Source organism: Vibrio sp. K4, assembly GCF_051122595.1.
In the GTDB taxonomy this organism is placed as follows: domain Bacteria; phylum Pseudomonadota; class Gammaproteobacteria; order Enterobacterales; family Vibrionaceae; genus Vibrio; species Vibrio owensii.
Genome location: NZ_CP178578.1, coordinates 403,701 through 459,652, shown reverse-complemented (window position 1 = coordinate 459,652; position 55,952 = coordinate 403,701). Strand labels below are relative to the sequence as shown.

Annotated in this window: 57 protein-coding genes (2 of these 57 cut by a window edge); 31 read left to right on the top strand and 26 right to left on the bottom strand. The window is 46.8% G+C overall.

The window, feature by feature from the left end:
• Together ACLIIY_RS19630 and ribA are read left to right on the top strand one after the other, a co-directional pair.
• Positions 1–97: the final stretch of a PA3496 family putative envelope integrity protein gene (locus ACLIIY_RS19630; protein WP_009706697.1), read on the top strand. It extends 101 nt beyond the left edge of the window; the window shows 97 of its 198 coding nt (coding positions 102–198); its start codon lies off the left edge, out of view; its stop codon occupies positions 95–97.
• Positions 98–262: 165 nt separating this feature from the next.
• The gene (ribA, locus tag ACLIIY_RS19625) at positions 263–1,321 is read left to right on the top strand and encodes a GTP cyclohydrolase II (RefSeq protein WP_020197815.1); all 1,059 of its coding nucleotides are present in this window, start codon (positions 263–265) and stop codon (positions 1,319–1,321) included.
• Between the two features lie 96 nt (positions 1,322–1,417).
• On the opposite strand, the gene ACLIIY_RS19620 is transcribed toward ribA, so the two are convergent.
• A complete protein-coding gene (locus tag ACLIIY_RS19620) occupies positions 1,418–2,173 on the bottom strand; it encodes a substrate-binding periplasmic protein (RefSeq protein ID WP_032802822.1) in 756 nt (251 codons plus the stop codon).
• 68 nt (positions 2,174–2,241) lie between these two features.
• Between ACLIIY_RS19620 and ACLIIY_RS19615 the strand changes: the two genes are divergently transcribed.
• The 3 genes from ACLIIY_RS19615 (at position 2,242) to ACLIIY_RS19605 (ending at position 5,315) form a co-directional block, all read left to right on the top strand.
• Positions 2,242–4,161: an ATP-binding protein gene (locus tag ACLIIY_RS19615; protein WP_434529182.1), complete on the top strand. Its 1,920-nt coding sequence runs from the start codon at positions 2,242–2,244 to the stop codon at positions 4,159–4,161.
• A gap of 94 nt (positions 4,162–4,255) precedes the next feature.
• Positions 4,256–4,465, top strand: coding sequence for a DUF3283 family protein (locus ACLIIY_RS19610; RefSeq protein WP_005435877.1), 210 nt, complete (start codon positions 4,256–4,258; stop codon positions 4,463–4,465).
• A 133-nt stretch (positions 4,466–4,598) separates the two neighbouring features.
• The gene (locus tag ACLIIY_RS19605) at positions 4,599–5,315 is read left to right on the top strand and encodes a YebC/PmpR family DNA-binding transcriptional regulator (RefSeq protein ID WP_005435878.1); all 717 of its coding nucleotides are present in this window, start codon (positions 4,599–4,601) and stop codon (positions 5,313–5,315) included.
• Positions 5,316–5,398: 83 nt separating this feature from the next.
• Here ACLIIY_RS19605 and rodA read toward each other — a convergent pair whose 3' ends face one another.
• The 3 genes from rodA to ACLIIY_RS19590 form a co-directional block, all read right to left on the bottom strand.
• Positions 5,399–6,481: a rod shape-determining protein RodA gene (gene rodA / locus ACLIIY_RS19600; protein WP_009706701.1), complete on the bottom strand. Its 1,083-nt coding sequence runs from the start codon at positions 6,479–6,481 to the stop codon at positions 5,399–5,401.
• Positions 6,482–6,785: 304 nt separating this feature from the next.
• A complete protein-coding gene (locus ACLIIY_RS19595; RefSeq protein ID WP_434529181.1) occupies positions 6,786–7,796 on the bottom strand; it encodes a DUF2955 domain-containing protein in 1,011 nt (336 codons plus the stop codon).
• Positions 7,797–7,806: 10 nt separating this feature from the next.
• The gene (locus ACLIIY_RS19590) at positions 7,807–8,856 is read right to left on the bottom strand and encodes an HlyD family secretion protein (RefSeq protein ID WP_042600298.1); all 1,050 of its coding nucleotides are present in this window, start codon (positions 8,854–8,856) and stop codon (positions 7,807–7,809) included.
• 119 nt (positions 8,857–8,975) lie between these two features.
• Here ACLIIY_RS19590 and ACLIIY_RS19585 point away from each other — a divergent pair, with 119 nt between their 5' ends.
• From ACLIIY_RS19585 to ACLIIY_RS19545, 9 genes are all read left to right on the top strand, one after another.
• Positions 8,976–9,896 carry a LysR family transcriptional regulator gene (locus ACLIIY_RS19585; protein WP_434529180.1) on the top strand — a complete coding sequence of 307 codons (921 nt, stop codon included), beginning with the start codon at positions 8,976–8,978 and terminating at the stop codon, positions 9,894–9,896.
• Between the two features lie 84 nt (positions 9,897–9,980).
• A complete protein-coding gene (locus tag ACLIIY_RS19580; RefSeq protein ID WP_017189795.1) occupies positions 9,981–10,649 on the top strand; it encodes a hypothetical protein in 669 nt (222 codons plus the stop codon).
• Positions 10,650–10,658: 9 nt separating this feature from the next.
• Positions 10,659–11,357 carry an ABC transporter ATP-binding protein gene (locus ACLIIY_RS19575; protein ID WP_434529179.1) on the top strand — a complete coding sequence of 233 codons (699 nt, stop codon included), beginning with the start codon at positions 10,659–10,661 and terminating at the stop codon, positions 11,355–11,357.
• A complete protein-coding gene (locus tag ACLIIY_RS19570; protein ID WP_409401803.1) occupies positions 11,345–12,613 on the top strand; it encodes an ABC transporter permease in 1,269 nt (422 codons plus the stop codon). The genes ACLIIY_RS19575 and ACLIIY_RS19570 overlap by 13 nt, the downstream gene beginning before the upstream one ends.
• Positions 12,606–13,391: an outer membrane lipoprotein-sorting protein gene (locus tag ACLIIY_RS19565; protein ID WP_434529178.1), complete on the top strand. Its 786-nt coding sequence runs from the start codon at positions 12,606–12,608 to the stop codon at positions 13,389–13,391. The genes ACLIIY_RS19570 and ACLIIY_RS19565 overlap by 8 nt, the downstream gene beginning before the upstream one ends.
• 45 nt (positions 13,392–13,436) lie before the next feature.
• Entirely contained in the window at positions 13,437–14,783 is a 1,347-nt protein-coding gene (locus tag ACLIIY_RS19560) for a hypothetical protein (protein ID WP_434529177.1), read from the top strand.
• Positions 14,784–15,806, top strand: coding sequence for a sensor histidine kinase (locus ACLIIY_RS19555; RefSeq protein ID WP_434529176.1), 1,023 nt, complete (start codon positions 14,784–14,786; stop codon positions 15,804–15,806). It abuts the gene before it with no gap.
• Between the two features lie 15 nt (positions 15,807–15,821).
• Positions 15,822–16,613, top strand: a complete 792-nt coding sequence (locus tag ACLIIY_RS19550; protein ID WP_434529175.1) for a LytR/AlgR family response regulator transcription factor — start codon at positions 15,822–15,824, stop codon at positions 16,611–16,613.
• A 68-nt stretch (positions 16,614–16,681) separates the two neighbouring features.
• Positions 16,682–17,317 carry a DUF2268 domain-containing putative Zn-dependent protease gene (locus ACLIIY_RS19545; RefSeq protein WP_434529174.1) on the top strand — a complete coding sequence of 212 codons (636 nt, stop codon included), beginning with the start codon at positions 16,682–16,684 and terminating at the stop codon, positions 17,315–17,317.
• Positions 17,318–17,434: 117 nt separating this feature from the next.
• Here the strand turns inward: ACLIIY_RS19545 and ACLIIY_RS19540 are convergent, their stop codons facing one another.
• The 4 genes from ACLIIY_RS19540 to ACLIIY_RS19525 all read right to left on the bottom strand — a co-directional run bounded on the left by ACLIIY_RS19540 (position 17,435) and on the right by ACLIIY_RS19525 (position 21,090).
• Entirely contained in the window at positions 17,435–17,929 is a 495-nt protein-coding gene (locus tag ACLIIY_RS19540; protein WP_434529173.1) for a peptidylprolyl isomerase, read from the bottom strand.
• A gap of 122 nt (positions 17,930–18,051) precedes the next feature.
• Positions 18,052–19,713 carry a methyl-accepting chemotaxis protein gene (locus ACLIIY_RS19535; protein ID WP_038895026.1) on the bottom strand — a complete coding sequence of 554 codons (1,662 nt, stop codon included), beginning with the start codon at positions 19,711–19,713 and terminating at the stop codon, positions 18,052–18,054.
• A 175-nt stretch (positions 19,714–19,888) separates the two neighbouring features.
• The gene (locus tag ACLIIY_RS19530; protein WP_264407458.1) at positions 19,889–20,275 is read right to left on the bottom strand and encodes a thiol-disulfide oxidoreductase DCC family protein; all 387 of its coding nucleotides are present in this window, start codon (positions 20,273–20,275) and stop codon (positions 19,889–19,891) included.
• A 41-nt stretch (positions 20,276–20,316) separates the two neighbouring features.
• On the bottom strand, positions 20,317–21,090 hold the full coding sequence (locus tag ACLIIY_RS19525) for a DUF4344 domain-containing metallopeptidase (protein WP_434529172.1): 774 nt from the start codon (positions 21,088–21,090) through the stop codon (positions 20,317–20,319).
• A gap of 198 nt (positions 21,091–21,288) precedes the next feature.
• Here ACLIIY_RS19525 and ACLIIY_RS19520 point away from each other — a divergent pair, with 198 nt between their 5' ends.
• Both ACLIIY_RS19520 and gltS (ACLIIY_RS19515) read left to right on the top strand, forming a co-directional pair.
• On the top strand, positions 21,289–21,921 hold the full coding sequence (locus ACLIIY_RS19520) for a CatB-related O-acetyltransferase (RefSeq protein WP_434529171.1): 633 nt from the start codon (positions 21,289–21,291) through the stop codon (positions 21,919–21,921).
• Between the two features lie 561 nt (positions 21,922–22,482).
• Positions 22,483–23,718 (top strand): sodium/glutamate symporter, encoded by a 1,236-nt coding sequence (gene gltS / locus ACLIIY_RS19515; protein ID WP_005443440.1) that lies wholly within the window; start codon positions 22,483–22,485, stop codon positions 23,716–23,718.
• Positions 23,719–23,808: 90 nt separating this feature from the next.
• Here gltS (ACLIIY_RS19515) and ACLIIY_RS19510 read toward each other — a convergent pair whose 3' ends face one another.
• The 4 genes from ACLIIY_RS19510 to ACLIIY_RS19495 form a co-directional block, all read right to left on the bottom strand.
• Positions 23,809–24,327: an RNA methyltransferase gene (locus ACLIIY_RS19510; RefSeq protein WP_434529170.1), complete on the bottom strand. Its 519-nt coding sequence runs from the start codon at positions 24,325–24,327 to the stop codon at positions 23,809–23,811.
• Between the two features lie 202 nt (positions 24,328–24,529).
• Entirely contained in the window at positions 24,530–25,360 is an 831-nt protein-coding gene (locus ACLIIY_RS19505) for a hypothetical protein (protein ID WP_434529169.1), read from the bottom strand.
• On the bottom strand, positions 25,360–26,217 hold the full coding sequence (locus tag ACLIIY_RS19500; RefSeq protein WP_434529168.1) for an ABC transporter ATP-binding protein: 858 nt from the start codon (positions 26,215–26,217) through the stop codon (positions 25,360–25,362). The genes ACLIIY_RS19505 and ACLIIY_RS19500 overlap by 1 nt, the downstream gene beginning before the upstream one ends.
• Positions 26,214–26,585, bottom strand: a complete 372-nt coding sequence (locus tag ACLIIY_RS19495) for a GntR family transcriptional regulator (RefSeq protein WP_005428840.1) — start codon at positions 26,583–26,585, stop codon at positions 26,214–26,216. Before ACLIIY_RS19495 ends, ACLIIY_RS19500 begins: the two co-directional genes overlap by 4 nt.
• 447 nt (positions 26,586–27,032) lie before the next feature.
• On the opposite strand from ACLIIY_RS19495, the gene gltS (ACLIIY_RS19490) reads away from it, so the two are divergent.
• Positions 27,033–28,259 (top strand): sodium/glutamate symporter, encoded by a 1,227-nt coding sequence (gene gltS / locus ACLIIY_RS19490; protein WP_005428834.1) that lies wholly within the window; start codon positions 27,033–27,035, stop codon positions 28,257–28,259.
• Between the two features lie 282 nt (positions 28,260–28,541).
• On the opposite strand, the gene ulaG is transcribed toward gltS (ACLIIY_RS19490), so the two are convergent.
• Positions 28,542–29,609, bottom strand: a complete 1,068-nt coding sequence (gene ulaG, locus ACLIIY_RS19485; protein ID WP_434529167.1) for an L-ascorbate 6-phosphate lactonase — start codon at positions 29,607–29,609, stop codon at positions 28,542–28,544.
• A gap of 124 nt (positions 29,610–29,733) precedes the next feature.
• Positions 29,734–30,489, bottom strand: coding sequence for an HTH-type transcriptional regulator UlaR (gene ulaR / locus ACLIIY_RS19480; protein WP_005448893.1), 756 nt, complete (start codon positions 30,487–30,489; stop codon positions 29,734–29,736).
• A 386-nt stretch (positions 30,490–30,875) separates the two neighbouring features.
• On the opposite strand from ulaR, the gene ACLIIY_RS19475 reads away from it, so the two are divergent.
• The 8 genes from ACLIIY_RS19475 (at position 30,876) to ACLIIY_RS19440 (ending at position 38,201) form a co-directional block, all read left to right on the top strand.
• Positions 30,876–32,636, top strand: a complete 1,761-nt coding sequence (locus ACLIIY_RS19475) for a PTS ascorbate-specific subunit IIBC (RefSeq protein ID WP_005434683.1) — start codon at positions 30,876–30,878, stop codon at positions 32,634–32,636.
• 123 nt (positions 32,637–32,759) lie between these two features.
• A complete protein-coding gene (locus ACLIIY_RS19470) occupies positions 32,760–33,236 on the top strand; it encodes a PTS sugar transporter subunit IIA (protein ID WP_434529166.1) in 477 nt (158 codons plus the stop codon).
• A 9-nt stretch (positions 33,237–33,245) separates the two neighbouring features.
• A complete protein-coding gene (locus ACLIIY_RS19465; protein WP_009696581.1) occupies positions 33,246–33,938 on the top strand; it encodes an L-ribulose-5-phosphate 4-epimerase in 693 nt (230 codons plus the stop codon).
• A 4-nt stretch (positions 33,939–33,942) separates the two neighbouring features.
• Positions 33,943–34,764: a Cof-type HAD-IIB family hydrolase gene (locus ACLIIY_RS19460; RefSeq protein ID WP_005434688.1), complete on the top strand. Its 822-nt coding sequence runs from the start codon at positions 33,943–33,945 to the stop codon at positions 34,762–34,764.
• 5 nt (positions 34,765–34,769) lie between these two features.
• On the top strand, positions 34,770–35,417 hold the full coding sequence (locus tag ACLIIY_RS19455) for a 3-keto-L-gulonate-6-phosphate decarboxylase UlaD (RefSeq protein WP_005434690.1): 648 nt from the start codon (positions 34,770–34,772) through the stop codon (positions 35,415–35,417).
• Between the two features lie 8 nt (positions 35,418–35,425).
• Complete coding sequence (locus tag ACLIIY_RS19450; protein ID WP_434529165.1) at positions 35,426–36,307, top strand: L-ribulose-5-phosphate 3-epimerase; 882 nt, start codon at positions 35,426–35,428, stop codon at positions 36,305–36,307.
• A gap of 447 nt (positions 36,308–36,754) precedes the next feature.
• On the top strand, positions 36,755–37,183 hold the full coding sequence (locus ACLIIY_RS19445) for a hypothetical protein (RefSeq protein WP_005434695.1): 429 nt from the start codon (positions 36,755–36,757) through the stop codon (positions 37,181–37,183).
• Positions 37,184–37,334: 151 nt separating this feature from the next.
• Positions 37,335–38,201: a glycerol kinase gene (locus ACLIIY_RS19440; protein ID WP_285376574.1), complete on the top strand. Its 867-nt coding sequence runs from the start codon at positions 37,335–37,337 to the stop codon at positions 38,199–38,201.
• 126 nt (positions 38,202–38,327) lie between these two features.
• Here ACLIIY_RS19440 and nagB read toward each other — a convergent pair whose 3' ends face one another.
• Positions 38,328–39,128, bottom strand: coding sequence for a glucosamine-6-phosphate deaminase (gene nagB, locus ACLIIY_RS19435; protein ID WP_005448902.1), 801 nt, complete (start codon positions 39,126–39,128; stop codon positions 38,328–38,330).
• A gap of 375 nt (positions 39,129–39,503) precedes the next feature.
• On the opposite strand from nagB, the gene ACLIIY_RS19430 reads away from it, so the two are divergent.
• Positions 39,504–39,755 (top strand): DUF3081 domain-containing protein, encoded by a 252-nt coding sequence (locus tag ACLIIY_RS19430; protein WP_009706732.1) that lies wholly within the window; start codon positions 39,504–39,506, stop codon positions 39,753–39,755.
• A 146-nt stretch (positions 39,756–39,901) separates the two neighbouring features.
• Here the strand turns inward: ACLIIY_RS19430 and ACLIIY_RS19425 are convergent, their stop codons facing one another.
• Entirely contained in the window at positions 39,902–40,255 is a 354-nt protein-coding gene (locus ACLIIY_RS19425) for a DUF413 domain-containing protein (RefSeq protein ID WP_009696586.1), read from the bottom strand.
• A gap of 148 nt (positions 40,256–40,403) precedes the next feature.
• Between ACLIIY_RS19425 and ACLIIY_RS19420 the strand changes: the two genes are divergently transcribed.
• Complete coding sequence (locus tag ACLIIY_RS19420; RefSeq protein WP_408696695.1) at positions 40,404–41,297, top strand: LysR family transcriptional regulator; 894 nt, start codon at positions 40,404–40,406, stop codon at positions 41,295–41,297.
• Between the two features lie 126 nt (positions 41,298–41,423).
• Here ACLIIY_RS19420 and ACLIIY_RS19415 read toward each other — a convergent pair whose 3' ends face one another.
• The 3 genes from ACLIIY_RS19415 to ACLIIY_RS19405 form a co-directional block, all read right to left on the bottom strand.
• Positions 41,424–42,119, bottom strand: a complete 696-nt coding sequence (locus ACLIIY_RS19415) for a pirin family protein (RefSeq protein ID WP_434529164.1) — start codon at positions 42,117–42,119, stop codon at positions 41,424–41,426.
• A gap of 24 nt (positions 42,120–42,143) precedes the next feature.
• Complete coding sequence (locus ACLIIY_RS19410; protein ID WP_038895002.1) at positions 42,144–42,587, bottom strand: DoxX family protein; 444 nt, start codon at positions 42,585–42,587, stop codon at positions 42,144–42,146.
• A gap of 349 nt (positions 42,588–42,936) precedes the next feature.
• Complete coding sequence (locus ACLIIY_RS19405) at positions 42,937–43,140, bottom strand: hypothetical protein (protein WP_020195070.1); 204 nt, start codon at positions 43,138–43,140, stop codon at positions 42,937–42,939.
• A 203-nt stretch (positions 43,141–43,343) separates the two neighbouring features.
• On the opposite strand from ACLIIY_RS19405, the gene ACLIIY_RS19400 reads away from it, so the two are divergent.
• The 3 genes from ACLIIY_RS19400 to ACLIIY_RS19390 all read left to right on the top strand — a co-directional run bounded on the left by ACLIIY_RS19400 (position 43,344) and on the right by ACLIIY_RS19390 (position 46,120).
• Positions 43,344–44,711 carry a DNA-3-methyladenine glycosylase 2 family protein gene (locus ACLIIY_RS19400; RefSeq protein ID WP_434529163.1) on the top strand — a complete coding sequence of 456 codons (1,368 nt, stop codon included), beginning with the start codon at positions 43,344–43,346 and terminating at the stop codon, positions 44,709–44,711.
• The gene (locus tag ACLIIY_RS19395) at positions 44,708–45,190 is read left to right on the top strand and encodes a methylated-DNA--[protein]-cysteine S-methyltransferase (protein WP_434529162.1); all 483 of its coding nucleotides are present in this window, start codon (positions 44,708–44,710) and stop codon (positions 45,188–45,190) included. The genes ACLIIY_RS19400 and ACLIIY_RS19395 overlap by 4 nt, the downstream gene beginning before the upstream one ends.
• Before the next feature lie 108 nt (positions 45,191–45,298).
• A complete protein-coding gene (locus ACLIIY_RS19390; protein ID WP_434529161.1) occupies positions 45,299–46,120 on the top strand; it encodes a hypothetical protein in 822 nt (273 codons plus the stop codon).
• Positions 46,121–46,203: 83 nt separating this feature from the next.
• Here the strand turns inward: ACLIIY_RS19390 and ACLIIY_RS19385 are convergent, their stop codons facing one another.
• Entirely contained in the window at positions 46,204–46,812 is a 609-nt protein-coding gene (locus ACLIIY_RS19385; RefSeq protein WP_061009090.1) for a YitT family protein, read from the bottom strand.
• A gap of 218 nt (positions 46,813–47,030) precedes the next feature.
• Here ACLIIY_RS19385 and ACLIIY_RS19380 point away from each other — a divergent pair, with 218 nt between their 5' ends.
• Positions 47,031–47,426 (top strand): GFA family protein, encoded by a 396-nt coding sequence (locus ACLIIY_RS19380; protein ID WP_032802831.1) that lies wholly within the window; start codon positions 47,031–47,033, stop codon positions 47,424–47,426.
• Positions 47,427–47,452: 26 nt separating this feature from the next.
• Here ACLIIY_RS19380 and nhaD read toward each other — a convergent pair whose 3' ends face one another.
• The 6 genes from nhaD to ACLIIY_RS19350 form a co-directional block, all read right to left on the bottom strand.
• On the bottom strand, positions 47,453–48,883 hold the full coding sequence (gene nhaD / locus ACLIIY_RS19375) for a sodium:proton antiporter NhaD (protein ID WP_005434712.1): 1,431 nt from the start codon (positions 48,881–48,883) through the stop codon (positions 47,453–47,455).
• A gap of 420 nt (positions 48,884–49,303) precedes the next feature.
• Positions 49,304–50,329 (bottom strand): acyltransferase, encoded by a 1,026-nt coding sequence (locus ACLIIY_RS19370; RefSeq protein WP_434529160.1) that lies wholly within the window; start codon positions 50,327–50,329, stop codon positions 49,304–49,306.
• A 780-nt stretch (positions 50,330–51,109) separates the two neighbouring features.
• Complete coding sequence (locus tag ACLIIY_RS19365) at positions 51,110–52,768, bottom strand: TniQ family protein (protein ID WP_434529159.1); 1,659 nt, start codon at positions 52,766–52,768, stop codon at positions 51,110–51,112.
• Complete coding sequence (locus ACLIIY_RS19360) at positions 52,768–53,748, bottom strand: TniB family NTP-binding protein (RefSeq protein ID WP_054822512.1); 981 nt, start codon at positions 53,746–53,748, stop codon at positions 52,768–52,770. Before ACLIIY_RS19360 ends, ACLIIY_RS19365 begins: the two co-directional genes overlap by 1 nt.
• Entirely contained in the window at positions 53,741–55,672 is a 1,932-nt protein-coding gene (locus ACLIIY_RS19355; RefSeq protein ID WP_434529158.1) for a hypothetical protein, read from the bottom strand. Before ACLIIY_RS19355 ends, ACLIIY_RS19360 begins: the two co-directional genes overlap by 8 nt.
• Positions 55,673–55,698: 26 nt before the next feature.
• Positions 55,699–55,952 carry the 3' portion of a TnsA endonuclease N-terminal domain-containing protein gene (locus ACLIIY_RS19350; RefSeq protein WP_434529157.1) on the bottom strand. 412 nt of this gene lie beyond the right edge of the window, so only the last 254 of its 666 coding nucleotides appear in the window; the start codon falls outside the window, past its right edge; its stop codon occupies positions 55,699–55,701.

Below are 55,952 nucleotides of genomic sequence, written 5' to 3'. Positions count from 1 at the left end.
ATCTGCCGAAGCAAGACGTCGTATTGAAGCTCTTCGTGAAATCCGTGAAAGCGGCTTGAGCATCGAAGAAGCAAGGGAACTTGGCTTAATTCACTAATTCTCGCACTGCGGAATTAAACCATGGGGTGGTCATAAGACTGCCCTTTTCATTTTTATGATTTACAACCAGTTATTTGACTTTCTCTCCCTGCGTTACTAAAGCTTATATCAATAGCAATATGCTTTTTGTTGACTATTGAACAGCAACGTCAGGAGTACGATTATGGTTGATCAGATCCTTTTCTATGAACCCGATGAATCCCACGGTTTCCTCTCCAACTTTTGCCAAGCGCAAATAAAAGTCTCCACCCAATCTTGGCCCACCAGCGAACACTATTACCAAGCTCAAAAATTCAGCGATCGCGCACTACAAAATAAAATCCTCACCGCAAAAAGCCCCGACGAAGCCTTTGCTTTAAGCCGCAAATATCAACATCTCGTCCGTGAAGATTGGGACGACGACAAACTCTCCGTAATGGCGTTTATCGTCCGTGAGAAGTTTCTACAAAACCCGCTACTAGCCCAACAATTGATGGAAACGGGGAATGCCTGCTTGACCGAACACTCGCATAAAGATGCCTTTTGGGGGGATGGTGGTGACGGCTCGGGTGAAAACCATTTAGGGGAGATTTTGATGAATGTACGTGCTGAGCTAAAACACGTCGAGCCTTATAACTTGGTGCGCTTTGTCGATAAAGCCAAGCTACCAACCCAATGGGGCACGTTTATCATGCATGGTTTTATCGAGAACGCGACGGGAAAAGAGCACCTAGCTTTGGTGTATGGTGACCCTGCAAACAGTAAAGCGCCGCTGATTCGTCTGCATTCAGAATGTCTAACCGGTGATGCGCTGTTCAGTACTCGTTGTGATTGTGGTTTCCAGCTTAACCGTGCATTGCAAAATATTGTCGAAGAAGGCTGTGGCGTGCTGCTCTACTTGCGTCAAGAGGGCAGGGGAATTGGGTTAATCAATAAGATTCGTGCCTATCACTTACAAGATGAAGGCGCAGACACTGTCGAAGCCAATGAGCGCCTGGGCTTTGCTGCTGATATGCGTGATTACGCGTTTTGTAAGGGGATGCTAGACCACCTGAATATTGATCAAGTACGTTTGATGACCAACAACCCACGCAAGCTTGCAGCGCTGAAGAAGGTGAACATCAACGTGGTTGAGCGAGTGCCACTACAAGAAGGCAATAACCCAAATAACCAACACTACCTAAAAACCAAAGCCAACAAGCTTGGCCACATGTTCGACCCCAAATTTGTCGAACAAGATTAAGCGCTCGAACAAGATTAATCACAGAGAAGAGATAAAAGTGAAACCGCCAGCTTGTTGAAGTTGGCGGTTTTTTCATGATTGGTTAGGTATGAACGGTTAGATGTATTTTTTGATGATGTTGTCGATTTGCCCCGAACTTTTGAGCTCCGCTAGGCGCTTGTTGATGAAGCTCTGTACTTTCGGATTCATCTCCGGAGAGAAAGCCAGATAGATGGAGTAATCTGGAATGACAGAACTGAAAGATTGGATCTGGAAGTCCCCCATTGGCAGCTCTAAACGTTTGATGTTGTACACCACACGCGATTCCATCTCGACAAAAGCGGTATCGCCAGGAGTGCGTTGCAGAACGCGATAAGCGGCGTCGTAGTCTTTCACGCGCATTTCATTGACGGTGCCGTTTTCAAAGAAGGGACTTAAGTTCGGATAATCAAAGCCAAGCAGCAGCACGATAGAGCGACCTTGCATGTGCTGCATATCGCTGAATTTGAATGGCGCTTTACTGCTCGAAACCAGTACGTGTTTTACAGTGTAAATAGGTTGTTCAGAGAGGTTTTCCGATTGCACCTTGCCCCAATTTGGGCTGCCATAAGTGACCCAATTCTCCTCACCGCCCGCTTCAAGTACGGAAATCATGCGTTTAAATGGGTAAGTGTGGTATTTCACCTCGTAATCGGATTCAGCAAAGATAGCACTGACGATGTCAGTCACAATTCCGGAATGTTGTTCACCTTGTTGTTCTATTTGGAATGGTCGAGCTTGCTCAGAGATAACGTAGTAGTTCACTTCGCTCGCCATGGTGTGTGCGCTTAAGGCCATAAAACTAAAGCCTAATGTACGTAAGAGTCCTTTCATCCTAACCTCGATTATTGTCGTGACGTGACTATATTTATAGTAGCGCATGTTTAAGGGAGCGATTTCATATGGAGACAAAAGAGCGAACTCAACGTCGGTTTAGTATCGGCAACCAGCTGATGCTGGCGATTTTTGCGTTGAGTTTAATCTTTACCGTGATCATTTCTTCCGTCAGTTTGTACCGTGACTTCAACGATGATCTGGCTCGCTTGGATAAAGAACTGGAACAGGTGAAAACCAGCTACCTTTCTAGCTTTTCTGCCAGTCTGTGGGTGGAAGATAGAGAGTTGCTGCACACCCAAGCAGAAGGGGCGATGCGCCTACCTTCAGTGGACTACCTAAGAATCGCGACACCGGATGAAGTGATCTTCGAATTAGGCTCGGCCTTGACGGAAGATCGGATCGAGCGTCAATGGCCTTTGCAATACGACATGGGCACAAAAACCTTTGATCTTGCCGAAGTAACGGTGCAATCGGATCTCAGTCCGATCTATCAAGGATTATGGCAAACCTTCTTTTTTCTTGTGATCGCGGAAGCGATCAAGATCTTCTTACTCATCATCGGCGTTCTCTGGGTGACGTTTCGTTTGATGGTCAAGCCACTTCAATTGCTCTCTGGTGCGGTGAGTGATTTCAGCGGCGGCCATGTACCGAGCAAAGTGCAACTCCCCAAGCGTTGGTTTTTCGATGAAGTGGGTTTATTAGAACGCAAATACAACCGAAGCGTTGAGCGTGTCAGTGAGCACCAACTGGAAATCGAAGAAGCACGTGACAAAGCCGAAGTGGCAAACCGTAAGAAGAGTGAATTTCTTGCCACCATGAGTCATGAAATTCGTACGCCGATGAATGGGATTATCGGCATTGCTTCCTTACTTGGGGATACCAAGCTAGATGAACAGCAAAAAGACTTTGTTTCCATCATCAACAGCTCTTCCAACTCACTGATGGTCATCATCGACGACATTCTCGATTTTTCTAAAATTGAAGCGGGTAAAATTGAGCTTGAGACAGACACTTATAATCTGCTCGATCTACTGCATGAAGTCGGCAGACTGCACACCGTTAAAGCTCAGCAGAAAGGCTTACAGTTGGTTTGCGACATCGACGTTCAACTCCCTTCAGAAGTCGAAGGTGACGTGGGTAGGCTCAAACAAGTGCTGAGTAACTTACTCAGTAACGCAGTCAAGTTTACTGAGCGTGGCCATGTTAAGTTGATGGTGTCACAAGTGAACCGAGAAGATGACGTCGCCAGCGTACATTTCCGTGTGGTCGATTCGGGTATTGGTATTGCGAAAGAAAACCAGCAAGCGGTATTTGAGAAGTTTCAGCAAGCCGATGGCAGCACCACGCGTAAATACGGCGGTACTGGTTTAGGCTTAGCGATTTGCAGCAGCTTGGTCGAAGTGATGGGCGGCGAGATCCGCCTGACCAGTGAGCCGGGGCTGGGCAGTTGTTTTGAGTTTACTATTCCACTCAATATCGTCAGTGATACACCAATTGCGCCAAGTACACCGAACGTGCTTGATTTTCGTAACGGTGAAGACAGCGCGCCAAAAAGCCTTGAACCAACCAAAGACGAGGGCAAACCTTGGATTTTGGTGGTAGAAGACACCGCGGTAAACCAAAAAGTAGTGCGCATTATGTTGGAAAAACTCGGCATGCAGGTGAATGTGGCAGAACACGGTGAAGAGGCGCTCCAACAGTGCCAAGAACATCAATTCGATTTGATATTGATGGACTGCCAAATGCCAGTGATGGATGGGTTTATTGCTACTGAAAACATTCGCAAGATGGGCGAGTGGGGTCAGCAAGTGCCGATCATAGCGTTGAGCGCCAATGTGATTAAAGAAGATCAACAGCGATGTTTTGATGTTGGCATGAATGAGTTTGTTGCCAAACCGGTTACCAAGGAGCGTTTGCAGCAAATTTTTGAGCAATATCTTCCTGATTCATTGCAACCCCGATCGAATCCCAAGGAAGCAACTTGAAATTGATCAAGGAAAGTGCGTTTCACTTCTTAAAAGTCAAATCTGTGTGCTATAGTGCGCGGCTAGTATTTATTAAAGTACCTTGAGGCTGTGAATGTCGTTCAATCTATCCCTGTTGCCGCCTGACGAGAAAAACAAAATCGAACTTGATAAGCAAGCATCGTTTTTGGTTTGGAAGCTTAAAGAAGCGAAATCTGGTCCTGAAGCGATAGAAGAAGAGTTGTCTAAGATTAACGACGCTGATGAGAAAGTGTTTTTTCAACAGGCAATCGATAAGTACAAACGAGTAATGGGTGTCGCATAAAGCGAGCGTGGCTCTGGTGTAAACCGTAGCGGCGAATGAGGTTTCCTCCCCATTCCTTTGCAAGGTGAAAGGTAAAATCTTCACTCTTTGCTAAAATCCTTCGCATTAAATTTGAATTTAGAGAGACATCCCGATGGGAAGAAGTTTTGAAGTGCGCAAAGCCTCAATGGCGAAAACTGCAGGCGCAAAAATTAAAGTTTATTCCAAATACGGTAAAGAAATTTACATGTGCGCGAAAAACGGTGGTGGTGATCCAGACATGAACTTGTCTCTGAAGCACCTGATCGCAAAAGCGAAAAAAGACCAAGTTCCTGCACACGTTATCGATAAAGCGATCGACAAAGCGAACGGCGGCGGTGGTGAAGACTACACTCCAGCACGTTACGAAGGCTTTGGCCCTGGTGGCACAAGCGTGATCGTAGACTGTCTAACAGACAACGGTAACCGTACATTCCAAGACGTTCGCCAATGCTTTGTTAAAGTGGGTGCGAAAATTGGTGTTGAAGGTTCTGTTTCTCACATGTTCGATCACCAAGCGGTATTCCAGTTCAAAGGCGAAGATGATGAAATCATCCTAGAAACGCTAATGATGGAAGACGTAGACGTTACTGACGTTGAGCTAGAAGACGGTGTTATCACTGTATTCGCACCTCACACTGAGTTCTTCAAAACAAAAACTGCGCTTAACGCTGCATTCCCAGATCTAACGATCGACGTTGAAGAAATCACATTCGTACCGCAAACGAACACGCCAGTAACAGGCGAAGACGCAGAGAAATTCCAGAAGTTCCTAGACCTTCTAGATGACTGTGACGACGTTCAACAGGTATACCACAACGGCGAACTGTAATTCGGTTCTCCAGTTGTAAAAAAGGCTTCCCTCGGGAAGCCTTTTTTGATCGTGTTGTTTGTCTTTTTTATTGTGACTAGCGTTTAGGTGTTTCGGTATTTGGAATAACACAGCGACATGATCACACCAAAACAGATGCCTTGGGTTAGCATCGCTGTACCACCGTAGCTAAAGAACGGCAGTGGGCTACCCATTACAGGCAACAAGCCACTTACCATACCGGTGTTGATGAAGGCGTAAAGGAAGAAGCTCATCGCTAACGCACCACTTACCAGACGACTGAAGAAATGTTCAGATTGGCACGCCAGCAGCATCACACGCGCCGTAATGAACAAATACAACGCCAACAACACCACACAACCAATAAAGCCCCATTCTTCTGCGTAGGTCGAGAAGATAAAGTCAGTATGGCTTTCAGGGATAAAGCCTAGCGTACCTTGAGTGGCATTCATCCAGCCTTTGCCTTTCATGCCGCCAGAACCAATCGCAATCAACGATTGGATGATTTGGTAGCCCGAACCCAGTGGATCCGATTCAGGATGCAAGAACTGCGTTACACGGCTCTTCTGATACGCTTCCATCACAAAGAACCAAAGTATTGGTGCCAGCGTTAGAATGCTCACTAAAAAGCCGCCAATGATCTTCCAGCTCATGCCTGCAAAAAACAGCACAAACAACGCGTAAATCACGGTGAAGATAGCGCCGTCTAAGTCAGGTTGTAAGGCAATTAAGCCTGCAGGAATAAAGGTGATCAGCAAACAGAAAGCAATTTTGCGAATGTCTGGTCGCCCACCTTCTAGATGCAGCATCCACGCGATCATAATGGGAATGGAGAGCTTGATCAGCTCAGAGGGTTGAAAGCGGAAGAAGCCGATATCAAGCCAACGCTGCGAGCCATTGGTGCTATCGCCAAATAAGGCAACGGCCGCCAAGAGAGAAACCGCAACCAGATACAAATAAGGCGCTGAACGTTGATAACTGGACGCAGGAATCGACGACATGACCAAAATACACACCAGCGTCAAACCGCATCGAGCGAGGTGTTTAAAGAGCATAGCTTCATTGAATCCACTGGCACTCCAGAGAGTGAGCGAACTCAATAGCATGATCGGAATGATCGCCATCAAAAGTGGCAAATCAATCCTAGGGAAGAAACGCTTGTTCATCTTCTACAACCTAAAAACGCCCCAACGCGGGGCGAAAACAACCAGAACTCTGCGAGCTCAAACTATTCCGATGCTAAGAATCCAATTTGGAAATAACAGACACCACGCAAAGGTGTGCAAGAGAGGAGTGTGCGACGCTGCCTGTTATGGGTAAGCTGACTTGGAAAGTCGTGGGATGGATAAATACACCAGGCTGAGGTTTTGCGCCACATTTTTTATAAGATTGAAATGGAAATTGGTACAGACAGCGCAATGAAATGAGCAGATTCGCCTTAAGTACTGAGCACTTAAGGCGATGGCGTGATTAGGCTTGAGCTTTTTCTGGTTTGTGCGTGAAATGGTACAACGCCCACAGTACAAACAAAGTCACGGTAAGCTCCCAAGCTCGGAGGAAGGTGCTTTCCAAGCCCAGTTCGCTGCTGGTCATGTAAAGCTGAATCGGCAGCATGGTCGCCAACAATGCATCAGCATGAACGTCTTTGGCTGAACCTTTCGCTTTTGCCATTGATGCGGTGATCATAAAGGCAAGCAGACCCAATACGATGGTGTAGTAACCGAACGTGGACTGATGCCCAGCCATTAGTAAGGTGAACACTACAGCTAATGCGCAGCCGCCCACTTGAGTTTGAAAACGGCGATCAACCACGTCGATAAAGCCTTTGTGTGTGGTTTGCGTTGCTGCGGCAATCACAGGCACCAAACAAAACGTTGCTGAGATGATGTCTACAATCATCAAGAACGCTACACCAAGACCAATCAATGCGAGTGAAATCGCTCGGTTCTCAAACGTAACAGGCTCTTCTTCAAATGCTGGTGGTTTGCCGCCACATTCAACAGGGAACAGAGTCACCATGGTTTTTGCGACGACCATGGTAATCAGCATCGATAGCAGGATTTCATGAATGCGCATTGGCATGTCCATGGTGGTGTGCTGAGCAAACACCACAATCAGAATCCAGTTGAAGGTTGGCATTAGCATCTGACCTTTCTTCGGCGGTGTAGTCGCTCTGCGGCGCATAAAGTCGAAGAAGAACAAGCTAATGGTCCACACCACAAATGGATGCTGTGAAAACACTTCGGTCACCACCAATGCTGCGCTTGCTGCTAATAACGTAGGTAGCAAGGTGCGAAGCAGACCAAGCCAAGAATAGTCTTTGTTCTTGGTCATGATGATGGTTGGGTACAGCGCCAGATAAACTGGAGAATCAAGGTTCAGCAGTTTGCCTAGCACCATACAAATCGTCACAGTAAGGGCGACACGCAGTGCTTCATTGCGCTCAGAACGACTTTGAAACAGGCTTTCGAAGGTCCACATGGTTCACCCCCTAGTAGATGTAGCGGAACATCGCTACCAAGTGAATCCAAGCCGAGCCAATGACATCCATAACAGGATTGCCGCTTTCAACGATCACACTCGCTCGTGAACCAGAAATCATCGAAGGATCCAACTCGTTAACTGTAATGCGGGTACGCACTTTCTGTTGCTCACGGATCCAACGAGTATCATTGGTCACACTAGAAAGCTGCCCATTAGCATTGTTGGTATCGTAAATCGCACGCTCTTGGCTGCTGACTTCACCAGTAAATACTTTGCCCGGTAGCGCATCGAAGGACACCAACACTTCGCGACCATTAGTTAGCTTATCAATGCCTTTTTCGTTGAAGTCAGCACTGATCCACGCATGGGCTTCGTCCACCAGCATCAATGACGCTGTGCCTTGTGTAATGTAGCTGCCTGATTGCAGTTGCAAATTCGTTACCACGCCTTCGGTTTGCGCCACGATTTGGGTGTGGCTTAGGTCGAGCTCCGCACTGGCAAGTTTTGCTTCTGCTAGTTCAATAGCCGCTGTGCGGTCTTGAGTAGAAAGCTCTGCCTCAATGCGTTTCACTTCCGCGTTCGCTGCTTCCACCGCGCTGCTGGCGACTTGTGTATTAGTGATCGCGTCATCCAGCTCTTGCTCAGTAGCCAGCCCTTTATTGCGTAGTTTCTGGTTACGCGCCAGTTTTTGCTTCGCGTTGTGGTATTCGAACTCGCGTTGGCTTTGGGTTTGTTTCGCTGCTGCCAATTGTTGCCATTTCGCGGAATCTGATTCACGTGCTTGGCGCAGTTCGGCTTTCGCTTGTGCCACTTTCAATTGGTAGCTGCTGGCATCGATAGCAAACAATGGCTGACCTTTTTCAACCAATTCACCGTTATTCACCATCACATCGGTGATCACGCCAGATACCTCCGGCGCAATGGTTGCGACATTACGATGCAGTGTCGCTTGGGTGGTGAAAGGGGAAACATTATCTGAGGTGACTAAAAAAGCGGAGAACAAAGCTGCCGCTGAAAAAACAGTGTATATCGCGTATTTATAAAAATTTTCTTTCACGTCTGTACCTAGTATTCATTCGTTATTAAGCGCCGCGTTCACGGCATATTCGGGTCTCTTTTCTACGGGGGCTAGGTTATACTCATCTAAAATTGGAAAAAATAACCAATGGAAGAAGTATGAATTCCATATTTGGAAACGTTGATGATCTGTACCTGTTTTGCTCAGTGGTTGAGCAAGGCTCTTTGCTCGCGGCAGCGAAAAAGCTCGAACTGCCGGTCTCTACCATGTCTCGTCGTTTATCGGCGCTGGAAGCACGTCTAGGGCTGAGATTACTGGAGAAGAAGGGACGTGAGTTGGTGGCAACCGAGACAGGCTTACAGGCGTTTGATCAACTCAGCAGTGCGATGGCGCAGATTGAATCCGGCATCTTGCAGCTCAACCAGCAAAGCCAACAAGTCGAAGGGCGAATTCGATTGGTGATGCCAAGCCGCTTTTACAATGACTTAGTCGATAAGGTGGTTGAGGATTACATCAAAACCTATCCAAAAGTGACCATTGATCTTCTGCTTAGCCAAGTGAATTCGATTCCAGAAACCGATCGTGATCTAGTGGTGACGTTCGATTTGGATGGTTTGGACGATATGATCGCGCGCCCGTTGTTTAAAGTAGAGCACGCTTTCTTTGTTAGCCCTGAATATCTGGTGCAAGCGGGCGGCAATATTGAAACCTTACAAGATTTAGCCAAGCAAGACTGGGTAGCCAGCACACACACCACACAAGTGCCTATCTACCAACAAGACAAGCTGGTGGACATGCTCAACTGCAAGCCGCGCTTAGTGGTCAATGACATAACCGCAGTGATCAAAGCGGTGGAAAACGGTTTGGGAATTGCGTCGATCCCATTACGCCACGTTAAGCCTGAATTGAATCTCGTGCGCGTCGCACCATCCTATAGCCGCGGGGATCGCGAAGCCTATTTGGTTTATCGTCAGCGTAACTATCAGCCTAAAGCGCTGACCTTAATGGTCGAAGCGATTTTGCAGGCTTCAGAGAAGCGAAACCATTCATCCTCTCTCAATACCATTCACTCCGCATAACTGCCATTGGTCGCATGTAAAAGCAGCGTGCGATCTTCTCCCTTAATCTGAAACCATCAAATCACGTTCAACTAAGGACAGTACATGATGGTTTCTCAATCTCGCTCAATCAAAGCTCTTAAACTGGCAAGTACGTTTATCGCCGCATTTGCACTCAGCAGCAATTTGGCTCTGGCTAACCCAAGCGAGCGCACACTCAGTCAATTCAACCAAGCAGCGCAGGGTGACTCTGGCTTAGTTGATACCGTTTACGGCGAATTATCCAAACAACTCGAAGAGCAGGGCGCAACGCCAGTGACCTTGGTGTATTTAGGCAGTGCTGAGACATTGCAAGGTCGTGAAGCGTTTATGCCTTGGAACAAGATGAAGTTCACCGAGCGGGGTCTTGCCACAATCCAAAAAGGTTTGGATTTAATGGCGAATCAGCCAGTACCACTGCAAGAGCAACAACGCTTACAAGGCTTGCCGGAATACCAATTAGCCACTGCCATGGCAGCCACCACCTTTACTTCTCTACCTGACATGTTCAATCACTTTGAGCGTGGCTACGAGCTGTACCTTTCATTGCTCGATGAGCCGAGTTTTAGCCAACAACCTTTCGCCGCAACGTCTTGGATTTATCGCTACGCCATTGAAGCAGCATTGCGCGCTGAAGATGTTCAACAAGCCAAAACATGGTTAGCGCAAATGGAGCAGTTAGGTGATAGCAATCTAGAAACGCAAACCGCGAAAGCGCTGCTAGCGAAATATTAGGGAGGCGTCATGATCGTTTTTAATCAACTTAGCCGCGATTACGCCCTTGGCAGGCAAACCGTGCGTGCATTGCGAGACGTTTCTGGTGAAGTGTTTTCCGGCGAAATGGTAGCTCTGTGCGGGCCGTCTGGTTCAGGTAAAAGCACCTTACTTAACGTGCTTGGCATGCTGGATACTCAATACCAAGGTCAGGTGACATTTGCCGGCAGCCCATACCCAACCGGACAAATGCAGGCTGCGAAAATGCGCCGTGAAAAGCTTGGCTTTGTATTTCAAAAATTCAATCTTGTGCCCGTGATGACGGCGCTAGAGAACGTGGCTTATCCGCTGCATCTCAATGGCTTTTCAAAAGCAGAACAAACCGAGCTCGCCACACAAATGCTAGAACACGTTGGCTTGGGCGAGTTTATTCATCATATGCCCGATAACCTATCAGGCGGTCAGCAACAACGTGTGGCAATTGCTCGTGCGTTAGTACACAAACCGGCGTTGGTGATTGCTGATGAGCCAACCGCGAGCCTTGATAGCCAAACTGCCAACAAGATCATCGACATTATGAAAGAGCTCGGACACGAGCTTGGCACTACTTTTATCGTCGCCACACACGACCCTCGTATGGCATCCCGTTGTGACCGCACCATTGAGTTGGTGGACGGCAAGATTACCCAAACGCACGCAAGTGTGGAGGAGGTTTCATGGGCAAGCTAATTCCAGTTTCGGTTCGCCTTGCTTGGTTGAACCTGCAACGCAATCGCCGTCGCAGTTTGTTGTCGATGCTGATCATCGCCATTGCCGTGTTTGCGTTAACCAGTGCGGGTGGTTTTGGTCTGTATACCTACGACAGTTTAAAAGAGTCGACAGCGCGTGACACGGGGCATCTGACGTTAACCACGCCGGGTTACTTCGCTAAAGAAGAAGAGATGCCACTGAGTAACGGTTTAACTCACGCCGACGACATCACCAAGAAATTGATCGGTTTAAACGAAGTGCGAGGCGTGCAGCCACGAGTTGAGTTCAGCGGCTTGATTTCCAACGGCAACAAGTCCTCAATCTTTATCGGCATTGGCGTGAACGAGCGCGAATTCGATATGAAAGGACCGTTTTTGGACGTGCGCGAAGGGCAAACGCTGTCCAACATTCATGCATCGCGTTATGACCCTACAGAGCCAGAAGTGATGCTTGGCGTTGATTTGGCGAACAACCTAAGCGTGCACGTTGGCGATTGGATTACCTTGCTGGCGACCACAACCGACGGTGCATTGAACGCGTATGACTTCAAAGTTCGTGGCATCTATTCAACCGGCGTACCTGAGCTTGATAAACGCCAGTTGTACGTGCACATCAACAGCGCGCAATCGCTGCTCGGTTCTGACAAAGTCAGCGCGTTATCTGTCTTTCTGTTCGATACCAGTTTAACTAACCAAGTCGAGCAACAAGTGGCTTCGGTTTTGAGTAAGCAAAAGCAGAACTTTGGTGACCAAGATATTGAGATTACGCCTTGGCAAGAACGTGCGTTCTTCTATCTCAAAGTGAAAGATTTGTACGACCGCATCTTCGGCATCATGGGCGCAGTAATGGCGTTGGTAGTCTTTGTCGCCCTGTTCAACACCATGACCATGTCGGTCACCGAGCGCACCCGTGAAATCGGCACCTTGTCGGCTCTTGGTAGCTACCCTCGCGAAATCATTGCTGGGTTCTTGCGCGAAGCAGGGTTACTTGCGGTGATTGGCAGCTTAATCGGCGCTTTGTTTACTGCGTTAGTTACCGTCTTACTGATGGTCGTGGATGTGCAAATGCCGCCACCGCCAGGACGTACAGAAGGTTACCCATTGACGATTTACTTCTCTTGGGAGCTGGTGGCTGTCGCAGGATTCGCAGTATTGATGATTTGTTTGGTTGCGGCGTTTTTCTCGGCGCGCAAAGGGGTGAACAAGCCAATTACGGAGGCACTGATTTATGTTTAATTTCAAATCACTATTACCAATTGCATTGCTGACGGCAAGCGGCGTTGTAAGCATGAATGTCAGTGCGAATGAAACAGCGTTAGATGCACAGCAAGTCGCGCAATTGATTGAAAAAGCCGACAGCTACCGCTTGCAAGATGATTCCTCCAAAGTGGTGTCACTGGTGCGCTTATATCAAGACCAAGAGTTAGATAAAACCCGCCTTTACCACGTGTACACGCGTCCAAATCGTGAATCGCTGGTGGTATTCAAATCGGCGGTTGAAGCAGGGCAAAAGATGTTGATGATGGGCGATAACTACTGGCTGCAAATGCCAAAGAGCCGCCGTCCGATTCGCATTACGCCAATGCAGAAGCTGCTTGGTGAAGCGTCTATCGGTGACATCTCAACCCTGACGTGGAGCCAAGATTATCTAGGTGAATGGAAAGCGACAGAAACTGTTTCGGTGAACGGAGAAAGTGTCTCGGCTTATCACCTTGCGTTAACCGCGAAAACCAAAGGGGCGAGCTATCAGAAGATCGACTTGTGGTTGTCTGAGCAAGATGCGTTTCCAATCAAAGCCGATCTTTACTTGCGTTCTGGCAAACTCGCCAAGCAAGCGCAATACGGACGTGCAAGCGACAACGGTGAAGACTACGTCAGTGAGATGACTTTGCTTGATAGCATTCAGCCGAGCAAAAAGACCGTTATCGAGTACCAAGAAATCGTGCCTTGGCAGCTGGATAACAAGTTCTACAACCCAAGCTATTTGCCAAAAGCCAACACGACTCAGCTTTAGTCTGAGCTTCGTAAATAGAACCATAAAAACGAGCAAGGAAGTCACATGAAATCGCGCCAGCCTAACCTTAACAAAAGCACCAGTTTGTTGATTGCTGCGTCCTTGTGTGTGGGCACAGCAGCCCCAGTTTTTGCCAATGATGAGCTGAGTTTTGAGTGGGATTGGGCTGTCAGTTACGAAACGGCTAAGCAGCGTGATAGCGCATTTATGCAGGCGCAGGGCAGTTCTCGTGATTCACTTAATGCACTGTTGGATGTGCAGGTGAATTATCAAAACTTCAGTGGCTTGTTTGCTTTGTATAGCCAAGGATTGTACCTCAACCAACAAGGAGAGAGTGACTGGTGGAGTGAAGCAGATAATCAACTGTTGATTCGAGAGCTGGCTTGGCTAGGAGAGTGGCAAGTCGGTGACACCACTCTTGATGTGAGTTTGGGTAAGTTGCGCGTGGATTGGGGCGTGGGTTATGGCTACCGACCTTTGGATCTGTTTAAGCCTTATCGACAAAATCCTGTTGGCTTAGTAGCAGAAGAGGGGGCGGGTGTGTTTTCACTTTCACACTACGATGTGGCCGGCGAATGGACCGTCATTGCGACGGATTCAAGCTGGGGGCAGCAAGACCAAAGTGCACTGGATCAAGCCGCAGAGCAACAAGGTGTTGGTATTCGTCGTTATGCGCTGGTGGGTGATACCGAGTATCAACTTATTGGTTATTACGATGATGTGCGCCGAGGTTTACTTGGCGCCAGTGCCATCGCCGTGTGGGATGAATCCATCGCCATGCACGGTTCCATGCTGTGGCAAAAGCAAAGTGTCGGCTATCAGTTTCAGCAAGACGATCTTTACCAACCTGTTTCGGTTGAGAAGCAGGGCAGCGCATTCCAAGCCTTGATTGGATTGAACTGGGCAAACCAAGCCGGACACAACGTGATTGCTGAATATTGGTACGACAGCCGAGCATGGTCGAAAAACGAATGGCAACAAGCAATAGAGCGTGGCGAATTACTCTCTCAGATCCCTGATCCTAACAACTCTCTGTTGGCTAGCAGCGCTCTACTTGCGACAAGCTACGCTCAAGGGTTTCAGCATGCCAATATCGTTCAGCATAATATAATGCTGCACTGGAGTTGGGATGTAGAAGCATGGGCTGCATGGAACGGCGAAGCGGATATGGGCTGGCTAAGTGATGTAACCCCTACGTTGGATCTGATGCTGTCGCCACAAGATGGTGGTGTGATTGTCACGCAATGGCTTAACTACCAATGGATTGATACCGGCGATCAAAGTGTAGAAGTGGAAGTTGCCGCACGCTTTTTAACCGGAGACGGCCAATCTGCTTACGCACAAATCAATGATAAGCATATGATTGTATTTAACATCAAAGGGAAATTCTAAATGAGTTCAGCAAAATCAGTGGTGAAAAGTGGATGGCCGCGTAGCTTATTAGTGACCACAGCATTTTGTCTCTTTATCGCAGCAATGACGCTCTCGGTTTGGGGCGGTCCATTTTACATTCATGTAGCGGTTAGCTTTGGATTTGGCTATTCGGCTATCTTCTTCTCATGGCTTGTCGACCGCTTTTTTCCTACCATTCCTCGTTTGGCGGAAGTGGCTATCTCACTGACGGCTTGCCTATTGTTTGGTGTGGTGAACGCCCAGCTTTGGCTTGGGGAATACTTCGGTATCTCAAGTATGCTGTCGGTTGGTCTGATGGGATTGTTATTCAGCGCCATGTGCTTTTTCTATTTCTATTCACGCGAGCAACATGCGATCGCTCAACGAGAGTTGGAAGCTATCAAACGCGAGAAAGCAGAGCAAGACCGTGCGCTGCTGCTGAGTCAACTTAAGCAGATGCAGAGCCAGATTGAACCGCATTTCCTATTTAATACCTTGGCAAATATCAGCGCGCTTATGTCGCAAGATGTCGATAAAGCTAAGCTGATGCTAGAACAGTTAACCGCGCTGCTGCGTGCAACGCTCAAAAGCTCACGTGAAGAGCACACTACCATAGACAATGAAACGGCGTTAATTGAGGCTTACTTAGGCATCCAGCAAACCCGTTTGGGTGATCGACTCAGTTACAAGATTGAGGTGGAAGAGGGGCTAGGCAGAACCGAGTTACCGCCGATGATGCTTCAACCCTTAATCGAAAACGCCATCATCCATGGTATTGAACCGAAGCGAGAAGGTGGCGAAGTCAGTTTGCTCATCAAACGCGAACAGCAGAACTTGAGGATTGAAGTCAGAGACACTGGTGTTGGCTTGAATCACGTTAGTGGTCACATGGGCTCTGGCGTGGGTCTAAGTAATCTCAAGCAGCGAGTTGAAGCTTTGTTCGCCGGGCAAGGAGAGGTTTCTATCAGTGAGTCTGCTCAGGGTGGCGTTTGTGTTCGCCTGAGTTGGCCAATGGAATCGTAATCAAGGAAGAAAGGAATGAATACAGGGTTTACTGCCATTATTGCTGATGATGAACCGCTATTGAGGCGTCATCTTGATAAAAGCCTAGCTGAAGTGTGGCCAGAGCTAGAGGTGATAACCAAAGTCGCAGATGGTGAACAAGCGTTGCAAGCCATTGAGCAAAGCCAACCTGATATTGCGTTTCTCGATATTCGTATGCCAGTTTTGGATGGCATGACATTAGCGCAAAAACTCAATCAACTCGCCAATCCACCTTTGATTGTGTTTGTCACTGCGTTCGATGATTACGCCATCAAAGCTTTTGAGCAAAATGCCGCCGATTATTTGCTCAAGCCTATCTCGGATGAGCGCCTTCTGACGACGTGCGAAAGAGTGAAAGCACGCCTTGCTAAGCGAGAGCAAGAAAGCAGTAATGTGCAGATGAGCAGCCTATTAGAGCAGTTGCAGCAATTATCCGCGCCACAAACGCCGCAATATCTTCAGTGGATTAAAGCGACACAGGGGGAAGATATTCATCTGATTGCCACGTCTGATGTGTTGTATTTCAAAGCGGAAGAAAAATACGTTTCTGTGTATGCCCAACAAGGACAAGGCAAAGTGCAGGAGTATTTGATTCGTACATCGTTGAAAGAGTTGATAGGGCAGCTTAACCCAGAACAGTTCTGGCAAGTGCACCGTTCAAGCGTGGTGCAAGTGTGCAAAATTAGCAAAGTAAACAAAGACTTTGCAGGCAGAATGTTTGTTCACGTTGGAGAAACTAAGCTCGCTGTGAGCCGTGCATCTCAAAGTTTGTTCAAAGGGATGTAATTGCTAGAACTGCTCACTCTTTACACTGTAAACTCGCTGCTCTTAACCCACATTATCAAGGAAGATAAATGAGTTATCGCGTAACCCTGTTAAATGCGACGGGAGAACTGTCTCCAATCTCTGAGTATTTGCATCAGAAACTTGATGATCTGAGCTCACAACTTTCTAGTTACTTTGATTTGAGTAACATTGACCTGACTGTTAGCCCGTTTGATCGCAATGACGTACCGCAGACGGGGATTGGTGGCTATTGCTTAAGTGCCTATCGTGTAGAGATTCTGCTTGATACTCAACGTGCTGATATTAAAAACGTTATTGAGAAAGAACTGGCTGCGGTGTTAGCGCATGAGTTGCATCACCTGTTCCGTATGCGAGCGGGAGAGAATGGCGTTGCACTTGGTGATGTGCTGATTATGGAAGGGTTAGCTTGTCATTTCGAACGTAAGGTGAATGGCGGCGTCACTCCAAGTTTGTTTGAGCAAATCAAAGATCAAGATTGGCGTCCTTTCTATGCAGAGATGAAAGACAAATTGACCAGCTTAGATTACAACTTCGACGCTTACTTTCTTGGCAGCGATGAAAGCCGCTGGCCGAAATACATGGGGTATTGGGTTGGGTACAACCTTGTTGCTGAATATCTGGCTGATTTTCAAGGCTCTGAGCTTGATTTAGTCGGAGCAAAAGCCGAGCTTTTCTATCAATAACTCCGACACAAGCCAAACTAATCGGCTGAGTCATAAAAACAAAAAGCGCCTAAGTCACATGACGTTAGGCGTTTTTGTCGTTTTATAGCGACGATTTCTCCGAAGATATGAATGGGCTTATTCGCTGGTCGTCACTTTCTCGATAATGATTGGATCGCATGGTACATCATCGTGACCAAACTTAGAGGTCGTTTTTACTTTCGCGATGCGGTTTACGACATCCATACCCGCGGTCACTTTACCAAACACTGCGTAGCCCCAGCCTAGGTTGGTAGTTGCGGTGTGGTCTAGGAAATCATTGTCTTCCAAGTTAATGAAGAACTGTGCCGTTGCAGAGTGCGGTGCATCGGTACGCGCCATTGCGATAGTGCCAACAAGGTTCTTTAGACCACGGTTTGCTTCGTTCGCGATAGGGGCGCGTGTTGGCTTTTCTGCCATGTCTTCGGTGTGACCGCCACCTTGGATCATAAAGCCGTCGATAACGCGGTGGAAAATGGTGCCGTTGTAGAAGCCATCTTCACAGTATTTTTTGAAGTTCTTTGAGCTAACTGGTGCTCGTTCTAGGTTCAGTTCAATCTCGATGTCACCGAAATTGGTGGTCATAATAATCATCTGGTTTTGCCCTTGTAGGTGCTAAGTTGGCGGCATTATAGCTAAGTCGTATGAGGATAGCAGAAATAAAAACAGCGACGTTTTGGCGTCGCTGTTTGCATGGTGAATGGGTGAGGAAAGCTTTAAACCGTAAAGCGGCCGACCAAGTCGTACAGCTCGTTAGCTTTGTGGTTAAGGTTGCCACTGCCTGCTCGGTTTTGGTTGGCAAGGTGTGCCGATTGGCTGCTTTGTTGAGAGATGACTTCGATGCGTTGTGAAATCTCTTGGCCAACTTGGCTTTGCTCTTCAGTTGCCGTTGCGATAAGCGTGTTCATGTCCATGATGTTAGCAATTGCGGCTTGGATTTCTTGCAGTGCGGCAGAGGCTGCTCGTGCTTCTTCAACCGTTGCTTCACCGCGCGCTTGGCTCGAACCCATGGCTTTCACTGCCGCATCCGAGCCAGACTTCAATTGCTCAATCATTTGGTGAATTTCGCCTGTGCTGTCTTGAGTGCGACTCGCCAGTTTACGAACCTCATCGGCAACGACTGCGAAGCCGCGACCTTGTTCGCCTGCACGGGCTGCTTCAATGGCTGCGTTCAGTGCCAATAGGTTGGTTTGCTCGGCGATGTCTTGAATCACTTCTAGCGAAGAAGAGATGTTTTGTACATCGCTCTCTAAACGAGAAATCACTGTGCTGGCTTCCGATACTTCTAGAGCGAGCGCTTCGACAGAGTTTGCTGCGGAATCAACAATGTGTTTCGCTTGCTGTGAATTTTCATCGGCGTCTTTGGCGGATTGCGCCGCTTGGTTAGCGTTGCTGGAAATCTCGTGGGCCGTTGCTGTCATCTCGGTCATTGCAGCAGCGACTTGTTCGGTCTCTTCACGTTGACCTGAAGCCAATTCGTCCACTTGCGATGCTCGCTGTGACATGTCGTTGGTTTCTGAAACCACTTCTTGCCCTACGTGGCTAACGCTCTTGATGATGCCTTGCAGGCTTTCAACAAAGATATTGAAGTTACGGCTCAACTGAGTGAATTCCGGCACGCTTGATTCTTCCATGCGCGCGGTTAAGTCTGCATCGCCTTGCGCGAAAGAGTGAATTGAAGCATCAAACTGCTCGATAGGCTTCATGATGCTGCGGTTAACAAACACCGCGAAGACCGCGACGATAGCTGCAATCGAAACACAGAACAGAGCAATTGCCGTCAGTGTGGTATTGAGGGCCTGATGCGCGGCTTCTTCCATGTTTGCCACAATGGCGTCGATATCATCAGTGTAGAAGCCTGTACCCAACATTAAATCCCATTCAGGAATAAAGACCGAGTAGCTCAATTTCGGTAGTGCTTCGTTCTGACCGAGTTTCGGGAAGTAATAAGTCGTGAACTCACCAGTTTTGGAATTTTTGATCAAATCCTGAATCAGGTAATTGCCTTTCTTGTCCTGCAAGTTATAGAAGTTCTCTCCGATGCCTTTGGTGTTTTTACCCACCACGACACGCACGCCTTTTGAATCGTAGCCAAAGATGTAGCCAGATTGACCGAACTCCAACTGTTTCAAGATAGGCAGTGCTTCTTCAAGTGGGGCATTTTGAGCGAGTAGTGGCTCGACGGCGGAGCGCGCCATTTGGACGTAGTTTTTGAGCTCGGCTTTTTTCATCTCCATCATTTGACTTCGAGTCTGCTCAATCTCGTGTTCGTTGTAGGCTGTGGTTTGTAGGTAGGTGAACCACATCATGCCTATTGCCATGGTTAGAATTGGAATTATTGAAAGGATATATAGTCGTTTTCTGATCGTCAGATTCATAGAGACGTCCTTCTCTCGGCGCAGCGTTACAAGTGACAAGCTGAATAAGCTTGCCTGATAAAATTATTAATACTTATTGTTGTAATGCTTAGAGATTAACCGAGTTAATCAATCAGAAGTACTGGAAGTTTATAAATTTAGACTAAGGTCGTAGCATTTTTAAGCAGGATCACAATTAACGTGAACACGAACCGTTATTGCAGCGAGAAGTGCCCGTTAACCAGTAGGAGACGCGGTAGCGGTTTTTGGCAAATTTGAGGTAAAGCCAATCCGCAACAGGTTTGACAACGCGCCAACGCAGCGGTGCATACAACCAACCGCGACCGACCAGTTGCCATGCTCGATGAGTCACGTCTAACCCAAGCAGAAGCTCTCCCTTATCGTTGAGGGCGTGCAAAATGGTGTTGGCTTGCTCCGGATCGATCTGCGGATAAGCGGCAAACGCCTCGCTGTAGATATCGACGGTTTTAATCTGCTGCTTGGAATCGCGTTGTTTTAGCGCCTTCATCTCTTTGGCGCACAAGGGACAAGTGCCATCGTAAAATACGGTCAGTTTGGTCATGATTGAGCTCATTATTGGCGGTTCTTATCCCTTTTACGCGATTATTTTTCTTTTAGTTCATTGTCTTGCAAGTAATGCAGCCAATTATCACGAATGTTGCCGTAATTGAATTGGCAGAACTCTTTGCGATCGCGTAAGTAATCTTTTTCTACTTCATCTAACAAGGCTTTGTATTGCTCTGGATCGCTGCCGTAGACCAGACACAGGGTAGAGAAGTAACGCTGTAGATCGAAACTGTGCTCGTCAATGTATTCGCCAAAATCGTAGTAGTCCGGTCTGTCGTCGGATTCGAATGCGAACATGTCCGCAGCACTTATCGCCACATCGGCACCGTCATCGACGTAATCAATCAACAAAATGGTAGCGAAGTTGTCGACCGCACCTTCTTCCTTGCCTAGTACCGGAATGTTTTGATCGGCAATGTAAGCGTGCCCGGCTTCGTGCAATAGCGTATGCAGCAAAGTATCGAGCGCGCCCGTTTTCGGTGATTTACCGTAACGTTCTTGGTATTTGTTGTTGGTGAAGTAGTTGAATGATTCCAGATAGAAGGTGTAGGGAATATGGATGGTGTGAGTTTCTGGATCGTAAAGTGGACCGTCTTCGCCACCGTAGGTCAGTGTTAGTGGGTTATCAAACGGGAAGTAATCATCAGAAAGCTGGACAAAGATGTCGTTCACTTCACTGCTTTCAATCACTTGCGCAGCAAAGCGATCGTCGGCAGTTTCCGCAGGGCGGTATTCGATTTTAATGTTTTCGCTCGCAGACGCTGTGGCAGCAAACAGCAGCAGAGAGGCAAAGGCAGAGTGAATTTTCATTTTCGGAATCTTGTTATTTGTTTGGTTTGCTTGAAAATTATACATGCTTTTTATAGTGTGCGCGCTGGAGGACACATTCATGAATAATCCATTACTACTGAAACCCCGCATCCAATAGGCGTCGTTGACTGAGAACGCAGCAACAACGCCACGAGAAATCGTTCCGTGGCATACATTTACTCTATTGAGGTCATTGCCATGAAAAAACATTGGTCCAAATTTCAGTACCTGCACCAAGTGGTGCAAAACCAAAACATCCACATCAAAGGCACTCACAGTTATTACAGCGATTGTTGGGATAACGGCTTTGAAGATTCAGTCGTGCGATATCTGCATGGCGATGAAGTCAGTAAAGCGTGGCAGCCGAGGTGGGAAGTCGATCAGCTCTATATCGGTGATTACGTTTGTATCGCGGCTGAAGCGGTGATTTTGATGGGCGGCAACCACAATCACAGGACGGACTGGTTCTGTCTGTATCCGTTTCTTGATGACATCGAGCAATCTTACCAAGGCAAAGGCGATACCGTGATTGGTGACGCAGCTTGGATTGGCATGCGCGCGATGATCATGCCCGGCGTCACCATTGGAGAAGGCGCTGTGATTGCCGCAAACAGCGTCGTGACCAAAGATGTCCCACCTTACACCGTGGTGGCAGGCTCTCCGGCAAAGCCTGTTAAGCTTCGCTTTGAGCAAGACATCGTTGATAAGCTGCTCGCCCTGCAAATCTACACGTGGGATAAAGCCAAGTTCGAGGCACTTCGCGCTTTCATCTGCAGTAATGATATTGAACAGTTGATCATTGCAGAACCAAACTATGAAAGTGGCGAATAGCACTGAAATGAGGAAAATTTTCAGCGATATGTTATAATCTCGCTCCGTTGTAACGAGAACACTTGTTGCAAGCTTGAGAATTTCCCGGGATTCGGCTCGTTCCAAACACCATGAGTCAGAGTTTTTGAACTACGATGGGATACAAGCAAACCCAGATGTTAGAGCGCCACCTCGGCGCTCTATTCGTTATGACGGGAAGGAACTTTGCTCGATAGTGATGATCACTTTCTGTTTAAGTAAGGGAGCCCGATAGCGGTTCAGAAAGTGTCACTCGGACAATACTCACAACATTATATCCATCTCCTGCAAGCAGTCATTTCTGGTTGTCTACGAAGAGGATAAGAAGGAGCTTAACAGGCTCCTTTTACATTTTAGGGCTTGCGAATAGCGCGTAAATCAGAACATCGCTTAACGACCGTCCCTTAAACTAGCCTAAGGCGCATTTAACACAACCTTTTGAGTATTTTCGAAAAAATATAGCGAGAAAATTTGCTATTGAGCGAAGGTTAAACTAACACTCAATCATTACGGAGGATGAAGAGAACAATAATAAGAGGCGATATGAATCATTTAATATCTGTAGGTGCACTGGAGTCCTTTTTGGTTGCGATCAGTGTGCTTTTCCTGGGGCATTTTATTAATGCTAAGCTACCGATCTTAAAGAAATTCAACATACCTGAGCCGATTGTGGGAGGCTTAATCGTCGCCTGCATCATTACTGCTCTTCATTTTAACGGTATCGATCTGGAATTCGATTTACCGTTGCAGAACACATTTATGCTGATGTTCTTTGCTACTGTTGGTTTGGCAGCAAACTACACTCAGTTGATGAAAGGGGGCGCGAAGGTATTCATCTTCTTAGCAGTCGCGTCGTTCTACATCATCATACAAAACGGTGTCGGTGTCTCATTAGCGGCGGCATTAGGGTTAGATCCACTGATGGGGCTTATCGCGGGTTCGATTACTCTGTCAGGTGGTCACGGCACGGGGGCGGCGTGGTCACAAACTTTCCAAGACGTTTACGGTTTGAATAACGTATTGGAAATCGCGATGGCGTCAGCAACATTCGGTTTGATCATCGGTGGTATCATCGGTAGTCCGGTTGCTCAGCGATTGATCGAAAAGAACAAGATCGAATCTGAGTATGGTCCTGGTGGCCGAGATGCTAAAACCCACGAAAAATTCCCAGAATTGGTGACGTACAACGAATACGAAGAAGATAAAGTAACCGCGAAAAAAGTGGTTGAGAAACTGTTCTTCCTATTGATCTGTGTAACAGGTGCGAAGTACGTAGAGCAATGGGTGAGCACTTACGAGATTAAATGGCTGATGATTCCAGACTTCGTTTACGCGTTGTTCATTGGTGTGATCATCACTAACTTCTTGGAAGTGACCAAAGTTCGCAAGTTAGATACAGAAACGGTCGATATGCTAGGTACGGTATCACTGTCTCTATTCTTAGCAATGGCATTGATGAGCCTAAAACTGTGGAACATTTTCGACCTAGCAATCCCATTCTTGGTGATTCTGGGCGTGCAGTCGGTGATTTTGGCTATCTTCACCTATTACGTAACGTTCAAGGTGATGGGTAGTAACTATGATGCTGCGGTTATCTCTGGTGGTCACTGTGGCTTTGGTTTGGGGGCAACCCCAACGGCGGTAATGAACATGGGTTCAATCGTTAACCGCTTTGGTCCGTCACCACAAGCGTTCATGGTTGTGCCGATTGTTGGTGCCTTCTTCATCGACATCGTTAACTTGATCATTCTACAAGGTTACATCTCGTTCCTTGGCTAGATAGATTGAGACGCCGAATAAAACAAAAGGTCACAGTATTGCTGTGACCTTTTTTGTATCTGGCGTTTGCCAACGACGAGCTTCGTCTGTCTAGACGCAGGCTTTCATTTTCAAACGGTTCTTGTTGTCGCGATTAGCAAGCACTTGCTGGTGGTCATCAATCGTCCCCAGTGTTTTCGCCATGCGATCGTAAAGCACAACGTTCACTGTCGCGGCTAGGTTCATACAACCGTGAGTCGGCACGTACACCACATGATGCGCCTTATTGACCATCTCTTGAGGCAGTGAGCCATCCTCAGGTCCAAACACATAAATCGCGTTCTCTGGGTGAGTGAAGTGCGGCAGTGCTGTTGCACCGACCACTAACTCTACACAAACAATTTCCACATCGTCGGCAACATTAGCAGTGAGGTCTTCCATCTCCACTAATTGAATACGTTCTTGTGAGTTCTGGGTGTCGGTCTGGAATTTTACTGCGCGGCTGTAGCGTGTGCCGTTGTAACGAACTTGCGCAGCGTCGTAGCAGCCAGCGGCTCGCAACACAGCGCCAACGTTGGTTGGACTCTTTGGGTTGTACAGTCCAATAATGGCTGTTGGCTTGGTGGTCATGGTTGGTGTTCTGCTTTTCAAAAATTCTAGATAACAGCGCTGAGCGCATTAAGCGGGGGATTATGAACTTAACCACGCCGAAGCGCTATCGCTATAGGCTGATTATTTTTGCGTTGGAGCAAACAGAGTGAAGATGGATGGTGCTGAAAATGAAAAAAGCGAGGACAGTACCTCGCTTTTTGTGTGGTTTCGCTTGTGCTTGTTAGTTCACGGTGCGGCTGAACTTGATGCTAGCCGTCCAAGCAAGCACACCAATGAAAGCGTAAACCCCAACGTTCATCCAACCTGCATCTGGAATCGCGCTGAACGGGTTTGGCGACAGAATCGCGTGCAGTGGTAGATAGAAAATCGCTGAGAAGAAATCATCCAGACCATAGTAGTTGAACATCGCAATCGGCATCCAGCGTAGCGCGTAAATACCAATCAAGATCACCAACAGTGGTGAGTTCACTTTCTGTGAGATTGCCATTGCGGTTAGTGCGAGCGGTAATAACAATACGCCAGCCACTACCATTCGAAGCAAGAATTCAATCCAGTTCAGCAGCACGAAGCCCAGTGATGCTTGTCGATACAATAACGCCAGCTGGTGGTCGGTTGAAACATTCAACATCCACAGCATAAAGTCAGCAGCGAAAACCAATACCGAACACACCAATGGAATCACCAATAAACCAAACGTCAGCTTCACCAGATGGGTTTTTACGTCACTGACAGGCATACTGCGCCAAAACATGATATTGCCCTCTGAGCGCTCTTTACGCAGTGTTCTAGGGAAGTATTGAGTGCCAAGCAGGATAGACAATAAACCAATGCCACCTGTGATCAGCATGTTGACGTCATCGCCGAGTTCTTTGTGGATGTCACTGACATCACCACCAAGGCTCATTTGGAAGAACATATTGTGTTGCAGTGTCGAGCTGCTCATTAAGCTGACGAACAGCAGCACGCCACAGGCAAACATAAACAACGGCACGCGTGTAACCAATGGGTTTTCTAGCCATTCTTTACGCAACATCGCGACAATCGATTTCATTATGCTGCCTCCTTCTGCAATGCCAAGAACAGATCCGCAAGCTTGACGCCATACACATCACCTAGCCCTGCAACTTGTTCTGCGTATTGGGATGACAGCAACCATTTAGTCGTGCCTAAGCCTTTTTGCGATGACAGTGGTTTCAGCGCTTCGATTTGTGCGCGATGCTCATCACTGGCATCGAGAATGAAGTAATCTTCGCTGATGCTGTCCATTGAGGTTTGCAGAACAGGTTGACCGTGTTTAAGGATCAGCACGTCCGTCAGTAGGTGTTCGATTTCCGATACTTCATGGCTCGCAATGATCAGTACACGCTCACCATCATGGAACCATTCCAGCAAGTGACGGTAGAAGGTATCGCGATAAACCAAATCCAAGCCAAGCGTTGGCTCGTCCAGAATCAGAATCTGCGTATTGGTCGCGATGACGACAGCCAAGTGCAATTGCACCTTCATGCCTTTCGATAGGGATTTGATGCGTGCACGCGGCTTGATGTCGGTTTGACGAAGCATGGCATCGGCTTTGCTGCGATTAAAACCTGGGTGTACGCCCTCGGTGTAATCGAGCAACTGAGCAACCGTCATCCAGTTTGGCAGCACGTTCACATCCGAGATGTAAGACAAGCTCTGCATGATTTTGTCGCGTTGCATGATTGGCTCAAAGCCGTTGATGCGAATGGTGCCCTGATATTCGTGTGCACCGAGTAGGGCGTTAATGAGAGTCGATTTACCCGCACCGTTATGACCTAGCAAGCCAAGCACTTGACCCGCTTGTAGATCAAAACTCACGTCATGCAGCGCTTCACCCTGCTGACGATATTGCTTGGAGACGTGTTTTACATTGACTAATGCGCTCATTGGTCACCTTCAATATGTGTTTGGATTTGTTGGATAAATTCATCAAGTGACATATCCAGACGTTGTAGTGTGTCGGCGATCTGCGGAATTTGTTGCTCAAGGAAACGTGCTTTTTCATCAGCAAGCAGCTGTTTTTTTGCACCTTGGGCGACAAACATGCCTTGCCCACGTTTCTTTTCTACCAATCCTTCATCAACCAATAACTGATAGCCCTTCATGACCGTCAGGTGGTTGATCTTCATATCCGCAGAGACACTGCGTACCGAAGGCAAAGCTTCGCCCTCTTGCCAGATGCCTTGCAATATTTGCTGGGTGATCTGGTCAGCCAACTGACGGAAAATCGGTTGGCGATCATGCCAATGCGTCATGATTGGTTTCCTTGGCTGAGTTGGTGTTATATATATGTATAACACCTTGGCGATGGGATAGAAAGCGCCAATCTTCTTGCGCTGTTTTCTCAATCACTTTTGCCGATGAAATTTCGACAAAGTTTGCACCAGAGTTTCACGCAAAATTTGTACGCAATCGCATACGTTTTTGCCTTCAAAAACTGGTAAAAAATTGTTCACTTCTCATAAGTTGAGAAGAGCTAAAAAAACGAGAAAATTGCGCCACAAAACTTGGTGAAAAAGTGTGTTTTTTCACTGAGTGAGAATTGGGTGAATATCCGAGTTGTTGCTTTCTTATTTAATGAGAATTTAGTGGGTTTGGACCCTAGAAAACCACACGTTCAGTAGGCACTCTGACCTGCCTAAATACCGCTCAACCCGCGAGTTGTTACTCAAAGGATGAGAAAAAGGAGGCAAAGAGGTTTTATGAATCAGGTCATTTCTGTCGGTCCACAAGAGTCGTTTCTAGTCGCTATTTGTGTGTTGTTCTTGGGACAATTCGTTAACGCTAAATTACCGATCTTAAAGAAATTCAATATTCCCGAGCCAATCGTGGGTGGTTTGATTGTCGCTTGTGCGATCACCGCGATGCATTTCAATGGCGTGGATTTAGTTTTCGATTTACCGCTGCAAAACACTTTCATGTTGATGTTCTTCGCCACCGTTGGCTTGGCTGCAAATTACACCCAGTTGATTAAAGGCGGCGCTAAGGTGTTTATCTTCTTAGCCGTGGCATCGGTGTACATTCTTATCCAAAACGCGGTCGGTGTCTCCTTGGCAACGGCGCTCGGCTTAGACCCGCTAATGGGCTTGATTGCAGGCTCGATTACGCTGTCTGGTGGTCACGGTACGGGCGCAGCATGGTCACAAACCTTCCAAGACATGTACGGCTTGCACAACGTACTAGAAGTGGCAATGGCATCCGCTACCTTTGGTTTGGTCATTGGTGGCATCATTGGCAGCCCAGTAGCACAACGCTTGATCGATAAACGTAACCTTGAATCCGAATATGGACGCACCAACCAGACTCACGAACGTTTCCCTGAATTGGTGACCTATAACGAGCACGAAGAAGACCGCGTGACGGCGAAAAAAGTGGTCGAGAGTTTATCGATCATTCTATTGTGTGTTACTGGTGCCGATTACTTAGAAGGTTGGGTGAGCAGCTTTGGTATCAAATGGCTGATGATTCCAGACTTCGTTTACGCGCTGTTTATCGGTGTGGTGATCACCAACATCATGGAAGTGACCAAAGTACGCAAAGTGGATGTCGAGACGGTCGATATTCTTGGTACGGTTTCGCTGTCTCTGTTCTTAGCGATGGCGCTAATGAGCCTAAAACTGTGGAACATCTTCGACTTAGCGATCCCGTTCCTCATCATTCTGGCGGTGCAATCGGTGATTCTGGCAGTCTTCGCGTACTACGTAACGTTCCGCGTGATGGGCAGCAATTACGATGCAGCGGTTATCGCAAGTGGTCACTGTGGCTTTGGTCTGGGCGCAACCCCAACAGCAGTAATGAACATGGGCTCTATCGTTAACCGCTTCGGTCCATCACCACAAGCTTTTATGGTGGTGCCTATCGTTGGCGCGTTCTTTATCGACATCGTCAACCTAGTGATTCTGCAAGGCTGTATTTCTTTTATTAAGTAACTAGCCACGCTCCACAAAATAAAAGCCAGTCCCGAGAGACTGGCTTTTTTGATCGGCTTAGAGCAATAGGCATCAACAATTTAGATTACTGGAATGAGCCATGTCCTTTAAATTTATCAATGACTAATATTCGGTTTGTTGAGGACGTTACTGATGCGAAATCGTCGGACATTTATCATCAGTTATTTCCTTTTCTCCTTATAAGACTCTAGCTAATTGCCCGTCGCATCCATCATCGCGACGGGCTTTTTTTATTCCTGTCAAACGGACGTTGCGATGGAATTACAAGAACGCTTTGTATGGCAGTTCTGGTTCGTTTTTGAAGATGTCGCTAAAGCCACGGAAGTGCTGGTAGTGCATGCGACCTTTATCGGTAGGGAAGGTGTATTTGCCCCCGACTTGCCAGAAGAACGGTGCGAACTTGTATTGCAGACGGTCTTTCTTCATGTTCCACAACACTTCGATTTCGCGTGGGTCGTTTTGGAAGTTCGCCCAAATATCGTGGTGGAATGGCATGACGACATCACAATTCAACGATTCTGCAGCACGTAGGATGTCAGAAGACGTCATCTTGTCAGTCACGCCGCGTGGGTTCTCACCGAATGACAACAGTGCCACGTCGATTTGGTATTCGTTGCCGTGCGCTGCGTAGTAGTTCGAGTAGTGCGAGTCACCAGAGTGGTAAACCGAGCCGCCTGAAGTTTCAATCAGGTAGTTCACTGCGCGTTTGTCCATGCCGTCGAGGATTTCTTTATCGTAAGATGAAGTGCCCTCTGGCAGCGTGACAAGAGCAGTACGGTCGAATGAATCCAGTACGCGGATCTTCATGTCGCCGACTTCAAGCACATCGCCCACTTTCGCGACAACACAACGCTCTTCTGGCACGCCCCAGCCCATCCATAAATCGACACATGCTTGTGGACCGATGAACTTCACGTGTTCACCACAGTTTTGCAGTACCGCTGCCGCGACGTTCACGTCGATATGGTCAGCATGGTCATGGGATGCCATCACAGCGTCGATTTCTTTGATAGCAAATGGGTCGAGCGGGAAGATAGCAGTACGTAGGTTTGGTTGCAGCGCTTCGACACCGCCCATACGCATCATTTGGTGCTGGTTCTTCATGAAGGCGTTCTTTTGCGTCTTTTTGCCCGTACCACACCAGAAGTCGATAGAGATGTTGGTGTTGCCCTCACTCTTCAACCAGATACCTGTACAACCTAGCCACCACATCGAGAATGTACTTGGTTCTACCACCGTATTTTCGATCTCTTCGTTTAACCAGGTACCCCACTCAGGGAATGTATTTAGGATCCAAGATTCACGAGTGATTTCATTTACTTTACTCATAGCAACACCTTTTTGTTTCACAATTTTTATTAAATTTGGGATGTAGGGAGCCGAGCGCCTTAATTTGTGGTTAAGGCACTAAGCTGAATTATTTTTATTTATTTGAGAAAGAGGCTAGGGCGCGTTAGACCAGAATGACCTGTGTCCCTTTTGCTTCTATCGCTTTGATGACCTCTGGGTTGGCGTTTTTGCCAGTGATCAGAATGTCGATTTTCTCGGTAGGACAGAACAACATGCCCGTTCTGTGACCCACTTTGGAGCTGTCTACCACGACGACGAGCTTGTCGATTTGCTCAAGCATTTGCTGCTCAGCCACCGCGGTTAACATGTCGGCTTTGTAGAGTCCGGCTTCGGTTAATCCTTTACCCGAGGTGAACATCCAATTGCCTGCGTAACTGCCAAGCGAGTTGGGCGCCGGATTTAAGAACAGTTTTTGCGAACGGTTGTATTGACCGCCAATGATGATCACATCGTCATGGTCTTCATTGATCAGGTAGCTTGCCAATGGGAAGTAGTTGGTGACGATCTGCACATCTTGTCCACATAGCTTCTGCCCAAGTAGGAAAGCGGTCGAACCGCAGTTGATGACTACGCTGTCGCCAGGTTGACAAAGCTCAGCGGCTTGCATCGCAATCAAGGATTTCTCTTCGTAATGCTCAGTGCTGTTGATGTTCAGCGGTGACCATTTTTTCTTTTCTGCTTCGACGCGTTCTGCGCCGTTGCGTACTTTGCGTAGTTTTCCTAGTTCATCCAGCTTAGAGATATCACGGCGAGCCGTCGCTGGAGAGACGTTAAAGCTCTCAATAATGTGTGAGACGTTAATCGTCTGATTTTCTTCTAATAAAGACAGAATGCCATTGTGTCTTTGTACTTCATTCATACCCATCACCCTATTTGATTCAAATTCACCGAAATGTGTATCTAGTGATTATTTGGTGATTACTTGTGATTTGTTTTGATTCTATTAATCACGCTCTTGATTGTCAAATTCAAGACTGATGAAAATCTGAACCTCATCACAAGAATTTATAAGTTGTTGTATTTATTGACAATTTAATTTTTGTGTGTGATCCGCTTACCATTTGTAGGGTTTTTTGGGGGGCAAAATTGATAAATATCAAAATAATCACAAATGAGCATTGCGTGATTACTTTTGATTGTTAGAGTTTATTTCGTGAGCAAAAACTGAGTAGATTCTACGACATCAGATGGAATCACTCTGACCTACATACGATTACAAATAAAAAACACTCTAGGGGTAAAGATATGGAGTTCTTGTACGACATCTTCTATATTTTTTACAGCCAAGTTATGACCAAAGCCCCACTACTACTGGGTTTGGTAACATGCATTGGCTATTGGTTGCTGAGAAGAGACGCCACCACCATCATTAAAGGTTCCATCAAAACGATCGTGGGTTTCATGCTGGTTCAAGTGGGTGCGGGCACCCTAGTTGCTGGCTTCAAACCTGTGATTTCCAAACTTTCTGAATACCATGGGCTAACCGGCTCGGTCATTGACCCTTACACTTCCATGATGTCTACCATGGAAGCGATGGGCGACAACTACTCTTGGGTGGGTTACGCCGTTCTATTGGCATTAGGTATCAACATCCTCTTGGTACTGTTCCGCCGCTACACGGGTATCCGCACCATCATGCTGACTGGTCACATCATGTTCCAGCAAGCAGGTCTGATTGCCGTGTTCTACTTTGTGCTTGGCGCAAGCATGTGGGAAACCATCATTTACTCTGCGGTGTTAATGGCGCTGTACTGGGGTATCTCCTCCAACATTATGTTCAAGCCAACCGAAGAAGTCACTGGCGGGGCGGGTTTCTCAATTGGTCACCAACAACAGGTCGCGTCTTGGATTGCAACAAAAGTAGCGCCAAAACTGGGTGATAAGAACGACAGCGTTGACCACCTAGAACTGCCTAAATGGCTACACATCTTCCACGACAGCATCGCAGCAACGGCGATCGTGATGACGGTGTTCTTCGGCATCATTCTGCTTTCATTCGGTCTTGATAACCTTCAAGAAATGGCAGGTACCACACACTGGACTATCTACATCTTAGAAACGGGTCTGAAATTCGCTGTAGCGATTCAGGTTATTGTAGCTGGTGTACGTATGTTCGTTGCTGAGCTGTCTGAAGCGTTCAAAGGCATCTCTGAGCGCGTGATTCCAAATGCGGTACTGGCGATTGACTGTGCGGCTATCTACGCATTCTCTCCAAACGCAATGGTATTTGGTTTCATGTGGGGTGCGCTGGGTCAGTTCGCAGCAGTACTGGCGATGCTGGCATTCGATGCGCCAATCATGATCATCCCTGGCTTCATTCCAATGTTCTTCTCTAACGCGACCATCGGCGTATTTGCTAACCACTTCGGTGGCTGGAAAGCGGTGATGAAGATCTGTTTCGTGATGGGCATCATCGAGGTACTAGGTTCTGCTTGGGCTATCCACCTATTTAGCCAACACGGCACAGAATTCAATGGCTGGATGGGCATGGCGGACTGGGCGCTTGTATTCCCACCAATCATGCAAGGTCTGTCTGCATCGAAAATGTTCTTCTTCGTTCTTGTTGGTTTGTCTCTGGTTTACATGTTCTTCGCTTCTCGCAAGCTACGTGCTGAAGAAGACGCGCAAGGCACAGTAGAAATCAGTGAAGAGCCAGAAGTGATTGAAGCGGTAGAGCAAGCAATCAAAGCGAGCGACGGTCTGCGCCCAGTAAGCATCCTTGCGGTATGTGGTAACGGTCAAGGTTCATCAATGATGATGAAAATGAAGATCGGTAAATACCTAGAGAAGAAAGGCATTCCTCACGTGATGGACTCATGCGCAGTGTCGGACTACAAGTCGAAGCTTGCGAGCACAGACATCATCGTATCGTCGAAGCACCTGTCTGCGGAGATGGAGCCAGGCGAAGGCAAGTTTGTACTCGGGGTGCAAAACATGCTTAACCCTAACTCCTTTGGTGACGAGCTACTCGACATCATCAATAAAAACTTTGTACCAGCAAAATAAAACAACATGACCAAATATTTCTCTCAATGAAGAGATAAGAAACCAATAACAAACAGCGGATAACAACAGTGGTGCCGGGCTTCGAAAAGCTAAAGTCACGGCACCCAAACTGGAGATAGAACAATGGGATTAAAACAATCACTGATCGATAACAACTCAATCAAACTGCAAGCACAAGCATCTAACTGGCGTGAAGCCATCAAGATTGGTACAGACATGTTGATTGCCTCTGGTGCGATTCAGCCTTCTTACCATGACGCCATCATCAGCAGCGTGGAAGAGTTAGGTCCTTACATCTGCATCGCGCCTAACTTGGCACTGCCACACGCACGCCCAGAAAACGGCGTGATTCGAACTGCTTTCGCACTGGTTACGCTAGAAGAGCCAATCTACTTTGACGGCGAAGACGAGCCAGTTGATGTGTTGATCACGCTAGCGGGCAGCTCTTCAGACGAGCACATGGAAGGTCTCATGGAAGTGACCCAAGTGTTGGATGATGAAGACAGCGAAACGGGCGTGGATTTGGACAAGCTTCGCCGTTGCCGCAGCAAAACCGATGTATTCAACGTGATTGATGAAGCTCTGGCTGTCACCGCCTAAGGAGAAATCATGTACAGCGAACTGAAACAACGTGTGCTCGAAGCCAACCTCAAACTGCCGAAATACGGCTTGGTGACCTTCACCTGGGGCAACGTGTCTGAGATTGACCGCGAGCGCGGCGTGATTGCGATTAAACCGTCAGGGGTGGAATACGATGGCATGCGCGCTGAACACATTGTGGTGGTCGACTTAGACGGCAATGTGGTGGAAGGCAATATGAATCCATCCAGTGATACCGCGACCCACATTGAGATCTACAAAGCGTTCCCACAAGTGGGAGGCGTGGTGCACACCCACTCACGCAGTGCAACGATTTGGGCGCAAGCGGGGATTGATATTCCTGCACTGGGCACGACTCATGCCGATTACTTCTACGGCGACATTCCGTGTACTCGTAAGCTCTCACAACGCGAAATTGCCGAAGAGTACGAAAAGAACACCGGCTTAGTTATCGTGGAAGAGTTTCGTCAACGCCGCATCGACCCAATGGCAGTACCAAGCGTGATTGTGGCAGGGCATGCGCCTTTCTCTTGGGGCACCAACGCCGATGATGCCGTGCATAACGCGGTGGTATTGGAAGAGATTTCTGCCATGGCATTAGCAACGCGTTCACTCAATAGCGGCATCAAGATCCAGCCTGAGCTTTCAGACAAACATTACCTGCGTAAGCACGGTGAAAACGCCTACTACGGGCAGAGGTAACGACATGTACAAAGTGCTTGCTTTAGATTTAGACGGAACCGTCCTCACCGATGACCACAGCATTCACCCAGAGGTGAAAAAAGCGATTCAAGAAGCGCAGCAGAAGTGTCACGTGGTGATTGTCACCGGACGCCATCACACTGCGGCACGTCCGTATTACGATGAGTTGGGTCTTACCACGCCTATCATCTGCTGCAACGGCACTTATGTTTATGACTACCACAATGACCGAGTGCTCAAGCACAACTCCATTGATAAGGAAGACGCGCTGACGTTTATCGCCTTGGCGAAGGAGTTTCAGGTCAAGATGGTGATGTACGTAACCGATGCCATGACGTACTCAAACTACAACCCAATTCATTACATGGAAGCATTGGAAAAGTGGGCGAAAACCGCGCCAGAGCATCTTCAACCGAAGATCTACAAAATCGACTCGTTCAGCGAAGAAGTGCGCAATACCGAGTTCGTGTGGAAATTCGTGGTGGAAGGCTTACCAAGCTCGGTAGAGCGCTTGATTGAAAACCCATGGGTGAAAGAGAAATTCAACGGCGAACGCTCATGGTCGAATCGCATCGACTTTGCAGCAAAAGGTAACAGCAAAGGTTTAAGACTGGCGGAATACGTTTCTGAGCTGGGTTATCACCCGAATCATGTCATTGCCGTGGGCGATAACCACAATGATATTTCCATGCTCCGTTACGCCGGATTAGGCGTTGCCATGAATAACGCAGACGAGACGGTACGTTCAAGCGCCCGTTTGGTGTGCGAAACCGATAACAATAACGACGGCTTAGCTCGTCTGATACGTGAAAAAATTCAAGGATAAGCATCATGACCAAACCAATGATTCAAATCGCTCTAGACCAAACTAACCTAACTGACGCCGTTGCTGTTGCAAGCAATGTACACAGCTACGTCGATGTGATTGAAGTGGGCACCATTCTCGCGTTTGCAGAAGGGATGAATGCGGTCTCAACACTGCGTAAGAACCACCCAGACCACATTCTAGTGTGCGATATGAAAACCACTGACGGCGGCGCGATTTTGTCTCGCATGGCGTTTGAAGCAGGCGCTGACTGGATTACGGTTTCAGCCGCAGCGCACATTGCGACCATTGAAGCGTGTAAAAAAGTCGCGGATGAGTTTAGCGGCGAAATCCAAATCGAAATCTACGGCAACTGGACGATGGAAGATGCGCAAGCGTGGGTGGATCTTGGCATCACTCAAGCGATTTACCACCGTTCTCGCGATGCAGAGTTGGCAGGGATTGGTTGGACAGACGCTGACATCAGCAAGATGCGTCAACTCTCTGAGTTAGGTATCGAGCTCTCTATCACAGGTGGCATCGTGCCAGAAGACATCTACTTGTTCGAGGGCATCAAAGCGAAAACCTTTATCGCAGGTCGTGCATTGGCGGGGGACAAAGGGCAAGAAACCGCAGAAGCATTGAAAGCGCAAATCGACCGTTACTGGAACTAGGGGGCGACATGTATCAGAACCTACAACGTCATCGTGTTGGCTTGTATGAGAAAGCGTTGCCGAACGAGTTAAGCTGGGAAGAAAAGCTCAGCGTGACCAAAGAGTTGGGCTTCGACTTTCTTGAAATCTCGGTGGACGAATCAGACGAGCGCCGCAGCCGCTTAGATTGGGACGACGAGACGATTTACACTCTGCGTCATCAGTGTGAACGCTACGGCATGCCATTGCAGTCAATGTGTTTGAGCGCGCACCGTAAGTTTCCGTTTGGCTCGGCGGACCCGAAGATACGCGAGCAAGCCGTGCTGCACATGGAAAAGGCGATCGCATTGGCGTACAAACTTGGCGTCCGTACCATTCAATTAGCTGGCTACGATGTGTATTACGAGCCAGCAAACCGTGCCACGCATTTGCGCTTTATTGAAGGTATGAAGGAAGCGGCGAAAATGGCAGAGCGCGCAGGTGTGATGCTTGCTGTTGAAATCATGGACACCGATTACCTCAATTCATTGAGTAAGTTTGAGGTGCTCAATCGCGAAGTGAATTCGCCGTATTTCACTGCTTATCCAGACGTGGGCAATATCTCTGGTTGGAACTATGACGTGTGTACTGAGCTGAAATTGAGTAAGCCACACATTACCCAAATCCACCTTAAAGACACGTATCGCGTGACGCCAGAATACAAAGGTCAGTTCCGCGATCTCGTGATTGGCGATGGTGAAGTGAACTTCGATGCCATCTTCCGCACACTCAAAGAGACAGACTGCGTCGTGCCACTGGTGATTGAGATGTGGGCGCAAGATGAACATTGGCGTGCGCACATTCAAACCGCTCAACAGCGCTTAAATCAAGCGTGTGATCATGCGGAATTGCCAAGGTTGTTTGCCGCATAATTCTCTCTTAACTGTATAAACAGTTATACCCAAGTAACCTCGAGATGCGTGGTTCAGCGAAAGTGACTTGGTTTGCAGACGCGGCAACGATTTGAAGATCTAGTGGTTCTAAATCAAAAATCGTTAACAAAGTATGGAAGCCAAGGTAATTCGCCCTTCGGGAACGAGTCACGGAAACAATTTCTTCGTCAAACGACTTGGAAATAGCTGTCTATTACGCTGCTTCGTTTTCCTTGAACTTGAGTCAGTGACTCGTTCTGAATCCTGCATCTTGAAGTCACTTGGGTATATATGCTCCGGTGCTCGTTATTGGGCACCGTTTTCCCATCGTGGGAACGTGCAGTTTTTAACCCTCGTGAAAACTGCACTCTTTCGTTTCATTGGTTGACTTACCATCAGGGTTGGCGCAAAGTTGCGCTTTGTCGTTATGAAACCCCGTTAATCTGAATGAAATTACTCCATCTGCAACTTTTCTGGTACGAAAAACATCACACCCTATTGGAGATGGAAGACCTGCCAATTCTCACCCCAGCGCAAGAGCAAGAGTTGCGTGAGTGGGCGAAAACACGCCGCAAAATCCTCAGCTACGAAGTGCATCAACAGCCTTGGGTAAAAGTGAACGTCGACGGTTTCTCATCGATTTTAGAGCTCAAACCAAATGGCACGCTGGTGGAAAAAGACTTGTTCAGTGAGCGTGGATTACAGGGCTTATGGAAGGTCAGCGACGGCTTCTTGTTTATTAAAGTCATCAGCGGTGAATTCATCGTCGAATACCAAATTGTTGGTCACACCGAAAACAATGTGCACAGCGGGATCGAGTACATCAACGGCAAAATCAGCACCTACAGCAAATTTGCCAAACTCGCGAATAATTAAGCTGATTCAATTCGATGTAGAGAAAGGAGCCAAAGTGCTCCTTTTTTGTTGTGGATAGAAAATCCCAACTATTCTTACTTCAAGCAATGAAATCAATGCGTTAATATCCAAGTCATCATCTTATTTCAAACAGTAGCAGGAGGCATGAATCGTGTCTGAAAAAATATCGACGTCGGCGCTGGCAAAAATGCGTCAGATAGAAGCCAAGCTGCTGTTTGCTGATCTCAAACGCGCTGGTTACATCGTTCGCCAAGACGAGAAATGGATTTTGACCGAAGAGGGCGCCAAGTTTGGCGGTGAGTATGTTGATCATCCTAAATTTGGGCAGTTCATTGTTTGGCCGACCAACTTGCACATCGAGCTTGCTGCAACGTCTGGCAAAACCTACAGCGCAACCCAGTTAGGTGAGAAGCTTAAGCTCAACGCCAAGCGCATGAACCAGCTGTTAAGTGAATTAGGCTGGATCAGTAAATCCGAAGAAGGTTGGAGCTTAACCGAAGCCGGAATCCGCGCTGGTGGCCAGCAGAGAACCGATAAAGAGTCGCAGAATACCTTTGTGGTGTGGCACGACGTAGTGCTGCGTAACAAGCGACTCAAGCAGTCTGTGATTGAGTTTTTAGGACAAGATGCCGAGTCCCATTCCACAGATAAGTCGTTTTCTAGTTTTCGCCAGAAGTTTGAAGCTAAGCACCGCACTTTAGACGGGCATTATGTTCGTTCTAAAGGAGAACTGCTGATCGATAACTGGCTGTATTTGGCAGGAGTAGTACACGCTTATGAGCGTCAGCTGCCGATCGACCAAGATGTGACAAGCGATTTCTACCTACCAGGTGGAAAGGTCTATTTGCAGTTTTGGGGCAGCGATTCTGGTGAGATGTTAGAAGCGGAGCGAGAAAAGATTCGTACGGTTTACGAGCAGCATAACTTCAACCTCATTGAGGTCGAGCTTAGTGAGTTAGATAAACTCGATGAGGTATTGCCAAAACGTCTGCGCCAGTTTGGTATTCAAGCTTATTAAACGCCTCGCTAGCGGTTGTTTAGATTCCTACACCTTCAAACCTTCCAGTCTTTAAAAACGAAAAAACCCGTGATGACTCACGGGTTTTGTGTATTCAGCGTTTATCTTTGGGTGTTACCCGAAGGATTAGAAACCTTTGATGTTTTCCGCTTCTAGCTCAGAGAAGTACTTAACAGTCTTCACTTTAAGCTCTTGTTGTGAAGGCTCATCACAAACGATCACTGCTTTAGGGTGTAGTTGAAGTGCAGAAACCGTCCATAGGTGGTTTACGCTGCCTTCTACTGCTGCTTGTAGAGCAAGTGCTTTGTTGTGACCAGTTACTAGGATCATCACTTCTTCAGCGTCTAGTAGCGTGCCAACACCGATAGTTAGTGCGTACTTAGGAACTTGGTTGATGTCGCCATCGAAGAAACGAGAGTTCGCGATACGAGTGTCTTCAGTTAGTGTCTTGATGCGAGTGCGAGAAGACAGAGAAGATGCTGGCTCGTTAAATGCGATGTGACCGTCGTTACCTACGCCGCCCATGAATAGGTTGATCTTGCCGTAAGACTTGATTTTGTCTTCGTAACGTTGGCATTCCGCTTCGTGATCTTCCGCGTTACCGTTAAGAAGGTTGATGTTCGCTTCTTGGATGTTCACGTGGTTGAAGAAGTTGTTGTACATGAATGAACGGTATGATTCTGGGTGATCCGCAGGGATACCGATGTACTCGTCCATGTTGAAAGTCACAACGTGTTCGAAGCTCACTTCACCTGCTTGGTAAAGCTCGATCAATGCTTTGTAAGTTGCTAGAGGAGTGCCACCAGTAGGTAGACCCAGAACGAACGGACGCTCAGCAGTTGGTTTGAAGTCGTTGATGCGCTTAGCGATGTGTGCTGCTGCCCACTTGCCTACTTGTGCTGCTTGAGCTAACGGGATAAGTCTCATTTTGTGCCCCTAGTTATTGGAATTTAAGATGTCCTGAAACATTAATTCGCATTATAAAATAAGTAATGACGATCTGCTATTGTTTTAGGTCAAAATTTTGCTTTTTCTTTAACCAATGTTGCTTTTCTCAACAGTTTTTACGTTTGCTTGTTGCGATTACCCTCTTATATAAAGGGCGTTAGACTAGTTGATTAGCGTTTAAAATTTATGACTGAAAAAAAGTTTTTTGGCTGAATGAGCGAGCCAAATTGAACCGAGTTGCGTAGGAGAAAGGGAAGAAAAATGCCGAAGTTATGATCTCACGCAATCTATGGTGTGGCACGGCGTTTCTTCCTTAACCATACTTAAAGTGTGTTTATTGCTGAGGGAATCGCAATGAAAAACGACTTAGACGCAACCAAAGTGCTGCAAGCATACGAATGTGTGATGAATAACGGCACGCCTACCGAGTTTGGCAAGATGTATGAAGGGGTAGAAGCCTTTTCTGATTACGACGGCTATAACGTGTTTCTGAGAGGCAATGGCGTGGAGCTTAAAGTGGGTTTCCACAACACCTATCAGTTGGAGTATGACCAAGAGCATCTTAAAGACAGCTTCTTGAAGAAGGTCGCCATGCTGGCGAAGTGAGTGCTCGCCGGATAAATAGGTTTACTAAAAAATGAAAAAGCCCTTTGGTGAAACACCTCTGGGCTTTTGGAAAAGAAAAATTTTTGCAACTCCACAGAATGAAACACTCTGAGGATTAACCAAGCATTAAGGCTTGGCAGAGTCGGTTAATCGTCTTCTGCTAGGCTCTCTTCTGCGTAGTCATCTGTCGCCTCTGGTTTGTTACGACCATTTAGCGTGTGGAAGCGTTTGCGACCACGAGCTAATTGTGTGTATTTTAACCAAGTGCGCTCGATCTTAGTTTTCGCTTTGCCTGGGTTTTCCAGAACTTTTACGAAGTGTTTCTCTTCGCTGTTCTCAGGTGTCAACTCGCCTGACTCTAGGCCAAGCATAGTATCCCCATAAATTGTTAGGATTTCCTCTTCCGAAAGAGTAAAATCGCCAGACTTTGCAAAGCCGCGTGGGAATTTTACGTTGTCGTAAAAACGTTTTTTGCCATGACGAAATTCAGTGTCAGACATATCAACAGCCTCTGTAACCGTTATTGATGAATGTGATGAATTACGGCGAAAATTAGGCGCAAAGCTAACAAAAGAAAAACAAAACTTTTTTGTCGTCAAAATTTTAATTAGTTGTTAATCTGGTTTTATATTGACCAGGAGATGGTTTATGGATGTAAAGGTCTTTCGAACATTTTTAGAGCTGGCAAAGGTTCGTCACTTCGGACGAGCTGCTGAGAACTTGTACATTACTCAAGCCGCAGTGAGCGCACGCATCAAACAACTCGAAAGTTATTTCGATACGCAGTTGTTTATTCGTGATCGAAATAACATAAAGTTGACCTCCGCAGGTGAGCGTTTAATAGGCTATGCAGAGGTGATGGTCACCACTTTGCAGCAAGCCAAACTCGAATTATCCCTCGAAGATGGCAAAGCGTTACAGCTCACCATGGGTGGTACGCCGAACATTTGGGATGCTTACCTGCAAAACTGCTTGAGTGTCGTAACGGACTCGTTTGGTGGTTACGGTTTTATGGCGGAAGTCATGGGACGTGAGATGTTAAGCCGCAGCCTGTTGGAACGTACACTCGATATGGCTTTCGCCTTCGATCAAATCAAAGCGGATGAGCTTAACTGCAAAAAAGTTGCTGACGTGGTGTTGGTGCTGGTGTCTACCGAACAAGATTCTCTTGATACGGTGTTTAACAAGAAATACGTTTACGTTGATTGGGGTACGCGCTTCGCTTCAGAACACGCGGAACGTCACCCGAAAATCCCAGCACCTTACCTTCGTACTTCTACCGCTCGTATCGCGTTAGACTTCGTTTTAGAGAAAGGTGGCAGCGCATACCTACCAGCGTCTCTGGTAGAGCCGTTTATTGCAAGCGGGCAGCTCTACAAGGTGTCTGGCGTAGAAGATTGGTACCGCCCTATCTATTTGAGCTATCGCAAAGCCAGCACGTCTGTAGAAGCGATTAAGCAGGTTGAAGAAATCGTTAAAGAGATTGACCCGTTAACGGCGTACAGCTTGCAACAAATTGCGGACATTCCAGCAGACGAGTAATTTCAGCTTTTGCGATCCAGAGCAAACTTAAACGAAAACCCCTTGGTGTGATGCCAAGGGGTTTTTTATATGAGGTTGCATAAATCTTTAAGTATTTATAAAGCCAAACAATGGCTGAACCGAGAGTTATGGCAGATCGAACACCAATGCGGTTGTTGGTTTGTCCGAATCATTGCGGAACACTATGGTGCTCTGCTGTTCTATTTTCGCTCCATCACCACCCGTCAACGTGGTGTTGTCGACCTTAAGCTCACCTTCCACTTGATGAACATACACGTTGCGACCTGATTCGATAGCAAAGCTTAACTCGGAGTTAGCATCGAGAATCAACTGATGCAGTGTGGCATCTTGCTTGATGTGCAGCGTGCCATTCTCACCGGTTGGCGTCGCAATGGTGGTTAAGCCTTTTTCCTGACCAAAGTCTTTTTGTTGGTAACCTGGTTTATTGCCAAACGTGTTTGGTTGAATCCAGATTTGCAGAAAGCGCAGTGTTTCACTGTCTGAAGCATTGTATTCACTGTGGTAAATCCCTTTGCCAGCCGACATCAGTTGGAATTCACCAGCAGGCAAGGTTTTTACGTTGCCTTCACTGTCTTTGTGAGCGATAACGCCTTGCAAAACATAGCTGATGATCTCCATGTCGCGGTGACCATGTGTATCAAACCCTGCATTGGGTTCGACAACGTCATCGTTAATCACGCGCAGCTCTGAAAAGCCCATGTGTTGCGGATCGTAGTAGCTGCCGAAAGAGAAACTGTGCTTACTGTCGAGCCAACCAAAATTCGCGCGACCACGGTCATTTGCATGTCTTATGGTAATCATAATCATCTCCTCCTAGTGATCGTCTTACGCTAGTTTCTGACGAAGTGCTTCATCCAATGCGGCTTTGCCTGCGCCAGAGAAAGCAAGAGAAACGCTTGCTGCCAGTAGTGCTAAACCAAACTCGTAACCGTTGTTCGACATAAACAAACCGTTTTCAAAGTGAACTGAGAAAATGGCGATCACCATGGTGAATGCTAAAGCCACCGCTGCAGGGCGGGTAAGCAGACCAAGCAAGATAAACAAACCGCCAAAAAACTCTGCACTGCCAGCTAAAAATGCCATCAACATGCCAGGGCCTAAGCCAATCGATGCCATCCATTGACCTGTACCTTCAAGACCATAACCGCCAAACCAGCCAAAAAGCTTTTGTGCGCCGTGCGCCATAAAGATGATGCCGACTGGAATGCGAAGTGCGAGTGCGCTGTAACCCGCGTTTGAAGTGGTGATTTTCTGTAGTAGTGCTTTCATGACTTTATCCTTTCTCGAATTTTTCTGATGAGGAGTGGTGACTCCCTTGCTGTTGAAATCAGTGTAGGTAGGAGGAGAGAAAGAAAAAATTGGGGCAATTTGATGTTCTCGTTCGATAAATTCGATGGAACGTTTTTAACTTAATAAATACAGATGCTTAGGTTGCTGTTAGGCGTTGTTTAATGGTTGTTGCTGTGGTGGTTTTGATTATGGAAATCGCAAAATTTCGAATAACTTTTCGAACGTGTTTTGTATTTTGAAACAAGAATTCCGTAAATGCAGAGCAAAAAAAAGAGCACAGTAACCAGTGCTCTTTTGCTTTTACGATTAACAAGGGAGAAAGGAGTTTTTATAGATTCATTAAGCTTTCAAGCGAGTCTTCCACACTACGGTAGTGATAAGTGCGAATGTTCACACCATCAGTCGCATTGATTTGAATTTCTGAAATCTCGTTATCAGAGTCGCGTTCGATAATCCCTATCGAGTGCTCGACTGATTTACTGGTAATAACCTTGTGATTTCTAAGTACAATCACGCACGTATGTAAGTCCATGCCAATTCCCTTTAGCCGACGTTGTTGTGTTGTTCTGATCTAACTTTAGTGCACAAATTTACTAATGCCAAAATTTCTCAATATTGAGTTCCGAAAATGGCTAATCTACAGTAATTCCCCGTTCTACAATGAAGTTATACCGATCGAGTGGTGAGCAAGTAACCCACTCGTTAAACACCCACTGTGTACGCAAGGACAGCACTATGCTCATCCACCCACACACATCGTTGACCTTTGAACAATGCCAAAAAGCACGCATGGCTCGTGACAGCCGTTTTGATGGGCGCTTTTACATTGCGGTGAAAACCACAGGGATCTTTTGTCGCCCGATCTGCCCAGCTAATTTGCCCAAAGAGGAAAACGTCGAGTATTTCACTGACAAGACGCAAGCCTTGAAGGCGGGTTACCGTCCGTGCTTGCGTTGTCGCCCAGACAGTGCGCCGGGATCATGGGCTTGGAAAGGGGTTGAAACCACATTCCAACGTGCGATCAACATGATCGATCAAGGAGCATTGCATCATCAGTCCCTTGCGGATCTCTCTGAGCGTCTCGGGATCTCTGATCGTTACTTGCGCATGCTGTTCGAACAATATTTGGGGATGTCACCTAAGCAGTATGCACAGTATCAGCAGTTGATGTTTGCCAAGCAGCTTCTGCATTCGAGCTCGATGTCAGTCACTGAAGTCGGTTTTGCCGCGGGTTTTAACAGCACTCGACGTTTCAATGATGCGTTCCAAAAGATCCTTCAGCTAACGCCTTCTCAAGTGCGCAGAAAGGAGTTTGATGGCGTGGGGACGAATCGAATCGTGCTCCCTTATCGCGGTGCTTTGAACTGGCAACACATGCTCGATTTTTATCGTCTGCGTGCGATTGAAGGAATGGAGCAAGTCACACAAGACGCATACCAGCGCACTGTTTTACTCGATGATTGCCATGCACGATTTAAGGTCACTCAAGGGGAGGGTTACCTTGAGATGGAGTTCGACATTGAAGACGTCACGAAATTGCAGAATTTGGTGTCTGGTGTGCGTCGCATGTTCGACCTCGATGCGGATATTTGCACGGTGGAGCAGCACCTTGAATACATTGCGCCGGGATTGGTGAAAACCCAAGGGATTCGTATTCCGGGCGTCTGGAGTGCGTGGGAAGCCGGTGTACGCGCTGTGTTGGGGCAGCAAGTGTCGGTCAAAGCGGCTATCGGACAACTTAATTTGTTGGTAGAAACGCTCAGTAGCGAACAGCAAGCGCGTCACTTTCCGACGCCAGAAGCCATTGCGAATGCCGATGTTAGCTTCTTGCGTATGCCGCAAAGCCGTAAAGACACACTCGTGCGATTTGCTCAGTATATGCAACAAAACCCAGAAGCCGCTCCGCAGCAATGGCTGGAATTAAAAGGCATTGGTCCGTGGACGGTGAGCTATGCGCAATTGCGTGGCCAATCTCAGCCCGATTGTTTTTTAGATAAAGACTTGGTGGTGAAGAAAGCCATGCCAAACTATCCGTCATTGAATGCTCATACTGCTTCGCCTTGGGGCAGTTACGCGACTTTTCACTTATGGAATCAATCATGAAATCACTTTATACGGTAATGCCAAGTCCGTTAGGCGCAGTGACCATTCAAGCTAACGATCAAGGTTTGCTAGGAATTTGGTTTGAAACGTGTACCACCAAACCGGACGATTTGGGTGAGCGTGATGATCAACATGCCGTGCTCAGTCAGACTGTTACTCAATTGGAAGAATACTTTGCTGGGCTGCGTAACGAATTCGATTTGCCCCTTGCAGCGACAGGTACGGATTTCCAAACTCAAGTGTGGCATGCACTAACGACCATTCCTTATGGTGAAACATGGAGTTACCAAGAGCTGGCGAACGCCATCGGCAATCCGAAAGCGGTACGCGCGGTGGGGCTGGCGAATGGTAAAAATCCAATCTCGATTGTAGTGCCTTGCCATCGTGTCATCGGCAAAAGTGGCAAGCTCACTGGCTATGCAGGCGGGGTAGAGCGCAAACAGCGATTATTGGCCTTGGAAAGCGGCACGCCACTTTAAGTGAGGCCATTCTCAGAATCCAGCAAGGTTTACCTTATTTGCTTCGATTTTGTGTAGGGTTGGTGAGCGAATAAGCAATCCAGAACAATGAAAAAGGATAATAAGGATATGTCTTTCAAAACGGATTTTGATGCATTCATAAACCAAAGTTGGCAGCAGCATGAAGCGCAGCCACAACAAACATACACTCAATTAGAACAAGCGCTTAGCGAGGTGAAAGACACTAACCATGCTGAGCGCATCTTACCCTTAATGCTGCACACTTCCATCGGTCATCTGCACGACCCGAAGCAGTTTCTCACCAGTTTAGATAAGCTCGAAAATGTCGTTGTGAATCAGTGTTTGGCACGTCAGAGAGCCAAAGCTGTCGCACAGTACTTCGTCGACCAAAACACACACCATATCGCTGGTTTGGAGGATGTCGATCAGCGTCGCGTGTTTGCTCAAATTGCCAACGAGCTGTCAGCAATGAACGAGTTAGAGCAAGCCAGCACGTGGTTGGAAAAAGCAGCCAACGGTATAGATCCAGACCAAGCTGCCGAGCCTTTAGCGCGTTCAATTGCTATTACCGGTAACAACCTTGCCTGCCAATATGAAGAGCTTGAAACACGCTCTGACGTGCAAGTAAAACACATGCTAGAGGCCGCCACGTTGGCGCTTGAATACTGGAAAGTTGCTGGTGGTTGGATGCAAGAAGAGCGCGCAGAATATCGCTTAGCGATGAGTTTACTTAAAGCTGGTGACCCGCTCAAAGCCAAAGTGCACGCTGAACGCTGTGAGGCTATCTGTCGACAAAATGGTGAGGACGCTTTCGAGCTTTTCTACGCGCATGATTTGCTGATGCTGGTGCACTATCACTTAAGCCAAGCGAGCAAGCAAAAACTGTCGGCAGATGACCAGAAATACTGTGAGAGTTCGCCATTGGCGTAATTTTCTCATTAGCGAATTAGAACAAACAAAAAGCCCCGAGTTAATGGCTCGGGGCTTTGTTTTTTCATCGTGACTCTGTGCTATTACGCAGCTTGTGGCTTGGGCTGATAACGCCCAGGTTTGTGGTTCATGGCCAAGATTAAGTTGGTCGCCACAGCGCCCAGTACAGAAAGGGCAATCAAGTAAACATCGACGATAAATAGCGACATCACAACGATGGTGCAGTCGAGCGCCATCTGTACTTTACCGGCACGAATGCCAAAGCGTTCCTGAAGGTAAAGCGCCAAGATGTTAAAGCCACCTAAACTCATTTTGTGGCGGAAAATCACCAGCATTCCCATACCAATCAAACCACCACCGAGCAGTGCGGCATAAATGGGTTCAATACGAGAAATTTCAATCACATGGTGTAGGTGGTCTACCGCAAAGGACACGATCGAAACCGCAATAAAAGTGTTGATGGTAAAACGCCAACCCATGCGCATCACAGACAAAATGTAGAAAGGTAGGTTAAGTACGAAGAACACCTGACCAAAACTGAAGTCACTGATCTTAGTGAGGAAGATTGCTAAACCCGCTGTTCCGCCAGTGAGCAATCCCACTTTGTTGAAGAAGATAACCCCAAGTGACACCAACGCACTACCGAGCGTCAGAGCCAAGAGGTTCTCTCTAAGGCTATGATCTTTATCCATAAAAGTATTTTCCTTGGTTTTAAAACCGTTTTAACTGCGAGCGCGCAACCAAAACGGACGCGGTTAGCAAAACGCCAACCAAATAGTGATAAATCGCTGAATAAAATGTCGTGAAAAGTGATTGATGTCGAGTTTTTGACCTAGATTGCGCAGATGTTAACTGTTTAACAGACTTTACACATTAAGCTAGGCAAACACGGAAGGAGCGAGGAAATGTCATGATTAAACAAGTAGGTAGTACGATAATTCAGCCTTTGCACAAGCTTTCTTGTCACTGCGGAAAAGTGCAAATCGAGCTGTCATTACCAAATGGAATCGAGAAGCCTCGACGTTGTGATTGCTCTATGTGCCGACGCCGTGGCGCGATTGTGGCATCGGTGCCTTTGAATGGGATTCGCATAATCCAAGGTGAGGATGCGCTCAAGCTGTATCAGTTTAATACCAACACAGCTAAGCATTTCTTCTGTGGTGAATGCGGCATCTATACCCACCATCAACGCCGATCTAACCCGAGCGAATATGGCTACAACGTTGGTTGCTTAGAAGGCGTAAATCCGTATGAATTGGGAGAGATAGAGGTGATGGATGGTGTGAACCACCCATCAGACCGATAAAGGTACGTAGCATGGATTGAGGCAGTTTAAGTAAACAAGCTGCCATTCATCCATAGGTGCGCGGCAATACTCGCTGCGTAACCCAGCGCAATCACCGGTGCCCATTTGAGGTGCCCAAAGAAGGTGTATTGTCCCCTCGCAGCGCCCATGAGAGCCACACCCGCGGCAGAACCAATCGATAGTAAGCTACCACCAACACCCGCAGTTAGTGTCACCAATAACCAGTTACCCATCGACATGCTTGGATCCATGGTGAGCACAGCAAACATCACTGGAATATTATCGACGATGGCGGAGAGAATCCCGACCATGACGTTCGCCCAAATTGGGTTCCACTCGGTGTACATCACGTTGGAAACCAGTTCGAGATAGCCAAGTAAACTCAAGCCGCCAACACACATAACCACGCCGTAGAAGAACAGTAAGGTGTCCCACTCGGCGCGAGACACACGGTGGAAAACATCAAATGGCACGACAGAACCTAAGCGTTTTAATGCGTAGTCGTCGCCATTGGCAATCGCGCGCGCGGCTTTTTTGGCGAGGGAGTGTCGAAGGGTTCTGCGCAAGAAATAGCCGAAAAATTGCAGATAAGCGAGACCCATCATCATGCCAATCACAGGTGGGAAGTGCAGCAGTGCATGGAAAGACACCGCAGTTGCAATAGTCAGGATAAACAAACCGACGATGCGTCTTGCGCCACGCTTAAGTTCGATGTGTTCATGAACCGTATCTGGCTTGGTGTTTGGCACAAACAACGACATGATGAACGCGGGAATAATGTAGTTGATCAGTGAAGGCACAAACAGTGGCATAAACTCAGCAAAACTGACGTGTCCTGCCTGCCAAACCATCAGGGTGGTAATATCGCCAAATGGACTGAATGCACCGCCCGCGTTGGCCGCTATGACGATGTTGATACAAGCTAGGTTTACAAACCTTGGGTTATCGCCCGAGACTTTCATCACCACTGCACACATCAATAGCGCCGTGGTTAAGTTGTCGGCGATGGGTGAAATTACGAAGGCTAAGCCACCAGTGAGCCAAAATAGCTTTTTGAAATCAAAGCCTTTACCGACCATCCATGCCTGCAAGGCGTCAAACAGTCTGCGCTCTTCCATCGCATTGATGTAAGTCATCGCCACCAGTAGGAACAATAAAAGTTCGGCGTATTCCAGAAGGTTGTGTTCCAGTGCGGCTTTAGCGACGTCGGCTTGGTTGTGCTGGGTAAAGGTGTAACCAATCAAAATCCAGATTAATCCCGCAGCGAGCAGCACAGGCTTGGATTTTCGCATGTGTAGGTATTCTTCCAGCATCACCAGAATGTAGGCAATGGTGAAGAAGATCAGCGCGGCGTAACCGACGGTGGAATTGATGAGATTAAGTTCACTGGTCGCAGCTGCAAGTGCGGAGCTAGAAAATATCAAACAGCAAAACGCGACAATTGGATAGATTGGCATAGACATTTCTCCTTGTCTGACTGGAGAAATTTTAGCCACATATTAATAAGTTAAGTGTGAGTAAGCTCGAATTAACGGTAGGAGTTTTGAATTGATGTAGCTTGCGCCACTACTTTCTGAGTGACGCAATGCTCGCTGCGCCAAATAGGATTACTGCAGCGTATAAACCATAAGTTAGCCAATGGCTAATTTCTAAAAAAGGAACGAGTCCTTGACCTGCCCACATACCGCCTCCGTTTAATGAGCATTTTGTTGATGTCGAATGAATCTAATGGAAATGAACAATGTTTTTTGTGAGAGAAAGCAAATTACGTGGTATTAGGAATGATAATTTTGATGAGTGAGAGTGAGCTCTCATTTTTGAGAGGCTTGCTGTAACCCCAAAGTGTTAGAGCAAGCCATACATAGTGCTGAATGGATTTAGCGCAGCAATAGTTTTTTCAGCGGAGTGGCTTCAATGCCCTTCACAAGCAGCAGGGTAACCACAATGGTTGCTGGGTAAATGAAAGCGTCTTTCGCCAAGTTTTCTAACCCCAACATGCCAGCGACGTTCATCATCAGGATGATCACCAAAAGGTGGCTGACGTAGATACCTAAAATACTCGGAGACCACTTAAACACCCACGGCATATTGCCGAAGTTTGGATGGGCAAGAAGCCACATGAAGACGCCTAAAGACCAGATCACAGTGCCGAACAAGAAGTCGTGCGAATTAAAGGCGATCTCGTAGTTCATCAAGTAATAGGCTTCGGCAAAGTGCAGCGCCATACCGATCAAAATCAAGCGAATAGTGTTATTGCGAGACCATTGCCACTGATGTTGTCGCGCTAAGTAACCAAGTACGACTAACAAAGTGCTGAAGAACGGACCATTACGAGTGAAGAAGGGGGCTGGTAGCTCAGTAAGCGTGATGTAGCTGCCTGCGAACACTCCGTAGACGTATAGCAACACCGCCGTTGGCAGCAGCAATTGCGCCATACCAATACGAACCAGAAACGCAATGATGGCCACAGCAATGATCAGGGCAGGGATAAACCATAAATGCACCAAACCACCTTCCAACAGTGAGTTAATTGGGTTCGACATTAGGTAGCCCCAATAACCTTGTCTCTCGGCGAGATAACCCGCTTCTGCAACCACTGGCCAACGGAAAGGCACTAAGAGACAAATCGCGCTCCAAACCAACCATATTTTAAGCAAAGGCTTGGTGTAGTTTTTGAGTGTCTCCACGGGATTCGCGCTGAGCCTTGGTTGGATAAGATAGCCGGAGATGAGGAAAAACAGCGGCACGGCAAAGCGAGCCAATTGGTTGAGCATGTACCCGATCCAAGGCACCTCATCCCATTGCCAATAGGTGAGAGCCATCTGACAGTGAAGCCCTACGATCGCAAACATCGCGATGATGCGGGCAAATTCTAAACTGGCAATTTTCTTTGTGGTTGCCATAAGTGCTTACCTAAAAAAGTGAAAAATCGCTGCGAAATTAGCAGGTAACGGCTCAGTTCTCGCGGTAAAAAATCAACTCGTGTGCAATTGAAGGCAACCAGTTTTAGAAATTCAGACCCATCTCAAATTTCGAAAATTCATATTCATAAGATTACTCAATGTATTGCGATCGAGAGTGTGCAGATGGCTATATGTAGTGTTCACTTAAGAATGGAACTGGTGAGTTAAACAAATCAATCGGTTATGAGCTGATTTCCAGTTAAGAAAGTAAGGAAAACGCAGTAAATTCCAGTTAACAGCTAGAACTCGAGGTCCATTTTCCAGTTAACGCTGAAATTGGTCTGAGAAAGTGCTCCTAAAAGCTTTGATATAGTGGTTAAAAGTACCTAAATAGACGTAAATGTCTACCAATTTGTTAAAGGATAGCAGAAAGTCTAGCCTCTGTTAATCGGAGTCAACAGGTTGGCCGGAGTGTTCAGAGAGAGGGTTGATTTGAGGCGGGAGTTAATGGGTTGTTATTCGCAGCTTGGTGCATTAATGGAGCAATTCTATCGAACAAAACTTCTAGTTTTGCGCTGTCGATATTTGAAGACTCTGCCAAGTAGAGAGTAGGCGGCTGGTTTGGAGCGATATCGACTTTATAAACTTCAATGTACCCGTTCGGTATCGATATTTGAGCCATTTCTTTTAAGAGCCTCGATACCAAAAAGATATACCGCTCTTCAAGGTGTACATCATCTAGAACAACGATGTATGGATAGTACATTTCGCCGATCTGGCTCAATCGGAGCATGCTGTCGCTATGTATTTTAGCTTACGCAAGTTTGACGAAGTCTTTCGCAAAATAAATATGCCTTTTGATACTAAGGAGGGGTGTAAGAAGTCATCCCTGCCACTATTTAGTTGATCAAGGACTGTTTGCAATTCAAGATCCCTCAACATGCACCAGCGATTTACTAAAATATGGTTCGAAAAAAACTCTTTAAGCCCTCTTTCAGAGATGTAGATATGCTTGCCATCGAACTTCTCCCCCCAAACTTCAAGAAAAGTAACGTATTGTAATTCGCTCAGCCCACAAATTTCTCGAAGCCTAACCCTGGAGGCTGTGACGTAAGGTAAATTGACGAAATACTCCTCTAGTTCAAATAGTAGAGCTTCTTTGTCGAATAGCACATTGTGGATACTATGTGATGAGCTATAGGGCAGTATGCGTGGCAGCGATGATTGTACAATGACTTCGACAATTCCTCCTAAATCATACCTGTCTCGCAAATCAAATAGTGGGGCTTTTTCCGCCAGCTCGTGCAGTGAAATATGATAGGGAAGCTTGTTTTTTGCCTTTACAGCATGCCTGTAGATATTCGCCATAAACTGGACGATATCTTGAATGGAAAATAAAAAATGATGAATCGCCTTTGCGTTATTGAGTACTTTTATGTGCTTTTGAGCGACTAAATACGCTATTGTTGCGTGCGATAAGTTAAGTATCTTTGCAACATCATCGATGTTAATTTGCTCCCAAGCAAGTGAGTTATCGTGCAAGTATTTCTGTCTAAACTTAGAGATGGCCTCTGGATATTGGGTTGTTAAGGCCGGCAAGCTAACTTGTTTTTTTTGTAGTGAATTGCTCTGCTCTAAACATTTTATCTTTGGTTGAAGCTTGTGACATAAAGCTTCAAAAAGAGAACTTGAACGGCTTTGATTTTGAAAAAAATCACAACGAACACTAACCCACTGGTCGTAGTAAGGCTGATGACTACACAGCTTATATGCCTGCTCAAATAACGTACCTAAGTTGCTTAAATTATTGGGAAAAGTACGGTATACATCATAAGTTAAATCGTAAGGTCGCAAGACATGAGTTAGTGCTTTGTAGAGCACACGAAGATAATCAGCTTTATCTTCCTCAATTAAGTTTTTTTCTATCTCTAGGTACGCAGGAACGCCTTCAGATTCAGAAGCGTAAGAATCCCATCGGAAGCCACATAGGCAGCCTTCAAAGAGGTTGGCTTTCCACGCTAACGGAGTATTGCACTTAGGACAGACGTCAATCAATCGAACATCATGTTCTAAACAGTGTGTCGTATGGGCCAACATCCACTCTTCACGAATGTACGGTATCTTCTCTTTCATACATTCAGGGCAAACGCGTAGCTGCGAAACACGGATGTCCATGATAGCTCTGCTACTGTCGACCGCTATGTTCAAGCCAGAGTTGAAGTAGTCTCTTAATTGGTATCCCTTCATCAGAATTGTTTCTGCCAGAGCGTCAATGAATTTTGAGCTGCACTTTAAAGAAGTAAACCGAGCTGGGGTTCCTACCACGACTTGAATGTCGGCAATGGAACTAAAGCCATTCAGCCATGCTAATCGAAGGGCATAACCCTTTAGTGCTTCCCCTTTGATGGGACGACTCCTTATGGGAAAAGTTAGCTGCATCAGTTCATCTCCATTGTTTTGGGGTAAAGTTGTAGGTTTCTCAAATGCCTTTTAACGCACTGAATGTCAGTAGTGAAAGGGTTTGGTAGGTTGTTACCTACTCCGTAGCTGCTAATTAGCACTTTGTCCCAAGCATCTGCAAAATGTTGCTTGTTTACTGTCATATCCGCGCTTGTTTGCTCAATAACTTGGATGAGTAAATCGTTAATATGACGCGGTATACCTTGTGTTGCTAAACAAAGCCTCAATAGCCCATTTGTATTTTCACTCAGCTGTATTTCTCCAGCTGCATTAGTTTCCAAGCAGTTGTAGTTTGAATGAACCTTTCGTGGGAGCATTTCAAATTGAGCGTTCATGTAGTCAGCAAAATCAAGTTGGCTGTCTTCGTTTAGGCAGTTGAAAGGATTAAACGTGATAATTGATTGCATGCGGCTCATCAGTTGTTTGTTGAGATGGAGGATATCTAAAGCTTGTATGTGTCCGCACAGAACCAGAGGAATTCTTGATGAGTTCATTAGCCACTTGATCGTTCCTAGAATTTGAGGGGACTCGTTTCTCGCTTTACTCGGTAGCATTTCGTGAGCTTCATCAATAATGATCATGCTCACTTTCAACCCCTTTAGTAACTTGAGTAATCGACTTCCCTTAGCTGCGTTTCCTCCCCTAAATGGGGCAGGATCGCCTAGCCCTTCCAAAAGAGTACTAAGTAAACCGCCAGCTTTGGTTCCATTCAGAATTTCAACATATAAGACTGGAACGGGAGTTAACTCTGGAGTTGGTGCAATGGCATGTTGCCGAGTATAGTCTTGGCAAAAGAAACTTTTACCGCAACCATGCTCTCCAACAAGTAACATTCCTTTTACTTGATTCTGGTATCTGTGCAGTCTTTGGATGGCATCTTGAGCATCTTCAAAGGCCAGGTGCTCACATACCCCTTCACTAAATTGCTCACTTTCTGTTTTTAGCTTCATTTCAGTCATTCTTTTTTCCTTGACGAATTTTGGATGGCTTACGCACCTTTTTAGGGTTGCTGCTAGGCTCTTTTGCTTTGTGTTTAGGAGCTTGCTGCTTCTCAGAGTGATCATTTGCAATTCGACCGATTTGTGAATCGACTATATCCTCTAAGTCACTAGCTGACTGACTTCCAGCGATTGCGATGGTGTGATTTGTTTTTTGTCCGGTATCACCACACTCTTTTTCACTATTTGAAGACTCGGGTTTGTCCTTCAATGAAGGGGATGGGCGAGTCAAGACACAAGGAGGCCGCTTGTCTATTGATTTTTTGTTTGCTTTGTAAACGTGAAGCGATAATCCAGCTTCAACATTAGGATGAGTGCAGGGCACTTCAAGGATTTCGAGTGTATTCGGATTAATGACAGTTATCTTGCTGATGTCTTGAACATTGTAGAGATAACTAACTTTCGGATTGCCTTTCTCTTCGTATGACGAAAGTTGGTTATAGAGAGTGCGCAACTCTGTTGAGTTGTAGTGTAAATTATTTTTGCGCAGTCCTTCGTGGGGGCTAATTTTGCCCGTCAGCTCTTGACCGCCGAGCGCATCAAGTTTGCTTGCATCAGGTGCTATAGCGGGACATGTTACTCTTTGCGCTGCTGCAACCGCTTGTGCTGGAGATAGACCTTCCAGCCCTCTGTGTGGGTTTTGGTGATAAACGTCGACAAGATACTTCTCGAGATTCTCTCGAAACTCTTGATCATTCAGTTTAGCCATTTGCTCAATGGTTTTGTCGTACTGTTTTCCGTCAGAGCGACGACCCATGTAACCATCGAGCTTTTTAGCGAATTGGGCTCTGAGAGTACGGTTGAATCTCTCAATAAATGGCTTTTTCCATGGGGTACCAGTCTCAGTTGTGTTGTATTCACAACGCATAGTGGCAAGCAGCGATATGACTTGTTTTGCACGAAATGCAGTACCAGCATCTCCGGCTATGTAAGTCGGTATACCTAAATACTCCCACGAATTGGAGAGATAATCCTTATCTTGTTTCGGCAGTGCTACGTGCTTTAAGCACTCAATGACAGCTGCTGCTGTTTCCGAACCTTTGTTGCTGTAGCTGATGCTGTATCCGATAATGTATCGGGTATAGACATCGATCGCTAAATAGACGGTTGGGCAACCCAAATAGACACCAGTCGCTGCATCATAGATACCGACCTTTAGATGTACAGCATCAATTTCAGCACGTTCACCCATGAACTTAGCAACAAACTTTTTTAATGAAATGCGTTTGAATTTTCTTGCAGCATCACGCCCTTCACGTGCAATAGTAACTTCGACAGGGCATAGTTCTTTAAACAACTCATAAAAGCGAGATTTACCAATGCTACGAAGTTCAGGGTACGTCTCTTGATGACGCTTTTGATAGACGCGATACACTTCCGCTTTGTCCGCCCCGTTGATCTTCAAGTATTCATCCCATATGCATTGATCTGCTAAATCGAAAACGCACTCTTCAATCTGTGCTTTTCGTTTTTTGATGCCTTTAACGACGAGTGGAATCACGTTGCGATCACTCTCTACCCACTCGTTATACCAGCGGTATAGTTTCGAATCTGATGGTATTTGTGCTCCCTCGTAATCGTACTTATCCGCAACTAGCGAAATCACTTTTTTCATTGTTGTACGAGACCGAGGGTTAGTTTCATTATCAAGCGCTAATAGATAGTTGTTCATTAGTTGCGCTTGTTCGATATGCTCTTTTTTGACTAAAGGTTGATACACTACGGGTGGAGTCTTTAGTGCAATCTTTAGCTTGCCAGCAGCATAATCAGCAAATAATTCCTTCGGCTTTTGCATCATCTTTTGCCCCTTATTGTTCTCTAGAACAATAAAGTCCGGTTCTAGGGCTCGAATTAAGTAAGATTGATTGTGCCAACTGATGTTCATCCCTGCTTCGAGAATATAAGTACCGTTCATGCAGCTACCTCAACTGTTGTTTGACGAGTAAGTAGTTTGTGGTTGTTAAATTTAAGAGATTGGTTAGCAACTAAAGCCCACGCGCAAGACGCATTTTCACCAAGCTCACAAAACAAATGTTCAATTTTTTCTAGTGTTGGTTTATCAATGCGTCGGGCGTTATTTAAGACTTTTTCGACTACCTTTTGGTCGAGCTTTACATCAAAAAATCGGTAAAGAAGCCTCATGTTGTTCGCTTTTTCGCCCTTAC

Excerpts from the sequence above, each read along its gene's own strand:
- ACLIIY_RS19595 (WP_434529181.1), bottom strand. The coding sequence starts at position 7,796 with ATGTGGACCTTCGAAAGCCTGTTTCAAAGTCGTTCTGAGCGCAATGAA.
- ACLIIY_RS19495 (WP_005428840.1), bottom strand. The coding sequence starts at position 26,585 with ATGACGCATTGGCATGATCGCCAACCGATTTTCCGTCAGTTGGCTGAC.
- ACLIIY_RS19560 (WP_434529177.1), top strand. The coding sequence starts at position 13,437 with ATGAAATCGCGCCAGCCTAACCTTAACAAAAGCACCAGTTTGTTGATT.
- ACLIIY_RS19620 (WP_032802822.1), bottom strand. The coding sequence starts at position 2,173 with ATGAAAGGACTCTTACGTACATTAGGCTTTAGTTTTATGGCCTTAAGC.
- ACLIIY_RS19390 (WP_434529161.1), top strand. The coding sequence starts at position 45,299 with ATGTCTTTCAAAACGGATTTTGATGCATTCATAAACCAAAGTTGGCAG.
- ACLIIY_RS19355 (WP_434529158.1), bottom strand. The coding sequence starts at position 55,672 with ATGAACATCAGTTGGCACAATCAATCTTACTTAATTCGAGCCCTAGAA.
- ACLIIY_RS19520 (WP_434529171.1), top strand. The coding sequence starts at position 21,289 with ATGAAAAAACATTGGTCCAAATTTCAGTACCTGCACCAAGTGGTGCAA.
- ACLIIY_RS19365 (WP_434529159.1), bottom strand. The coding sequence starts at position 52,768 with ATGCAGCTAACTTTTCCCATAAGGAGTCGTCCCATCAAAGGGGAAGCA.
- ACLIIY_RS19615 (WP_434529182.1), top strand. The coding sequence starts at position 2,242 with ATGGAGACAAAAGAGCGAACTCAACGTCGGTTTAGTATCGGCAACCAG.
- ACLIIY_RS19585 (WP_434529180.1), top strand. The coding sequence starts at position 8,976 with ATGAATTCCATATTTGGAAACGTTGATGATCTGTACCTGTTTTGCTCA.
- ACLIIY_RS19420 (WP_408696695.1), top strand. The coding sequence starts at position 40,404 with ATGGATGTAAAGGTCTTTCGAACATTTTTAGAGCTGGCAAAGGTTCGT.
- ribA (WP_020197815.1), top strand. The coding sequence starts at position 263 with ATGGTTGATCAGATCCTTTTCTATGAACCCGATGAATCCCACGGTTTC.
- ACLIIY_RS19550 (WP_434529175.1), top strand. The coding sequence starts at position 15,822 with ATGAATACAGGGTTTACTGCCATTATTGCTGATGATGAACCGCTATTG.
- ACLIIY_RS19575 (WP_434529179.1), top strand. The coding sequence starts at position 10,659 with ATGATCGTTTTTAATCAACTTAGCCGCGATTACGCCCTTGGCAGGCAA.
- ACLIIY_RS19535 (WP_038895026.1), bottom strand. The coding sequence starts at position 19,713 with ATGAATCTGACGATCAGAAAACGACTATATATCCTTTCAATAATTCCA.
- ACLIIY_RS19380 (WP_032802831.1), top strand. The coding sequence starts at position 47,031 with ATGATTAAACAAGTAGGTAGTACGATAATTCAGCCTTTGCACAAGCTT.
- ACLIIY_RS19450 (WP_434529165.1), top strand. The coding sequence starts at position 35,426 with ATGTATCAGAACCTACAACGTCATCGTGTTGGCTTGTATGAGAAAGCG.
- ACLIIY_RS19555 (WP_434529176.1), top strand. The coding sequence starts at position 14,784 with ATGAGTTCAGCAAAATCAGTGGTGAAAAGTGGATGGCCGCGTAGCTTA.
- ACLIIY_RS19540 (WP_434529173.1), bottom strand. The coding sequence starts at position 17,929 with ATGATTATTATGACCACCAATTTCGGTGACATCGAGATTGAACTGAAC.
- ACLIIY_RS19525 (WP_434529172.1), bottom strand. The coding sequence starts at position 21,090 with ATGAAAATTCACTCTGCCTTTGCCTCTCTGCTGCTGTTTGCTGCCACA.
- gltS (WP_005443440.1), top strand. The coding sequence starts at position 22,483 with ATGAATCATTTAATATCTGTAGGTGCACTGGAGTCCTTTTTGGTTGCG.
- ACLIIY_RS19415 (WP_434529164.1), bottom strand. The coding sequence starts at position 42,119 with ATGATTACCATAAGACATGCAAATGACCGTGGTCGCGCGAATTTTGGT.
- ACLIIY_RS19605 (WP_005435878.1), top strand. The coding sequence starts at position 4,599 with ATGGGAAGAAGTTTTGAAGTGCGCAAAGCCTCAATGGCGAAAACTGCA.
- ulaR (WP_005448893.1), bottom strand. The coding sequence starts at position 30,489 with ATGAATGAAGTACAAAGACACAATGGCATTCTGTCTTTATTAGAAGAA.
- ACLIIY_RS19395 (WP_434529162.1), top strand. The coding sequence starts at position 44,708 with ATGAAATCACTTTATACGGTAATGCCAAGTCCGTTAGGCGCAGTGACC.
- ACLIIY_RS19405 (WP_020195070.1), bottom strand. The coding sequence starts at position 43,140 with ATGGACTTACATACGTGCGTGATTGTACTTAGAAATCACAAGGTTATT.
- ACLIIY_RS19510 (WP_434529170.1), bottom strand. The coding sequence starts at position 24,327 with ATGACCACCAAGCCAACAGCCATTATTGGACTGTACAACCCAAAGAGT.
- ACLIIY_RS19465 (WP_009696581.1), top strand. The coding sequence starts at position 33,246 with ATGTACAGCGAACTGAAACAACGTGTGCTCGAAGCCAACCTCAAACTG.
- ACLIIY_RS19455 (WP_005434690.1), top strand. The coding sequence starts at position 34,770 with ATGACCAAACCAATGATTCAAATCGCTCTAGACCAAACTAACCTAACT.
- ACLIIY_RS19530 (WP_264407458.1), bottom strand. The coding sequence starts at position 20,275 with ATGACCAAACTGACCGTATTTTACGATGGCACTTGTCCCTTGTGCGCC.
- rodA (WP_009706701.1), bottom strand. The coding sequence starts at position 6,481 with ATGAACAAGCGTTTCTTCCCTAGGATTGATTTGCCACTTTTGATGGCG.
- ACLIIY_RS19460 (WP_005434688.1), top strand. The coding sequence starts at position 33,943 with ATGTACAAAGTGCTTGCTTTAGATTTAGACGGAACCGTCCTCACCGAT.
- ACLIIY_RS19565 (WP_434529178.1), top strand. The coding sequence starts at position 12,606 with ATGTTTAATTTCAAATCACTATTACCAATTGCATTGCTGACGGCAAGC.
- nhaD (WP_005434712.1), bottom strand. The coding sequence starts at position 48,883 with ATGCCAATCTATCCAATTGTCGCGTTTTGCTGTTTGATATTTTCTAGC.
- ACLIIY_RS19475 (WP_005434683.1), top strand. The coding sequence starts at position 30,876 with ATGGAGTTCTTGTACGACATCTTCTATATTTTTTACAGCCAAGTTATG.
- ACLIIY_RS19610 (WP_005435877.1), top strand. The coding sequence starts at position 4,256 with ATGTCGTTCAATCTATCCCTGTTGCCGCCTGACGAGAAAAACAAAATC.
- ACLIIY_RS19360 (WP_054822512.1), bottom strand. The coding sequence starts at position 53,748 with ATGACTGAAATGAAGCTAAAAACAGAAAGTGAGCAATTTAGTGAAGGG.
- ACLIIY_RS19400 (WP_434529163.1), top strand. The coding sequence starts at position 43,344 with ATGCTCATCCACCCACACACATCGTTGACCTTTGAACAATGCCAAAAA.
- ACLIIY_RS19500 (WP_434529168.1), bottom strand. The coding sequence starts at position 26,217 with ATGAGCGCATTAGTCAATGTAAAACACGTCTCCAAGCAATATCGTCAG.
- ACLIIY_RS19430 (WP_009706732.1), top strand. The coding sequence starts at position 39,504 with ATGAAAAACGACTTAGACGCAACCAAAGTGCTGCAAGCATACGAATGT.
- ACLIIY_RS19580 (WP_017189795.1), top strand. The coding sequence starts at position 9,981 with ATGATGGTTTCTCAATCTCGCTCAATCAAAGCTCTTAAACTGGCAAGT.
- ACLIIY_RS19470 (WP_434529166.1), top strand. The coding sequence starts at position 32,760 with ATGGGATTAAAACAATCACTGATCGATAACAACTCAATCAAACTGCAA.
- ACLIIY_RS19385 (WP_061009090.1), bottom strand. The coding sequence starts at position 46,812 with ATGGATAAAGATCATAGCCTTAGAGAGAACCTCTTGGCTCTGACGCTC.
- ACLIIY_RS19545 (WP_434529174.1), top strand. The coding sequence starts at position 16,682 with ATGAGTTATCGCGTAACCCTGTTAAATGCGACGGGAGAACTGTCTCCA.
- ACLIIY_RS19370 (WP_434529160.1), bottom strand. The coding sequence starts at position 50,329 with ATGGCAACCACAAAGAAAATTGCCAGTTTAGAATTTGCCCGCATCATC.
- ACLIIY_RS19410 (WP_038895002.1), bottom strand. The coding sequence starts at position 42,587 with ATGAAAGCACTACTACAGAAAATCACCACTTCAAACGCGGGTTACAGC.
- ACLIIY_RS19425 (WP_009696586.1), bottom strand. The coding sequence starts at position 40,255 with ATGTCTGACACTGAATTTCGTCATGGCAAAAAACGTTTTTACGACAAC.
- gltS (WP_005428834.1), top strand. The coding sequence starts at position 27,033 with ATGAATCAGGTCATTTCTGTCGGTCCACAAGAGTCGTTTCTAGTCGCT.
- ACLIIY_RS19445 (WP_005434695.1), top strand. The coding sequence starts at position 36,755 with ATGAAATTACTCCATCTGCAACTTTTCTGGTACGAAAAACATCACACC.
- ulaG (WP_434529167.1), bottom strand. The coding sequence starts at position 29,609 with ATGAGTAAAGTAAATGAAATCACTCGTGAATCTTGGATCCTAAATACA.
- ACLIIY_RS19570 (WP_409401803.1), top strand. The coding sequence starts at position 11,345 with ATGGGCAAGCTAATTCCAGTTTCGGTTCGCCTTGCTTGGTTGAACCTG.
- ACLIIY_RS19505 (WP_434529169.1), bottom strand. The coding sequence starts at position 25,360 with ATGAAATCGATTGTCGCGATGTTGCGTAAAGAATGGCTAGAAAACCCA.
- nagB (WP_005448902.1), bottom strand. The coding sequence starts at position 39,128 with ATGAGACTTATCCCGTTAGCTCAAGCAGCACAAGTAGGCAAGTGGGCA.